The following is a 57,671-nucleotide window of genomic DNA, read 5'->3' as shown; positions in this document are numbered from 1 at the left end:
TTCAATATATTTGCGGTATTCATCCAGCGTCGTTGCCCCGATACAGTGCAGCTCGCCGCGCGCCAGCATCGGCTTTAGCATGTTGCCGGCGTCCATCGCACCTTCAGTCTTACCCGCACCGACAATCGTATGCAGCTCATCGATAAACAGAATGATCCGTCCGTCACTCTCGCGGATCTCCTTCAGCACCGCTTGCAGCCGCTCCTCGAACTCTCCCCGGTACTTAGCCCCGGCGATCAGCGCGCTCATATCAAGCGAGAAGATCGTCTTGTCCTTCAATCCCTCCGGTACATCCTTGCGGACAATCCGGTGGGCCAGCCCTTCCACAATCGCCGTCTTTCCGACGCCCGGCTCACCAATCAGCACCGGATTGTTCTTGGTTTTGCGGGAGAGAATGCGGATGACCCGGCGAATCTCCCCGTCACGCCCGATCACAGGGTCCACCTTGCCTGCCCGCACCTCAGCCACCAGATCGCGCCCGTATTTCTCCAGCACCTCATAAGTAGCTTCCGGCTCCCGGCTCGTCACCCGCTGATGCCCGCGGATCTCCGCCAGCACCTCCAGCAGCTTGTCGCGCGTCAGTCCGCGGCTCGTGAACAGCCCGCGCAGCTCCCGGTTCCCGCTGCTGGAGTCGGACACCATCGCAAGTACGGCGTGCTCCACCGCCACGAACTCATCCTGCATCTGAGCAGCCTCCTTCTCAGCCTGCTCCAGCACGGCGATCAGCGACGGCGATGCATACCGCCGCATCGTTCCTGCCCCGGAGCCGCTGACGCTGGGCTTACGCTGCAGCAGCTCCTCCGTACCCTGCATCAGCCCGGGTACGGGAATATTCATCTTCTGCAGCAGGCGCGGCAGAAGACCCTCATGCTGCTGGAGCAGCGCCTTGAGCAGATGGAGATTATCAATCTCCTGATGCCCCGCGGACGCTGCCAGCGACTGCGCTGCGGCAACCGCCTCCTGCAGCTTCTGTGTTAACTTGTTGAAGTCCATTTTCCTTCATCACCTTTCTGTGAATTGTACGCTCGCCCGGCCATCGCCCGCGCCGCCCGGCGCTTAGCCCATCGCGGCTTTGCGCCGCGCTGCGCCCGGGCCCTGCCGCTTGGGCCCGGCCTGAAAGCTGCCAGCTTCAGCCAGCTGGCGGTACAGCTTCTTCTCCGCCTCCGACAGGTCGGCGGGAATCACGATCTCCACCGCGAACAGAATATCACCGTTCGCACCATCCGGCCGCTTCAGGCCCTTGCCGGAGAGGCGCAGCGTCTGGCCGCCGGCCATCCCGGCCGGGATCTTCAGCTTCACGCTGCTGCCGTCCGGCAGCGGAACCCTGGCTTCGCCGCCGAGCACAGCCTGCCATGGGGCAATTTTTACGGAGCCGTACAGGTCTCCGCCCTCCGGCTCATAGATTTCATGCGGCAGCAGATGCAGCGAGATCAGCAGATCACCGCCTTGTACCGCCGCATTCCCCCCGCCACCGGGAATCCGGATAACAGTGTCCTCAGCGGCACGTGCCGGAATGGTGACATTCACATCTTTGCCGCCGACTTGAACTCTGATGTTCCCGCCTTTGTAAGCCTGCTCCAGTGTGATCTCAAGCTGCGCCTGCATCGTGCTGCGTCTCTCGCTGAAGGGACTGCCGGCGCCGCCGCTGCTGGAGAAAAAATCAAATCCCGCCCGGTCCGCAGCCCCCCGGCTCCCAAAAAACATACCAAACAAATCCTCTTCAGGAATACCGCCCCCGGAGGAGGAGTAGCCCCCGCTCCATCCCGTTCCAAAAGGCGAGTCACCATACCCTGGCGATGAAGCACCACCCCGCCGCGTCCCGCCTCCGGCTGCACCGCCAAAACCATAGCGGAGCTCCTCATCATAGGTTTTTCTTTTCTCCTCATTGCCCAGCACCTCATATGCTTCTGCCGCTTCCTTGAACTTGGCTTCCGCCTCCGGTGCTTTGTTGACATCGGGATGCCACTTTTTGGCCAGCTTCTGGTATGCCTTTTTGATCTCCTGCTTCGAGGCCTTTTCTCCAACGCCCAATGCTTCGTAATAGTTTGCCGCCAAGGGTACCTCCTCCTTTCTTGCGATTGAGCCGCGCTCCTTGTCTACCTTTTATTACCCTATTTCCTATGGTGGTGCTGTAGAATCTACAGCTAATCTATTTCGTGAAAAGGCGCACCATAGCCGGAATCCCCACTACAATGCGCCTTATGATAGTGCTATATGAAAAGCCCGGTGAACCGGCTGTTCCTGCAGGGATCTTAGGGGAACGGCACTGGCCGCCGGCCCGGGACACCCTTTATACCAGCCTATCCGGCCGGACTTGAACGTCTGCTTCCTTCAACATTTGCGAACACTAGCACATTCGCAGCATGCTCCGCTTCCCTCAGATGCCTGCTGCATGCCCAATGCCAACTTGCTGATTATTGAAGCTGCTCTCCGGAAGAGCCGCTGTCCTGGATCTCAATGCGTTTGCCCAGCGGCTTTTGCCGTTTCGGTACCGACAGGGTCAGCAGACCGTCCTTCAGCGAAGCGCGGATCTCATCCTCGGCAATATCCTGCACGTAGAAACGGCGGACGTACTCGCCATATCGGCGTTCTCTGCGCACCACCTGATGGTCTTTGTTTTCCTCACTGTTTTCTTCCTTGCGTACTGCCTTAATCGTCAAATAAGGGCTGGCATAATCAATGTCGATTTCATCTTTTTTGAAGCCGGGCAGTTCCGCCTCAATCAGATACGCCTGCTCACTCTCGCGGATATCTGTACGGAAGGACAGGGTGGAGCTTTTCATCGGTGCAAAAAAATCATCATTAAACACTTCATTCAGGGACTTGGCCAGCACACCAAAAGCATCATCTCTCCGTTTACCAAAAGGAACCAAATCAAACATCTCTCATTCTCCTCTCTTTGACTTTGACTTTATTTGACCTATGGCTTTATTATAGTCCCCTTTGCGGGGGAAGACAAAACTTGTATAAGCCGAAAAACCGGGGAAATCCGGCATTTCAGCTCATTTTCATAACCAAAATTTAGTGTTATTGCTTATTTGACCTTATTTGACCTTCGTGGCTGGATAACGCTCTTGGTACTCATTCTCCAGCATCTCATCATCACCGCATTATGGTACTCCTGGTTATAGAAAAACGTCTGGCACCGCGCGATTATTATATGCGTAAGCCTCGAGTTCAATCCGTCATTGTCTACCTCTAATCCGTTTAATCGCATCCTCAGTCACCGGCTCGAAGAGGTTAAGAAGGTTGCCATCGGGATCGCGGAACAGCATAGAATGGTTCCCCCACGGCATTGTGGTCGGTTCCTTTACCCAATTCTCGACAAATGGCTTCAAGCGCACGTATTCGGCTTCAACATCGTCGACGAGGAACTCAATAATGACAGTTCGATTATTGGCCCCCACTACGGAATCAGCGCCGAATAGCTGCGCCGTCTGGGAGTGGCCGATTGCAAGGGTGCATGATGGCACAACGAGTTCGGCAAATACAGGCGCAGGCCGCTCCGCCGAAACCCCCAGGACTTTCTCATAGAACTCAACGAGACGATCCACGTCGTCAGTAATGATGCGTACAGAAGCGAAATTCACAAGATATCATCCTTCCTAATTTTACTTATATATTTCCTTTACATTTACAGGTCCAATTATAAAAAAACGCTACTGACAACGTTATGTCAGTAGCGTTTTAGAATTCTTTGGGTTATCACACGAATCCGATTTCGGAATGATACGGGAATTCGAATCATTAGTCCAGTTCGACAAAATGGCGGATGTCTTGGTGTAGATCACACTGTAATTCTTTTCGGAATAATGAAATCTGATCGAGATTATCCTTTTCGTTTGACGAAGCTGCATTTATGATACGCTCCTACGTACCAAGTGCTGTACAACCGTCTTAAGTAAAAAAGATGCAACAAGACTTTTTAAGAACTTAATGAGCTATCGTGCGAATCACCCTCAACAGCGATAGGTTTATTCTATTAACTTTTGAGGCTAATGACATATTCTATCTTTGATAGATACTATTTAAAGACCATTTCTTGAATAATCCTCTTTAATACATAAATCATCATTAATTTTAATAACTATGATAATAAAAAGCTTCAAAATCAAATAATAATCAGTCTTATACTGGTTCTCATCGCTTCCATTAGTTCCATGCAAATATCTATTTCGAATATCAAACCCATTAGTAAATTTAGATTTATTCAGATAATAATCCAGATAATTTTGTTCATTTCGTGATAGCAGTGTACTTTCAAAGGTCACATAATTCTTCTTTTCAAAATCATCTATTACACTTCTAATCTCTTCAGGGCAATGCCAATAACTTAATACATCCTCATAATATAATTCTTTTAGGATGTAAACAGTCTTAAAATCCACAATTTTAATATAGCCATTATCATTTTCGAAAATCAGTTCATTATCAAATAACCATTGCATTCGCAAAAGCTGGTGTTCAAGAAAATCGCTTTTTTTAACAGAATCTTTGACTACTAAATTGATGAAATTCTTATATTTTTCTTTTTTATTTGGCAAATAAAAAATACCACTTTGATCAGAAAACAATAAGTATGCTGCAGTTTTATACCAACCATCCAACGGATACACATATTTGTTGGTATTGAATGATTTGATTTCATTATTTTTAAAGCTAGAAGAAGAGAGTTGAATTAACTCTTGGTCAATTTCCCCATCTTCTACTAATGCGTTGTACTGTTTAAACACTCTATCTATTTCCGGTAGAATCGACCTGCATTTTTCAAAGTATGGTGTAACATCAGCTGGCATCTTTACTACGAAATTTTCTTTCGAAAATTCATCTTTTATATACTCCATAAAAAACCATTCAATCATATCCTCAATTCTTATATTAAAGGTATTCATCACCAGTATATAGCTATTCACTTCAGCATTAGCTATCATCTCCAGAAAATTAAATCCAAATGATGTTCTATATAAATGACTTCCTGATGGACTGAACGCCGACTCCAAAGCACTCATACTATTTATTTTGGATACTAAAGTTAATCTAAATTTATCATCTACTATATTGAATAAGTGTATAAAATTATTCCAAAGTGTAGGGAAATCTTGATTCTCTTCAATCCACTTTCTACTCACCTTAATATCCACCGTTGTACCTGTTTTAGCAATAATTATTTCCTCATTAAGGTCTGTCGGATATAAAATTGAAACACTTGATTCAATTCCTGCTCCGTTACTGAATATTTTTTCGTTTTCAATAATTTCTTTTCTTTTTGCGTGTAATTTCACTTTGTCTGGAATAATAATTCCCCGATTTGTTGGAAACGTAATAATACTTCTGAGATAATTGATGTTTACCTCTTGAGAATTAATATATCTATCAATTAATTCTACTACTTCATCACTTGACAATGAAGGTGGCAAGGACAGTCTCGTCTCACCAAGATATTTTGAAATAACTGTCTCAGCATTTCTATGGTCACTAAGAATTTTCTCTTTGATAAGAGAATCATAACATTCAGTTAGTTGTTTAAATTCAAGCACCATATAAATGTGAACATATTCTTTATTCAGTAACTCTTTGAAATCCACTTCGTCAATTTTTTCATATAATTTATACTTCTCAATTATCTCTAAAAAATCCTCGGTTTCAATAAAGTCAATCTCATCATACAATTTAGCATAATTTGAACCAGATACTCCTAAAAATTGTCCAATTTTTTTGCGCAATTCTTTCTCTAATATTTTACAATCACTATGAGTTAATTCTTCAATGTAGTCAGAAAACCTCTTTATTTCAAGATACTTAAGGATATTATGAAATTCGATTATGTCAGAAATTTTGCAATCCTTATCAAAAGCACTTGCATTGATTTTATCAGCAATTTTGCTTAGTTCTATACCACAAACCATATCATGTTCAGAATAAAACTTAACCATATCCAAAAAATCCACCTCAATTCTTTAGCAAAGGTTTACAAATCATTCTAGTCCACTCTTTCCGACAGCGTTGTGTTTTCAATGGTTCAAAAAAACGGTTGTACCTACTTGAGGTAAGGTTCCTCGCATCACAGTCAAAAAAAGATAAAAACAAAGTAACATTACACCCTTTCCTGTGTGCCAGACAATCTTCCTTCTGAAATCTTCTTCATTGCTGCACTAATTATATTTCGCCAGCATACCGACAAGTAGCTCCTTCACCAATTTAGTTAGTTCTTGCGGCTGCTGTATCTCTGCTCCATTGCACAGACCGATCACGAACCGGGCAAAGAATTGCAGGTCTTTATGCGGGATCTCTCCTTCCAGCCAGCCGGTGCCGTTCTCACGGATATGCAGCAAGGGCGCCGACCAAAGCTCGGCTTCACAGGCTTGTACACCTTCATCTGTCAGCTCTATATGTATCCGTACCTGCTCTTTCTTCTGGTTAGACTCCTGGTCCCGGAGCACACTCATCTCCTGCAGTGAGTCTTGTTGCTGATCTATGTTCCCTGCCGGTTCCAGTTTGTTGTAAGCCTCTCTATTTCCCAGATGAACATGCCGCAAATCCAGGGGGGCAGGCCCGGACACCGCATATTTAGCTGTATGAATCCGGTCACATCGAAACACGCGGACGCCGCCGCGCAGGAAACAATAGGCGGGGCAATACCATAATCCGCTGCTGGCATAAATGCCAATGGGTTGGATTGGACGCTCCATACGCTTGCTCCTGGTTTCATATTCAATATTCAGTACTTTCTGCCCTGTTGCCGCTTCCAGCAGTATGGATAGATAAGGAAACTCTGCCTGGCGCCCTGGGGTTACAAAATCAATCCGGTTCTTCATCTCGTCAATACGGTCACGGACATCTCCGGACATATAATGATAGAACTTATGCAATGCGGATACAGACTCTTCCTTGAAGGGCAGGTACTTGTAGTGGCGCAGGGCATGGCTGGCAAAAAAGATCGCCACCGCTTCCTCCTCCGTGAACGCAATCGGCGGGAGGATTCTCTCGTTCAGCACCTGGTAACCGCCGTGCGGCCCCACTTCGGAATATAGCGGAACACCCAGCTCCCCAAGTTCCTGCAAATCCCGCAGTATCGTTCTTGAGGATACGCCATATTCATCCGCCAGTTCTTTAACAGTAAATTTCCGCTTGCGGTTAACGGTCATCATCAGGTCAAGCAGCCGTTTGGATTTTGACATGTCATAGCTCCATTAACTTTTTTATTTGTGACAATACTTGTCACTATTGTACCCTACAATGAACTTATAGCCCAGCTCAAGCGGGCAAATTCAACAGTAGGGAGCGATGGGAACATGTCAATACAGCTGAATCCTTTTATACTGCTTGACGGAAAGGCACGGGAGGCGATTGAATTTTATCAGAAGACGCTGGGGGCAAAGCTACTCTTCAAGCAAACTGCCGGAGAAGGTCCGCAGAATCCCGATAAACCGATGTCAGAGGAAGCTAAAGCACGTATTGCCCATTCAGTTCTGCAGGTGGGGGAGACGGAATTTTTCCTGGCTGATCTGGAGGAAGGACAGGCGCTGCTTCCGGGGAATGGCATTAACATCTGCCTTACCGTAGACAACACTTCAGAGGCTGAGCGGCTGTACCATTCTATCAAGGAAGGCGGTCAAGTTGAGGTGAAGCTGGGGCCCGCTTACTTCAGTCCTGCTTACGGCATGATTACTGATAAGTTCGGGGTAGTGTTCCAGGTATTTACGAAGCGGGGAACCGGAAAGTAACCACAAACGCAGAGCAGCAATTCTCCAGTAACGGGAGAATTGCTGCTCTGTTAGCCTTTTTGCGGTTATAAATGAGAAGGGTCTGTCTCCACTGTCATTTACTTAATGAACCGGTACAGGATCTCTGCGGATTGAGCCCGGGTTGCCTGACTGAGTGGTTCCAGAGTAGTGCTGCTGGTGCCTTTCATCAGACCGAGATTCAGTACGGCATTCAGCGGCGTCTGAGCCCAGTCATGGATTTGGGACTGGTCGGAGAAGACAGCAGTTTGTCCTAAGGATACCGGAGCATCACTGGATTTCAACCGGTAAGCATTATAGATCATGACAGCCATCTCTTCCCTCGTAATGGTCTTCTTCGGAGCGAATTCATCTTGGCTGATCCCTCGGATAATACCAACCTGATACGCCGCAGCTACCGAAGGATAAAACCAGCTGCCTGCGGGTACGTCCTTGAATGGGAGAACGGTATTATCAGCTTGCAACCGCAGGGAACGGACCAGCATTGCAGCAAATTCCGCGCGGGTCACTTGACGATCCGGTGCGAACGCCGTATCCGTTACACCGTTCACGATATGTCCAGCGGATAGAACCTCTACAGCTCTATGTGCCCAGTGTGACTGCACAAGATCCTGATAGGATTTGGTGTAAGTCCATACCCCGTACTTGCTGAAATGGTTAAGCTTCGCAGTCATAGTACCGGTCGCGGTATCGAAGGTCCCGCCTAGATACTCCAGTTTTTGATCTGCTGTTAAATGGTAGATCCCCATCAGCTCCCTGTCCGCCTGGGTGCTGGCTGTGAGACTCAGTCCCACCGGCTGAACAAACGGAGCAGAAAGAACTTGAGCCGTTCCATCTTTGAGGAGCGCCTTAATATTCATATCTACCACGGGCCCTGCTGGGGCAAGCTGTCCTGTCCATGACGAGGCAGCCGCATGAATCCATGTTGCTTGCTCCGATGCAGGGATTGGGGCAATGCTCCACTTAATCGCCTGAAGCTGATCGGCACCCACAGCATTCACCCATTGCTGCAGTGTCTCAAATGGCACTTCCAGCTTGCTGCCATCCTTGACGGAGAACTGTAGCGATATTTTGGCAGCAATAGCCTTCTTCACTTCATCCAATGTTACAGTTACGGCAGAACCGCTAGTATCTGAACCGGACAGGGCGGGAGTAACAGTAACGTTGCCATCATCCTTGCTACCGCTACCACTGTTGGAAGAAATCTTCAAGGGAACGCGGCTCAGCTCCAGACTATGGTCCAGCACAGCAGAAGTAAGCACGATCTCGTAATTTCCGTCCGCAAGCGATTCTGGCAGTACGATCTTCTGGGAGAAGTCGGCTGCACCTTTAACGGACACTGTATCTTGCCAGCGGTATACGCTCTCACTTACGGTTGTATTGAAGACTTCGACGGTCACCGGCAGAACCAGTGCCGGGTTTGTTTCTTTGACATAAGGCGAGACTGGGATGACGTCGGTATAAGCACTGATCCCTTCTTTGGCGGACATTGCATACGTGATCTGGTCTGTCCCATCCGCAGAGCGGGAGAACGACGTTGTGCCGCTCAGTACACTACTGTCCACGTTGGCCGGGGCAAAGTGACGGCTGTGCATCGCAAAGGAGAGGCCGATCGATTTAGTATAGAATGCACTGTCATGCGCTCCGTCCCGAATTTCGGCATAATGCGGTATACCAGCATTCATCAGATACTTGTGCAGTGTATTGACTGCAAGGTCGAACTTGTAGCCGTCCAAGTTACCGGAATCGATGTACAGAGAATAGCGTTTGAGTGCATCAATAGGATACTGGGTCACGATTTTAACCGGATTCTGTCCGGACATCGTAAAGGGGAGGGCCCCCATGTGACTGGCTACGCTGGAGAACAAATTTGGATATTGAAGACCGATAGCGAAGGCACCGAAGCCACCCATCGAGACACCGGATGTGGCTCTGTATCTTGCGTCATCAATCGTTCTATACTGATCATCGATCAGTGAAACCAGATCCTTGGTGACCATGTCCTGCCACTTGACACCATCGGCTCCTTCTCCGTTCACCCACCAGCTCATACCGCTGGAATCTGGAATGACGACGATCATGTCACGGAGTGAGCCGTCTGCAATGCCGTTATCCAGAATCTGGTCAACTTTGTCGATTTCATAAGATTCGCTGTCACTGTTGAACTGGTGCAGCAGGTATACCGACGGATAGCGCTTAGACTGGTCTGCCAGATAGCCAGGAGGCAGGTAGACGCGGTATTTAACCATGCGGTTTGCACTCTTAGAGAAGAACTCTGTAACGTAAAACCGTTTCTGGTCTCCGCTTTCCAGCAGCTTTCCTCCGGTATGTTGATAATACTGGGAGACTTGTCCTTCCTGGATGACAACATCCTGTCCGGCAGTGTCCTTACCGGTCATTCGGATATAGGCCGTATACAGATACTTGCCGTCCAATTCGAATACATATGGACTGGTAATAACGGTCTTAATGGAACTGTAGCTGTTCACCAGCTTGACAGCCTGATCCGCCTTTTGCAGCTTACCATATCCTTTTTCAAAATAACCCGGTGCGAGCGTGTCACGGTAGGCTGCGAAATTTTTGGAGGCAATCGCGCTTATCTGCTTTTCCGCTAATGCCTTTACTTCGGTTGATAGGGACTCTGCCGGTACTTTAGATGGCAGTTTCTTCTCTTTTTGCAGGGCAGCCTTAGTATAAATGCCTACAGGCCCGGCATACCATCCGCCTCCACCATTCTGATTGTAGATCCGGATAGAAATCCGGTTCACTTCGCCCCGTTTCAGGAGGCCCGAAGGGATGCTGTACTCCCGCGATTGTGCCCAGAATGAGGAGGTGTATCCGCCGTTTTTGAATCCTGTTTCTGCGATGAGCTGACCATTAATGTAAGTCTGGTCAGCGTCATCAATCTTGCCGGCCAGCAGCGTAAGATCTTCATCCGGAAAATCCTCCGGCACCCAAAACTCGCGGTAGTACCAGGCAGCTCCATAATAGCTACCCATGTCGCTATAGTTGCCAAAGCCGTTCGTCCACCAATCAAGCCCCGGCTGCACAATCCGCCAGTCACCCTGCTGAAGATCCGGTTTCAGGCCTTCTACTGTGCTGTCTGGAAAGGTGTCTTTGGTAAAGTACCAATCTCCCAGCAGGTCAATTTGGGTATCTTCTGGGGAGCTGCCGATCGGAGTTACCTGGATCAGCGGCTTGGTGCCGAAAGAATAGGAGCTGCCCAGCAGATGCCCTTCTAAGGACACCTTGAAGCTCTTATCCGTTCCCAGCGCCGACACGGGAATCGTGAAGGTGCCGGTAAAGGTGTTTTGGTTAGAGGAAGTTACCACATCGCCCAGATCTGACTGATCACTAAAGCGATCTTCACCTTCTGAAGTTGTGACCTTTAAGCGGGTCAACAAGTGGAAGTCGCTGCTCGCTACATTTCCATACACATACTCGGTTACGAGTGAGCGGTTCAGATTAATTGTATAGTCCACCTGTACTTCAGTCTGGTCCGAGATCGCCTGAGGAGCCGCTGTAAAGCTGCCGGTCACCAGGCTTGAGCCAAAACTATTACTGTGCATGGCGAAAGAACGGTCCAGATAAGTCAGGTAGTAATCTCTCGTATGTCCGCCAGGCCGCATCTGATATTCGTGCCGGATATTTTTACCCCGGAAATAGGCGTGGATATCATTTGTCGATCCATCCGCATAAGTCAAGGAATCTTCTGTGCCCCCGTCCAAGTAGTAATTATATACCCCCAGCTGTCCTACGCTCATAGATTGGAGGAGTGTTAACGGGTTTTGTCCTTGGATCGTTGTGCCGAGTGCACCCATATGGCTTGCGATCGAACGAAACAGATCGGGATGCTTGAGGCCGAGCATGAATGCACCATAGCCGCCCATTGAGATTCCGCTGATGCCCCGGTATTGCGGAGAAGCGATTGTCCGGTAATTGGCATCAATTGAGGGAATGAGATCGCTTACAATAACATCCTCCCAAGGAGCACCGGGCTGGTTGATGAACCAGCTGTCACTGCCTGTATCCGGCATGACGACGATCATCTTCTGCATTTCTCCGTCCGCGATCCATTGATCAAGCCGACCTGCCAGGCCGTCTTCCTCGAATTGCAGACTGGACCCTCCCTCGTCATGAAGCAGATACACTACCGGAAACCGTTGATCTGAATGCTCATAGCCTTCCGGCAAATAAATACGATAACCCAGCTCTTTATTCAAGGTTGCAGAGGAGTATGTTTCTGCATAGAAACGGTCCCCCGTAATTTGCGCCGCAGCCTTTACTGGAAGCGGTTGCAATACTGAAGTAATGACTAAGAGGGCAAGTATAATAGATAAAAACTGACGTGCAATCGGTCTTTTCCGAGTGACCAAATAACATTCCTCCCTAAAATTAGTTATTCTCTGTCTTGCAAAGTAAGTATAAGTATAGAGGCTAATGAAGTTAATGGATTAAGTGCGCTGAATTGGGATAATCTGCGCTTTTTCAGAAGTAGAATGAAGAATCCAGAATATAGCGGAACACCCAGCTCCAGCTCCCCAAGATCGGCATAATGCGCAACAAACCGGGCATCGTTCCGGTCCATACATACATTAACTTTGGATGCAAAGACTCACTTGACATTAGTTTGACGTCAAACTATAATGCAGATATGGAAACTAGAGATGTCATTTCATTGATCTCCAAGATTAGGGAGAAAGTAAACCGGTTCATTGTTGCAGAGATGGTAAAGCAAGGGATAGAAGGTATTGGCACTTCGCATGGCGATATTATCTATGCGCTGTTGAAGCAGCCCAGATTCACGATGGCGGATATTTCTAAGAAAATACATAAGGATAAATCAACAGTCACAGCACTCGTCGACAAGTTAGTCCGGCTTGGGTATGTGGCCAAGGAAAGGGATAGTAAGGACTCGAGGGTTGTGTATGTTGCTCTAACTCCAAAGGGGAGAGAATTGGAACCGGTCTTTGAAGCTATATCTGCGGAATTGCTAGACTTGTTTTACTTGAATATCTCGGATAAAGAAAAGGAAGATTTACTTAGCATTTTAGAAAAAATACATCACAACTTCTAAAAAAATTTTAACCATATAGTTTGATATCAAATAATATAATGAGGAGGAAACCATGTGAGAGATTTTACGAAAGAATTGCCGGAGCATACGGAGAAATACCTGGGGAACAACGATCTATTTCTAGAGATATTCGAGGGGGAACTTCTATCGAAAGCAGCTAACCATAGGCCGCCATTGCTTTTTGTCCACGGTGCCTATACGGGCAGCTGGATGTGGAGTAAATATATCCCTCACTTCATCCGTAATGGATGGACATGTTACGTGATGAATTTGAGGAGCCACTACAAAAGCAGACTCCTGGATATGACAAAGATAACCTTCGAGGATTATTTGGAGGATATTCAAGAGGTCATCGCTGAATGTGGCGTTCCGCCGATTGTTATCGGTTTTAGCATGGGGGGTATTCTGGTCCAGAAGTTGGCCGAATCGGCCGATATTGCCGGACTCGTGTTAATTGATTCAAGCATAAGCAGAGAAGTTCATGATGTCGTACCTTACCAAGATATAATCCCGATGACCCCTGGCATCCTATTGCCAGCCCCAGACCGTGAAGATTCAAGTATAGATGAAACACCGGAAGACAGTCAATTTCAGAGAAAATATCTGAGCATGGAGTCCGCTAAGGCTTTTAGCGCGTTCTCTTTTCATTTCGGAGCAGCAGGCATATCCATAGACAGCCGTTTGATTTCTTGTCCGTGCCTGGTTATCGCTGCAGTAAGCAGTGATGATAGCGACCGCCGGGGCAGAGCGGCAGCAGAGCACCTCCATGCTGAATATAAAGGACTGTGGAACACCACACACACTGGTGTGCTAGTAGGGCAGAGATACAAAGAATCGGTAGATACCATACTGGACTGGCTGCAGAGATTGGAAAAACAACTATAAAAGGCACCCGGCAGACCTGCCGGGTGCAATGAATAAGAGCGCTCAATACAGCGCACGCCACAAATAAAAGGTGGCATAGGCTTCCCATCCGCGCCAGGGCTCCGCCAGCTTCAAAAGCTCCGCCGGGGTCGGCTTCCGGTCCATGCCGATCAGGAATTTGACCGCATTCTGCAGACCCACATCCCCCACCGGGAACGCTGTGGTGTCATCCAGACAACGCATCCTTACATACTGCGAGGTCCATGGGCCGACACCGCGGATCTGGAGCAGCCGCTGCTCGGCAGCAGCAGGGGATGGCAATGCCAGCAGCTCTTCGCGGCTTAAACTGCCGCCGGCAATCAGAGCAGCCACGTCCAGCACGGTCCTCGCTTTGCTGCGGGTCAACTGCAAGGCGCACAGCTCCTCCAGTTGCACATCCGCGAATACCTCCGGGCCGGGAAATTGATAATACATATGCCCTTCCCATTCCAGAGATTCTCCATAGGCGGCAGTCAGCTGCTGCTTCAGCCTGTAGGCAAACGCCAGGTTCACCTGCTGACCCAGAATAGCCCAACACAGCGCTTCGAACAGATCGGGAATACCGACAATCCTCAGGCCTCTGTGCTGCTCCGTAAGCGGCCCAAGCAGCGGGTCCGACTCCGCCAGCCCGTAGAACGGCTGCAGGTCACGGTCCAGATCGAACCATTCCCGAATATATCGGGCCAGCCATGCTACCGCACCTGGGCTAGGCACCTCCCCGTGCAGCAGAGTTACCCGCAGCCCGCTTCCTTCCGGGACCATCAGCCGGATAAGCACCGGCTTGTTGTCCAGATTGAAATAACGGGTCACCCCTTCCTGATCTGTCCTGTACAGGCATTCCAGCGGCGAGCGGTTCAAATACTCCAGACAAACACCGAAATCAAAGAACTCCGGCAGCGGCAGTTCAAAAAGCAAACCGTTCATGCCCCGCCTCCCCCACATGCATAATACCTTCCAGCACCAGCAATTCCTGCTTCAGCTTGAGCCCGCCCCGGTAGCCGGTCAATGTTCCGTTCGTGCCAATGACCCGGTGGCAGGGCAGAATGACAGGCAACGGATTCTGCCCGTTGGCCGTGCCTACCGCGCGCATAGCCTGCGGCCTGCCAATCCTCCCGGCAAGCTCCCGGTAGGTAATGACCTCACCAAATGGGATGGTCGCAAGCCCCTTCCACACCTCCTGCTGAAACGGAGTCCCCCAGATATCCAGAGGAATATCCTTGAAGCTGACTGGTACTCCCGCAAAATAATTTTCCAGCTCACGGATCATTCCCAGCTGGACAAATACAGCCTGATCCTTTTGATAACGGTGCCTTGGAGCATAGGTTTGCAGCCATTTCCCCTCAGGCAGCTTCTCCTCTCTCCCAAAGGACAGACGGATTAAGCCTTTGTCACTGGCCCATAGAGTCCAATCCCTATTCCCCAGGTTCAGGGTATGATGGTAAATCGTGATCTCACTCATGATGAATTCCTCCTCCGTTTTGGCTGCGGTATTCGGTCGGCGGCAAGCCGGTCTTCCGCGTGAACCACGCGGCAAAGTGCGAAGGCCCGCGAAAGCTCACCGCTTGTCCCACCTCGGCAACCGCAAGCTCTGTATCGGCCAGCAGTGCACAGGCTTTCTCCACACGCAGTTGATCTAGCCTCTCCGCGGGCGATCGCCCGGTGACCCGCTTGTAGGTACGCTGCAGATGGAAGGGACTGACCTTCAGCGCTCCGGCAAGGGTCTGCAGAGTGACCTTCTGCCCCAGCTTTGCCTCCAGCAGCTTATCCGTCTCGGCCGCAAGCACCGCATCCGGACGCAGCACGCCGCCTTCTTCCGGGCGGCATCTTTTGCAGGGCCGGAACCCGGCGGCTACCGCCTGCTCCAATGAATTATAAAACACGACATTCCCCGCCTTAGGCGTTCTTGCCCGGCAGGAAGGGCGGCATACAATATGTGTTGTCAGCACCGCTGTATAATACACACCATCATAGGTGGGCTCGCGCCGCACAACGGATTCGTAGATCTGCTCGAATAACGCCTGTTCCATTGTCAATCACCTCATACCGCCAGTATATACGATTCAATTTACCTTATGCAGCCCTTTGGAATAGGAGAGCAAGATTACGACAGTTCAAGAAAAGCAGCATTCTGCGCCATCGTCAACTCATCTGAGCAAATACCATAGGGAATTGTCAGGACCAGTACCGTGCCAGGAAGAACATAATATGGTAATATTAATATAATTTTTTCCATTATTGAAAATGCAGGAGGATCGCTATGCAAAAGCACCAATGGTTATTAAGCACACTCTTTCTTTCCTTTGTGTTAGTTGCAGGTTGCAGCCAGTCCGCATCTAATAACGTACCCGAACCCAGTCCCCCGCCCTCTGAAACTGCGGCTCCAGCACCGGAGAACAATACTTCTCCGCAGGACAGCACAGCCGAAACGGCAGCCGTTCAAGCCGCCACTGAGTATAAAAATTCCGAGTACACGGTCAAGGATTACGCGGATATCCTGTCTGAAGAGAGCATCGAGCAGCGAAACGAAGCGATGAGATCCTATCTGACAGAAGACTTTTATCAAAAAGCAGTCAATACCCGTTACACTGCCCTGCCTTTAATGGTTGTCCAGAAGCAGCACATGTCTGTGCAGCCTGAAAATTTAAAGTTCACACTGACGGATGGAACAAAAAAAGATATCATCGAACTGAAATACAACGTAGACCTGGTCTTGCTGGATCAGGAGGGCAAGGAAAACCAGCGTGTGTCTATGGAGGGAATATTGACTATGTTCAATGTGAACGGACAATGGCTTGTGCAGGGCGACCGTTTTGACCAAGCCGCGTTCAACAAGCTGATCAACTAATCATCGGTTATCGCAAAAAAAAACGCCCCTCCGTGACCGCCATAAACGGCGCTTGGAGGGGCTATATGTGTATATTCCTTTTTCTATATACTGTATATTTTACGTTGTTACAGGAATATATTATATTGCAGCTTTAGGGGCCTGAAGATCCACTGAAGCATCTGTTGCCGGCGGATTCTTCTTTTTCATGTAACCAGAATAGTAAGCAGTAATGATTGGAACGAGTATGGAGGTCACGATAACCGATGCTGCTACGAGTGCGGTTGCTGTCTCAGCGGCTGGCAGAAACTCAGGTTTCATGTTGGCAACCAGCATAGGGTTGGCTACAGCGGCACCGGCAGTACTGGAAGCGGCAAGTCCGGCAGTCCCGTTACCACGGCCAATGTACTTGTCGGCCAGAATCAATGGAACACCTGTAATGATGATAACAACAATACCAAGGAGAATACCGAGCAGGCCTGTATCTACAATGACACCCAGGTCAATGGAGCTACCCAGTGCGAAACCAAAGAACGGAATAAGAGTCTGTGTAGCTTTGCCGAAGTAAGCGCGAAGATCATGGTCCAGGTTACCCAGCAGGAATCCAATCAGGAAAGGAAGCACAGCGCCTACAAATACATGCGGTTCGAATACGGCTACCCCGGTGCTTCCCAGGATCAGCATAGTAACAAGCGGACCGGATTCCAGCGACATCAATACAAAGGCGCCCGATTCTTCTTTGGTGCCATACTGCTGCATAATGGAAGCGTACAAGCCGCCATTGGTCATATCCATTGCGGAGATGATCGCCAGAACGGATAGTCCGGCAAAAAATCCGGTTTGAACGCCGCCCTCAGGCAGGAATTGAATAGCAATCAGGGCTACAACCCAAGCTACAGCGATTTTGGTCAATACGAGGGTACCGGATTTGCGGAGTACCGTTCCGGTTGCTCTAACATCAATAGCAGCACCCATACAGAAGAACCAGACTGCCAAAATAGGTACAGTACCTGTCATCAGGCCTTTGGTGAAGCCTCCGAAATATTCGCCTGCATTCGGAAAAGCGGTGTGAATAATGGCGCCAAGGAACAAAGGAATCAGCATCATGCCGCCAGGAACTTTGTCGATCGTCTGTTTGATTTTCATGTGATTGATCATACCCTTCTCTTAATATGCCTTAAAATTTTGCAAATCTTGATAATTTTGTCTTGCATAGGCGCAGCAAATCAGTCCCCCCAGCCTAACTGTCCGTTACAGTACGCAAACCTGTGATCAGCTGGCTCTGAGGGAAAATTTGCTTGACTACGCTTTCACGTTACTTACGGCTAAGTCCGAGCTCCGGGATCATTTTGGCGAACAAATCGTCGCTTTCTTTTAATTGCCGGGAGAATTCTTTGCCGTCCTTAACCAGCAGTCCAAGTCCATTTTCATTCATATACTCGCGGAATGCCTTGTCTTCGGTTCCCTTGATAAATGCCCCGGCGAGTATATCCGCAATCGCGTCCGGTGTGTCCTTTGGTACAGCAAGTCCTCTCCATGTACTGGTGAAATTCACATGTATTCCGGTCTGCTCCTCCAGAGTGGGAACGCCCGGCAGCGCTTCAGAGCGCTTGTCGGCGTTAACCGCCAGTGTCCGCAGCTTTCCTTCATCCACATACTTTTTCACTTCGGCGGGACTCACAGGCACCGCATCTACAAAACCGTCCATCAAAGCGGAGACGGCGGGCCCAGCACCTTCAAAGGGAATATGTGCAAACTTCACACCTGTTTCCCGTTCCAACGTTATGGCAGCTAAATGCCAAATGCTTCCCGTTCCTGCGTTCCCCATTTTCAATTCACCTGGATGCGCTTTCGCAAAGTCGAGAAATTCATTAACGGTTTGCCACGGCGCGCCTTGCCTTACGGTAATGGCGGAAGGATCAAAATTGGTTTGAGCGATGGGTTTGAACTTCTCATAGGTAATCGGCAACAGGCCCAGATGTGGAAGGATGGTTAACTCGGCCGGCAAAAAAGTCACCGTATATCCGTCACCCTTGGCACTCGCGCCCTCCATCAGTCCGACGGAACCTCCGCCGCCTGTACGGTTGACAACGATAACCGGCTGTCCCAGAAACTTCTCTGTCGCTTTGGCTAATGCCCTTGCTGTTGTATCCGTTCCTCCGCCTGCAGCGTACGGCACAATTAATGTGATCGGCTTCTTGGGGAAATCGTGATCTCCCTTGTTGCTGCGATCGTCCGTTACGCGGTTTCCAATAAGAAGGAGGATGACCACAGCGAGCAGCGATGCCGTCCAGATTCCTATTCGTATTCCCCGTTTCAAAAGCATCCCTCTTCTCTTATTAAAGGATATCGAGCGGCTGGCCGGAACCTACATTCCTGCCGGTTGCTCTCTCGCCTCACCCCCGAATTCTCAAGCATCAGCTAGTGTACTTCGTAGCTGTGAAAGTTTTCTCAAATAGAACTTTATCCTATTCGGGGGTGTCCTACAATCGTATTATCTTATTCGGAATCCTCAGAAACGCTGGAATGGCGCGGTTTTGGCCGATCTGCATACTCGCTGGCATATTTGTTACTCTCCCGGAACTTGCCGGGTGTCGTTGATTTGATTTTACGGAAGGCCCGGATGAAGCTATTCTCATTCTGGTATCCTACCTGGAGGGCAATATCGGCAATTTTCAGTCCGCTGTCCAGCAAAAGCTCACAGGCTTTATCAATTCTCAGGTTGGTGAGGTAGTCATACACGGTTGTTCCCGTCTCTTCTTTGAAGAGGGTACTGACCGAGGATACCCCCATATTGATATGGGCTGCGATATCCTGAAGTCCGATGTTCTCCTGCAAATGACTCTCCATATACGCGATTAGGCTCTGCACCTGCAGATATTCCTTCGATTGCCGGTGTGCGCCCAGCACATTAGCCATATGAACGACGATACGGCACAACATATCTTCAAGCTCGGTAAGATCCATAGTCGTTACCTGATGCCAAGTATAGTCGGCAAGCTCGGCAGGAAGAGGATGTCCACCGGCTGAGGCTATACTTATAATCTCCTCTAACAGATCATTAATGGACCGGAATACCTTTTGCGGTTGAATGCCCTTTTTGCGGGTATCGGCTGCTCCTCTGCGGACCCACTCCTGTCCCGTCTCAGCATCGGAAGAATTCAGCGCGTGCAGCACCTGCTGCCTCCAGGCATCATCGGATGGTCCGACGCCCTCTGTATATTGGTTCTCCATTTCCGTGTATGCATGTACAAGTCCGTAACCTTCATACAGCCGGCAGGATAAGGCCAACATGGATTCGTTGTACGAATGGGCTACCTGTGAAATACCGGATGCGGTACTGCCGATCCCGATGGATACGGATAATTTCAGAACTTCATCCAGAATGCCAACCAGTCTGACCGCTTCCGACTTAAGATCACGTTCTTCCTGCGTCAGGGGCTGAAGCAGCACGGCTATACTATCCTTCTGCGGAGCCGCAGTTACAGCTCTCCAGGAGGGCTCAAAATATTCCAGGATAATGTTATTCATCGCATATTTCAGCAGCATCTGGTCCTCTTCCATAAAAGCCGCCGCCCACTGTGAATGGCGGTCAACCGATATCATCACCAGCTCAAAGGGACCCTCCTGCCAATCGGCAAAATAATGCTCCCACTTCGTCTGTATTTCCTGCGTGCCCATGCTGCGGGCAATTAGATCATTCACATATTTGGAACGCAGCTCCGGCAGGCTCCAATCCGCTACCAGCGATTTGCTCTGGAAATCACCGACCAGCTTGCCGATTACCGGCTCCAGATCATACAGATTGCCATGTCCGGCCGACTCCATATCCGGTGCCAGCAGCTTGTTGATCCGCTTCAGAGGCCGGAAGGCTGCAAAGTTATAATAGTAGATCGCGCAGCAGCCCACAGCGATGGAGATCAGCGACAGCATAATCATCATGTTCCGTGCCGTTGTCACATTTTTGAGCAGCTGCTCCATGGGAACGAGTGAAACCAGCCGCCAGCCGGTCACATTGGAGAAGGTCTGGTTGGCCATATAGGCCTTGCCCTCAATCTTCACATGGGCGAACGGGCTTACATCAATGTCTTTCAGCATCTTGTTCATTTCCGCAAGGGGAAACGGCACGTTCAGCTTCGGATAGATCAGCTCGCCTTCAAGATCGTACACCAATTGATAGCTCGACAGATGACTGTACATTTTGGAGAACAGCATGTCGTAATCCAGATCAATCAGCACAGCTCCCGTCACCTCACCCTTCTGGACAATCGGGCGGGCTAAGGACAGCAGTTCCGTGTTGCTGAGCTGGGGGTCGGTGCCAGTATATACCCTTCTCTTGATGAGCAGAGGCTTATCCTTAATCTCCTCAATCCATGAGGTCCAGGCATGCTCCGGCGCCTCATCCCAGGAGGCTTTGTAGCCGTAGCCGCTGGAAATCACGGAATGATCCTTGAATTTGATCACGCTGATGGCGTGAATGTCCGGCTCTGTCGCGAGCGTTATCAGATAATCCTGCGGCCCGGCGGCGATGCCTGCCTGATCTGCTGAGGCGGAGTCAATATATTGTAGGATTACAGGGTGAAACGACAGATCCACCGCTTTATTGTCCGACTCCCGGAATGCCCGGTTCGTCACATCCAGATTGATCTGCAGCAGCTCTATATTCGGCGTGTTCAGCTCGGTATCCAGTGCGTTCCGGTATTCCCTGTAAGAGAACAGGCCGATCAGTATAATCAGCAGCGATACACTGACGGTCAACATCAGGATCAGCCGGTTTTGTTTGTTGTTCAGCAAATATTTTAACTTGAATCGCAGCATTGGCGTTGCTTCATCCTTCCGCGGGTCTTTTGACCCAGACCATAGAGTAGCATGTTTTTTCTATACTTCAATATGGAGCATATCATACTCTTTAAGATTTTAAACGTTTAGAGTGATGAACATGAACAATGATATAATAGTAGAAGCCAAGGGGAAACGGATTTGCCATTCCTGTAAAGGGACGGCGCCGTTTCTACTCGTGATAAACACGCGGGTTCACAAAGAATTTTGTACAGGAGATTACCTAATGCAGCCTAATTTGATGATCAACGACGCCGAATGGGACAAGCTCATTTCGGATGTGGCCTATTATTTTGAGGATCTGAATCTCAAGCGGGGATTTCAATATTATAAGCAAAACCGTGTCAAGGCTCTCCGGATGATCTCGCCCCGGAGAGTTATGGCCGTAGTCGAGGGCAGAGAGGATTATGCTGTCAGCCTTGAGCTGGACAACTTGACGGAAAGCCATTGTGATTGCCCGGTGCAGGAGCCCTGCAAGCATATGGCGGCGGTGCTGATGAGTGTTGCCGAATCACAGGAGCGGTCTGTGAATATGCTTGCCAATGCCAAGGCTATCATCGACCGCAAGAAGACAGAGGCCTTAGAGGCTTCTGCGGTTACCGGTGTCTCCGGCAGCCGCCGGGAACAGGCGAAGAAGCTCGCCGGGCTGATTCCGGCAGCAACGGTGGGGCAGTGGCGCGAATACATGGCACTGCTCACTGCGCCGCTGGCACAGGCCGTGCGCAATCCGCAGTATTCCGACAGAGCACTGTCCGCCATAATGGAAGCAAAGGCAGATCTGGCCCCTGCCGCTGAATTGCTGTTCCAGCTCAATGCCCGTCTATTCATCCTGGAGAGCCTCATCCAGCCGATCAGCACCACGTATAACGCAGGTCCCCTCTCCTCTTCGAGTTATTCGCTGGGATATTACACGGCTATTGCAGTCTCGGAGCTTAAGGGGTCTGTTGCGAACCTAATGAAGTCCGGCCTGCCGCTGGTTTCAGAGCAGGAAGAGTGGCCCCGGGTGAAGGAAACCCTGGATTACATCCGGCTGGAGATGCTGACGGAATCGCGCGACCGGCTGCGGGAGCAGCCTTATTTCTCTTTCTGCTACGACCGGCTCTGGACGAGCTGGATTGCCCCGAACACTAGTAGCTCCGAGCTGTATCTGGAGGAGCTTGATGCACTTCGGGAGCGTGCAAGCGGACTGGGTGCCGCAGTGAACCGCTCCGCCCTGCAACTGGCGGAGAGCCGGATGTACTTCTACCTAAGTGATGATAAAGCGGCCTGGGAACGGCTGGCTGCTGCATCGGAGCGGCCCGGCCTTCACCCGGACGAGCTGATGGGCTTTCTCGCACCGCTCGCTGAAGCCGGGCATTGGTCCCGCCTTGCGGCCTGGCTCGAAGCCATAGGCCCGCTGCTGAACAGCCGTCTCTATAATCTGCAAGGCTATGCCGGTTATTGGGAGGACGCTGTTCGTCACCTCCCGGAAACTGAGCCTCAAATGTGGAGAACCCTGTCGGGGATGCTTCCGCTCTCACAGGATATCTACGAAGAGAAGCTGCTGGCCGCCGGCAAGTGGCAGGAATGGATGGACTATCAATTAGCCTCTGGTAAAGAACCCTCCGACTTCCGGGTCAGCGACCTGCAGCCGGTAGAGAAGAACGCGCCGGAGCTTCTGCTACCCTTCTACCATCAGGCGGTAGAGCGGTTCGTGCTGGAGAAGAACCGGCACAGCTATAAGGCAGCCGTGAAGCTATTGAAGCGGCTCGCCAAGCTGTACAAGAAATTGAAGCGCGAGGCGCGGTGGGAGGAATTCCTGGATGCCTTCACCGCCCGGCACAGCCGGCTTCGCGCCTTGCAGGAGGAGCTGCGGAAAGGAAAGCTGATCCCATGAATACACAAATGCGAAATATTACCGTTCAGCTAGCCTTGAGCCAATATGGCGATGCCCTGATCTATGGCGTCAATGAGAGGAATGACTACGTCCCAGGCCTACTGCTCAAGCAGCAATTGTTCGCCTGGCATGAGGACTCCTTCTATGGCACGGAATTGACGACCCAGAGCGCCGACGGCGTCGAGCTGGTCATACTTTCCGCTGAGCAGGTGATTCCATTCTTCGCGGAACTTAAGGTGCTTCAGCATATCGGCTGGAGCTGGGCAGGCAACGCGGAGCTGCTAACCGCACTTGCCCCGGTTCTGGCCGTACTGCTGGACGACAAGCAGTACGTTCCCAGCTTCTCCGCCTTCCGCGAAGGCCAGCTGCGCTGGGACTGGGACGGCCAGGCGCTTGCGCGCTTGGCTGCAGGCAATCCAGCCGCAGCGGAGGCGCTGCGCGGGCTGCAGGAGCGCAGCCCACTCGCGGTAGGGCTGCAGGCTGCCTTCTCTGCGGCGGTCTTTCAGCGGTATTACCGCACGGAAGCCGAAGCCGGCGACCTGCGGAGCGAATTCCCGCTGCTGTTCAGCCGCAGCGGGCCCCAGGCCGCCGGGATGGACGCGGACAGCTGGCTGATGTCCATCGGCTGGAAGGCGGACAGCGCGCCGTTCCGCCCTGCCCTGCAGCTGCTGGAGCCGGACGAGGACTCGTCCTCCTGGCGGCTGCAGCTGCTGCTCCAGGACAAGCGCGACGAATCCGCGCTTGTGCCGCTGCGGCTCTCCGATGACGGAGAGCCGCATGGCCGCTGGCCCGCACCGTGGACGGAGCACGTCCACGAGCGGGCGGCCGGGTGGCTGTCGCGCCTGCGGGACAGCCTGCCCGGCGAGCACATCGGCCGCGGGCGCGATGTGCTGGGGGAGCCGCTTAGCGACGAGGTCGCGTGGCGGTTCCTCACGGTCAACAGCCGGCGCCTGCTGGAGGCCGGCTGGCAGGTGCTGCTGCCGGCGTGGTGGGAGGCCGCCAGCCGGAAGAAACCGCGCCTGCGCGCCAAGATCAGCTCCGGCGAGGGCAAGCGCGGCGACGGATCGCTCTTTGGGCTGGATGCGCTGGTCGACTTCGACTGGCGCATCTCCATCGGCGACGCCGACCTCTCCGAGGCGGAATTCGCGGAGCTGGTCGCGCGCGGCGAACGGCTCGTGAAGTTCAGGGGCCAGTGGATTCCCCTGGACCCGGCCCTGCTGGCCCAGATTCAGCGGGCCATGGCTGGAATGGACAAGTCGCAGGGCTTGTCCTTCCAGGATGTGCTTCAGCTGCATCTGCTCGGCAGCAGCGAAGACGATGCGGCTGAAGCCGCCGCGGAACAGGCCGAGGAGGAGGCCGCACGCTTCCGGCTGGAGGTCGAGCTGAACGCGCATCTGGTGAAGCTGATTGGCCAGCTTGGGCAGCGTGAGCAGTGGCCGCAGCCCGCAGTACCTGCCGGGCTGCACGCAGAGCTTCGCAGCTACCAGCACGAAGGGTATGCCTGGCTGGCCTTCCTGCGCCGATTCGGCCTCGGAGCCGTTCTGGCCGATGATATGGGCCTCGGCAAAACCGTGCAGCTCATTGCCTACCTGCTCCATTTGAAGGATCAGCAGGAAGCTGCTGAAGCGGACCCTTCAGCAGGACGATTGCGGCAGACGGACCCGCCCGGCTGGCCTTCCCTGATCATCTGCCCGACGTCAGTACTCGGCAACTGGCAGAAAGAGCTGCAGCGCTTCGCCCCTTCCCTGAATGTGATGCTGCATTATGGAGGCAAACGGCTGGATGCGGGCTACTTCTACGGCGCTGCTTCGCAGGCCGATGTGGTCCTGACCTCTTACGCCACGGCTGCTCTCGACCAGGAGCTGCTGAAGCAATTCACCTGGGCCGCAGTCTGCCTGGATGAAGCGCAGAACATCAAAAATGCCGGGACCAAGCAATCCGTAGCCGTACGCAGCTTTCCCGCACTGCACCGGATCGCGCTGACGGGAACACCTATCGAGAATAGGCTCTCCGAGTTGTGGTCAATCTACGACTTTATCACACCGGGTTACCTGGGCAGCGCCAAGTCCTTCCAGGACCGGTTCGCCAACGCTATAGAGAAGGAACGGGACCCGAAGCGTACGGCCGATCTGCAGCGGATGGTCAAGCCGTTCATGCTTCGCCGCAAGAAAAAAGACCCGGCCATCCAGCTGGATCTTCCTGACAAAAATGAGATGAAAACCTATGTTCACCTCACCGCTGAACAGGCGGCCTTGTATGACCAGAACGTCAACGGGCTCCTGGAACGGATGCAAAATCTGGAAGGCATGGAGCGCAAAGGGGCCATACTGGCCGCGCTGACCAGCCTCAAGCAGCTGTGCGATCATCCGATGCTGCTGAGCAAGGAGGCATTGCCTGAGGCCGATTCCGGGGGCCGCCTCGACACGGCTCCCTTGATTGAACGGTCAGCGAAGCTGGAGCGGCTGCTGGCCATGGTGCGGGAACTGCGTGAGGAGAATGAACGCTGTCTGATCTTCACCCAATATGTAGGCATGGGCAAGATGCTTCAGGCCGTACTGTCACAGGAGCTGCAAGAGCCGGTGCTGTATCTGAACGGAAGTACGCCCAAAAGCGCCCGCGACCATATGATTGAACGGTTTCAGGCCCCCCCGCTTCCGGAGGGAGAATCCTTGCCGGCAGACGGCCAGCTGCAGTCTGACCAGCCGAATGTCTTCATCCTCTCGCTAAAGGCAGGAGGCGTTGGCCTGAACCTGACCGCAGCCAATCATGTCTTTCATTTCGACCGCTGGTGGAATCCGGCTGTCGAGAACCAGGCCACGGACCGTGCCTACCGCATGGGCCAGACCAAAGATGTGCAAGTGCATAAGTTCATCTCGCTGGGGACGCTGGAGGAGAAAATCGATGAAATGCTGGAGAGCAAGCAGCAGCTCAGCGATGATGTAATCGCAAGCTCGGAAGGCTGGATTACCGAGCTGTCCACTGATGCGCTGAAGGACTTGTTCACGTTACGCCGGGAATGGGTTGGTTAACCGGACCTTCCGAAACACCGTTTGTCAGGCTGTCACTCTGGCACTCCCTGAATTGGAGTAAGTTGCCAGCTTTCAGCGGATGTGTTAGAATCAACGTAACTTTTGTAGAACGGAGGGTTGCGTGTGATAGACTATATCCGGATTCGTACTTTACGCGGCTAAGCTAATTATATAGCGCGAAAGCTCTGCCCCGTGCAGAGGACTCAGGATAGGTCTATCCATTTTTGAAGGCAACCCACAGCTTGAACTTTGGTCCGGCAGACAGGAACGGAAGCCGGCACACGCCTTTAGGAATAATTGCATCTTCATACACCATATCAATGAACCGCCGTGGCATACAGGTGGAGCAGCTTGCTGTTCCTTCTGTCCAGTGCTTTTTCAGTACATTCATTGTTGCTATGGGAGATGCTGACGGAGGGACCCGGGAGATCCCCCCTTCCCTCCATCCTATTCTGTTGTCCTCTATTGATACTGTTAGCACAGGCAGCCTGCCTGTGCTTTTTTATTTTACTAATGGAGGTTGAATAAATATATGGAAACTGAAACTGTACAGCAAAAGGCAGTAATCGTCGGTGTTCAGCTGCAGAATGACAAGGATTTCACCTATTCCATGGAAGAGCTGCGCAATCTGGCAGCCGCCTGTGAGCTTGAGGTGGTCGGCGAGCTGAGCCAGAAATCCAGCCGCGTTAACCCGTCGCATTATATCGGGACAGGTAAAATCCTTGAACTGAATGCCCTCTTGGAGGCGTACGATGCACCGGTGGTTATTTTTAATGATGAATTGTCCCCTTCCCAGATCCGTAATCTGGAATCGGCGCTGGATCGCCAGGTTATCGACCGGACCGTGCTGATCCTGAATATTTTTGCCGAACGCGCCAAGACGAAGGAAGCCCAGCTCCAGGTGGAGGTGGCACAGCTGCAGTATATGCTCCCCCGGCTGACCGGGATGCGTGAGTCCTTGGGTAGACAAGGCGGCGGCTCTGGACTGAAGAACCGCGGCGCCGGAGAAACCAAGCTGGAGCTGGACCGGCGCAGAATCGAGGAGCGGATCACGGCGCTGCAGCTTGAGCTGCAGACACAGGTAGCCCGGCGGCAGATCCAGCGCAAGCAGCGGCGCAAAAATGAGGTGCCCGTAGTCTGTCTTGTCGGTTATACCAATACCGGTAAATCCAGTCTTATGAATACACTGGTGGATACCTTTCACCCCGGCTCGGAAAAAGGGGTTTTGGCCAAGGATATGCTGTTCGCCACACTGGAGACCTCGGTACGCAGTATTGAGCTGCCGGACCATAAGACGTTCCTACTGACCGACACGGTCGGTTTTGTCAGCCAGCTGCCCCATCATCTGGTCAAAGCCTTCCGTTCTACGCTCGAAGAAGTGACCGAGGCTGACCTGCTGATTCATGTAGCCGACATTTCCGATCCGCAGGTCAGCCAGCATATGGCCGTAACGGAAGAGACCCTGAAGGCACTGGGTGCAGATGGAATCCCGACCGTAATCGCTTATAACAAAGCCGACCTGACGGAACTGCCATACCCAGTGGTTGCTGAGAATTCCGTTACCCTGTCCGCTAAGCAAAACAGCGGAATCGCCGAGCTGATCGGGCTGATCCGGGGTCAGGTATTTAATGATTATATCCAGTGTGAAATTCTCGTTCCGTTCGACCGTGGCAGCGTGGTGTCCTACTTCAATGACCATGCCGATGTGCAGTCGGTCAGCTATGAAGAAGAGGGCACACGCCTGAAGCTGGAATGCCGGACTGCCGATTATGAACGGTTCAAGGACGATTTTATTACCATTTCACAGTAGAAGCAGATACTGCTTAAATGACTCATTAAACAGACAAAGACTCCGCAGCTGCAGTACTTAGCTGATGCGGAGTCTTTGTGTTTGAGAATTCCTTATTTAAACGAAGCATATCCTTCATCAGCCATAACCACACTGCCGTTGATTGCACTTGCCTCATCCAAGGTAAGCAAATAGACGGAATCGGCTACCTGCTCGGGTGTTGTCAGTTTATTTCCGATGACTTTGGCTTTCATGGATTCGACCAGGCCCTGATCTTTATATCCCTGGATAATAGGTGTATCCACCGCACCCGGTGCAACCGCCACTACCCGTATTCCATAGGGGGACAATTCTAATGCGGCTGATTTTGTCATCATAATGACAGCGCCTTTGGAAGCGTGATAGGCAAAAGTACCCGGAGATGCCAGAAAGCCGAAAACAGATGCTGCATTGATAATCACACCTTTAATGCCGAGCTCTCTCATTTTTTTGCCAGCGGCAATGATACCATAGGCAACACCATGCTGATTGACATTGATTACACTATGATAGTCTTTCAGGTCTTGATCCAGGACGGGTGTATTCCGCCCGATGCCTGCATTATTAAACATCACATCGATTCTGCCAAAGGCTGCAACTGCCTGTCCGATGAGCGCCTCGACCTCTTCATATTTTGACACATCCGTTCTGACGAAAATAGCTTCGCCGCCCGCTGCCTCAATCATTTCAACCGTCTTCTTGCCGCCCTCTTCATTAAAGTCAGCGACAACCACTTGATCGCCTTTACTTGCAAATTTCAAGGCTGTAGCTCTCCCTATTCCGCTTGCCCCGCCTGTGATCACTGCTACTCTTGTGCTGCTCATCAAATTCTCCTCCTCTACGGTGATGTAATAGACTAAAATAGTAATGGGCAATAAATCATCTTCTATTGAAAGTACTTTCATATACAGTGTAACTCTCTCTAAATTTAAATAAAATTTAATTATATTTACTAATAGTTAATCCATACTTAATAAGGATAGCTGACGATGAATCTTGAACAGATTGAATACATTGTAAAGGTTGCGAACAAGGGGTCTTATACCAAAGCTGCTCAGGATTTACATGTCACTTTATCGGCAATCAGCCAATCCATCTCCTTACTGGAAACCGAATTAGGCGTCACCTTATTCACCCGTTCCCGTGGTCTGGGAGCCCTGCCTACCATAGAAGGAAAACAAATCATCAAAAAAGCAAGTGAAGTCCTGGTAAAAGTGAATGAACTAAAGGACGAGGCTAAAAGTTGCAGCAACACTTTGAGTGGGGAATTGAAGATAGCTACCATACCCGGTCCTATGCATTTACTCGTAGATGTTGTTTCAAAATTTAAGGAGGATTATCCTCAGGTCAAGATTGAAATTTTCGAAAAAGGGCCGAAGGAGATCCTACATGATCTGGAGCACAGCAACATTGATATCGGATTAATCGTGTTAGCGGAGGAGTTTATCGAAAAAAGTGAGCATTTGACCTTTGAAAAGCTTTTAGAGGGGAAAATGGTTGTAGGGGTAAGTAAAAATTCGCCGCTGGCCCTTGAAAAGAAAATCACGCCCGAACAATTAGTTGGACAAACGTTGGTGTTATATGATGATGAGGATCTCTGGGACCATACCCAAGCATTAATCTCCATGTTTGGCCAAGCCAATATTCTTTTCACAACAAATAATACGAAGGCCATTCAAAATGCAGTGAATCGCGGGCTCGCCATTACCATCGGACTAGAGTACTCCTTCACAGATATCCTGCCTGAGATGGTCCCTATAGCGTTTGAAATGCCCAGCTTAACTCCTGTTCAATATGGTTGGGTTCTTCATAAGGGTAGACATCCTTCGCAGGTATCTAAAAGATTCATTCAACGGCTGCAGTCGGAATTTCATTGATTTCGCTTTATCGCAGACACAACAAAGAAGGCAGGAAGGAATGTTCCTGTCTTCTTCTGTGTTTTTGAGCAGTTTAACAGGCAGCCCCCGCCTCTGCGGGACCTGGGTTAAGGCAGAGGGAAAAGGCTTCTGCTTCATCCCCGCCGCTGCTTACCCGCAGCTTCCCGTCTGCAACCGTAATCTGCGGGTTGAAGCCTTGTGGTGCCTGCTGAATATCCAGTGAAAAGACCATAGCCGCCTGCCGGAGGGCATTAAGATCTATGCGCTTGCGCGGGCCGGCGTATAGAACCAGCTCCACCAGAAGGTGTTCCGCACTCTTCTGAACCTCCCAAGACCAGTCACGTCTCGAACCTTCATGTCCGGTAAAGGCTGCAAACCAAGTCGTCAGCACACATTCTATTTCTCCAATCCGGATGACCGCCCCTTCTTCCGTAGACTCAGCCAGCACATCTTCCAGCCGCCCCCCGATCTCAAGCCGCAGCCGTAAATCTTCAGCCTCTATGGCACCCCCGGTAGGGTCCAGGTTGGGATGGGTATCCCCGCCATCGGTGATAAAATCAATACCGAACAGCACCTGCCCTTGTTCCTGCTTCGACTTGAAGCGGGCCGAACAAAAATCATAGCCGTCATGCAGACAGCGCAGCTGTATATAGGATGGATAGCCGTTATTATCCGCATAGACCAGCAGCGGCCGTCTCTGATTCCACAAATCACTATTGGTAAATGAACCCACACTCACTTGAGGGGTCATAAAAGTAACGGCCCATTTCCCGCTGCCAGCATCCGTCTTGCTCCCTTCATACAGCTGCCGGATTTCCCTTGTAGCCGGAACGGTGAAAAGTTCCAGATAAGCAGCCGGGCATTCGAACCCGCTTCGATACCATTCTTCTTCATAAGGAAGCTGATCCCAATCAAAAAACATCACTTCGCCCCGGGTCGCCAGCTGCAAAAAAGCCTTACCCTGACTATTCAGGAGCGTCTCGTAACAACGTGAATGCGGCCCGGACCATTGTGCAGTCGCCGGGTGGTAATAGCCGGCCACTGTCCTCCAGCTCAGGTCAATCAGTTCACCGCTGAGCGCCCGCACGCTGTCATCCATAGTCTCGGCACGCAGCTTGGACAGCTCCAGAATGGCAATGTACGTATAGACCGGACTGTTGTATTCCTGAAAAGCACCGCGTTCCATCGTATAATCATACAGCTTCTGCAGACGCTTCAGTCCATATTCTGCGTAATCCTCGTGGCCCAGCTGTTCTCCGGCGACTCGGGTGACGAAAGCTCCCAGGATTGCGATATTCGTATAGTCAGGCCCGACATTCCGCTTGATGATTGCCTCACAGGCGTACTCGATGGATTGGGCCACCGCCGCCCGCAACGGCTGGGGAAACCTGTATCCATGGCGCGAGAGCGCCTGGACCAGCCGGCTACCGCAGAAATCAGCCCAGTTCCAGTCCGGCGGGGCCATCTGTGCCAGCGGTTCTTCGTAGAACCAGGACCAGATACCGAAGGTATCATGGCTGCGGTCGGTGTCCTGAAGAGATACGACCTGAGTGATAATATCGAAGGCCCGTTGCTCATACTCTGGCAACTCCGTATCCAGCAGTCCCAGCGCATATGACAGCGAATCCCGCGTAGAATGGATGAACTCGGCTTCACGCAGCGTGGTATGGTAACCCGGACTGCTGAACGGGGAGCGCAGCAGGTGAAGCTCGGGGTTATACCGGGACTCCAGCGTCTGTATTTTACGGATCAGCAGGCGCTGCTGATCGATGGTCTTATGCTTATTAGCTGAAGCCTCCTTACCCGGTATCTTAGGAGCCATGCTTCCCTCTGCAGTTTTCTTCACAATGACCTTCCTTTCCAGTTCCTGATCTAGTCCCTGATCCAGTGCCTGAGCCAGCAGCTGCATTACAAGCCCTTGCCCGTAGAGTGAAGGATACACTTCAATTGCATTGTAGGCTTCTTCGGAAGGCATGACTGGCGTGCCACCGGATACTCCCTGCACTTCACCGTTCTCCGCAATCAGCGGAAGAATGCCGCTCACGGCCAGCCTGGCGGAGTCCAAATAAGAGGAATCCAGCATGCCATTCTTCACGCCTTTGAAGAAGCCGCAGGCAATACCCGCGCTGCCTGAAGTCTCCTGAACGTAATCGGCTCTGTTCAGGACCGTATGCCACAATCCGTTCACGGCCTGACAAGACCGGAGACCCTCTGCAAGCAAGCGGTACCGGTGGTTCAGCTCTTCCGGAATGCCAGTCACGCCTTGAAGCTCCGTCACAATCTGCGGAACTGCCAAAGTGATCCAGGCATTAGCCCGCGCCCAGCGGACCGCAGACATATGATGGCCCTCACGGCTGTTCCAGCCATGATACATGAGACCCGTAGCCGGGTCCTGCAGCAGCTGCATATGCAGTAGTGTCTGCTGCAATGCAGCATCGGCCAGCCGGGAATTTCCAGTCATCCCGCCCAGGCGAGCCAGGAACAAGACAGCCATATAGACCGTATCTGCCCATACCTGTTCCGGGAAATCCACATTCTCGGTTACGGTATGCTCCAGCGCCCCTTCCCGCGTGACCGGCGCAGTGTTCAGCATCCAGCCGGCGGTGGATATCGCTTTTTGCAGAAACCAGGGGTCTTCGGTCAGACGGTACAGCTCTGGAAAAATCGCGAACGGAGCGAGAGCATTGATGACTTTTACTCCATCAGCCTTGCGTTTATTCCGGTTCACCCACAGCAGTAAGTAATCTAGAACCTTCTCCTCCCCGGAGACTGCCGCATACTCCATCAAAGAAATCACGCCAACGCCCGGAACCCAATCCCAGTGTTCGATGTCCATCCCCCAGTGGCCCTGATGCTCCTCCGAAGTCATGTATTGAAACAGAAGGTCCAGTGTCTCCGCAAGCTTCCGCTCAGTGTTCAAGATGATGAAGCCCCCTTAAACCGATATAATCTCCCTGCCCGCCCGCCTTCACCGGAGACTGTCCCTGAAAGGAAACCTCCCCGAACAGCGCCTTGACCGTAAGCTCCACTGTTTCTTCATGCAGTGAATAGGCATTTACCAGCGCATCCAGAAACGGCATATCCTGCAGCAAATAGGGGGTGGCAAAAGATATTCCAATCGGACTGACCGTCTCCGCATGCTGCATCGCCCATATCGCTTTGGCCGCCTCGCCTACCGGACGGGCCGTGTTCATCATGCCGTGCAGAGGCAGAAAATAGGGTGCAAAAGCAGCATCCCAACGAATCCCCAACAACTCCCATTTCCGGATCGTGCTCAGCGGCTCGAATTCATCCAGAATATCGACCTGTAGCCCTCTGTTTCTTAAAAGATCTACAAAGATATTCATCCGCTCATACTTGCGCCCTTCCGTCACTTTGTTCAACATGATGACCAGCACCCGCCGGGTGGTCTGAGGATTGAGCGGCAGAATCCCGCCATGGTTGCGGACAAGCGTAATACTGCGTTCTGCCAGGGTGCGGCTCAGCCCTCTTGCTTCCAGATCGAGCTGCGGCGGCAACTTGTCGTTCAGCAGCGGAAGCGATTGGGGGTCCCGTCCTTCTTCGTCAGTATTCTGCAGACCCAGCCTGGCCTTGAGCTCCAGAATACGGCGGACACTCGCATCCAGCCGTTCCATGCGGACGGTCCCTTCCCTGACGGCTCGCTCCATCACCCCGAAATAATCTGTACCCGGCCATAACAGCACATCTGTTCCAGCGTTGAAGCAGTCAATTATCCGCTTCTCATAGCTACCCCAGGCCAGGAATCCGCCCATATCCAGCGCATCCGACAGCACTACACCTTCAAAGCCCATACGCTCCCGCAGCAGCTCCGTGGTGATCCGCTCCGATACCGTTGCCGGTACGGGCTTCTCCCCTGGATCACCCTCCATCCAGGGAAGTGCAATATGCCCGGTCATATATGACAGCACACCCTGATCAATCATAGATTGCGACACCTGCCCGTAAGTGGCGAACCACTCTTCCTCGGTCAAGCCGTTAATGGTAGTCACGATATGCTGATCGCGGTAATCCACCCCATCTCCCGGAAAATGCTTCGCACATGCGGCCAGGCCATGATCCTGCATCCCCCGCATGACTGCAACAGCCAGCCTTGCCGCCCGCTTGGGATCATCCCCCAGGCAACGCGTAGTTATGACCGGATTCATCCAGTTCATCAAAAGATCCGTTCCCGGTGCCAGCGCCCAGGTAAAGCCCGCCGCCCGCCCTTCCAGCGCCGTGAATTTCCCATATTCATAGGCCAAGTCCTCATCATCGGCAGCTGCCAGCGCGAGGAGCGGCGGGAATGCGGTTAAGCTTTTGACTGCCGATCCCGCACCAAATTCCAGATCACCGGAGAACAGCAGCGGATATGTGCTGATCCGCTGCAGCTGCTCCGTCCATTCCCGGTACTCCTCCGCCTTGCCCGCCGCCTTCTGAATAACCTCACCGCCGATAAAAAAGCTGCCCACCGGGTACATCTTCAGATAGGCTGCAAGCGACTCGGCATCATTCCCCTTGAAGGGCAGCCGCCCTGCATGGTCCTGCATCGTCTGCCCAATCTTCTCCCGCAGGCTCATGGATGCGAGCGTCCGCTCTACCCACTCCTGCTCTTCCTTTGTTAGCGGCCTTAACATGGTTATACTTCCTCCTGACTGAATTCGATCCCCCTAAATCCCCCTTAGCCAAGGGGGACCCCAAGGGCCCCGGCCCTCTGGACACCCGGATGGCTGGCGTGGGCGGAGGGGTTGCGCTCCCGGCTACTGTGTGCAGAGAGCGCTTCACCCCTACGGGGACGCTTTGGCTGCTGCTCACCTGCGCAAGTGCAAGGGTACGCTTCGCTGCCCCTAACCCGCTAACAGCATGGGTTCGCTCCGCTGCCCCTAAATCTCCAGATTCAAATCACGCAGGTGCCAGATCATTCTGACCCTGCGTGATTTCTTCACTGCTTTAAGTGTATTCCGAGAACGGCAGAGACTAAATAAGACCATCTATAATAAAAGTTCGAAATCCTACACAGTCTCTAGAGGGATAAATATCTAATACATGTAATGTAAAACCTTTAAATACAGTATCCAACCATTGCAGCGCTAGAGTAGCAACCCAACAATGTGGAAGAAGTATCACTAATTCTCGGTTTCCAGTCTATATTCGAGGATTGCACATTCTGCAGGATTTCCAGCCGTTTGGCGGCTCAGTGACACTTATTGTTGCATATTCTGCAGGATTTCCGGCTGACTGGCGTTTCATTGCGTTTTCGGCATAATAATTGATACAAATTCCACTCAGCACTCGCAACAGCATGGATTTCCACAAGTTAGTCAGGAAGATGAAGCTAGACTCTACAGCATCTTCATCTGATTTCACTTGACTTCAATTCAAGCCAATACTTAGCGACTCGCTCAGCTTGTTATTCTCCTTATTCATCTCCTCATATCTCCAGATATCATTCACGAAGAAGCTGACCGTGAAATCGCCGAGGGCCGGGACTGTCCACCTTGGCGTACCTTGGGCGCTGCTGTTGGCGGTCAGCGTGATCTCTTCCCCTGGCTGAATTACTGTATGGTTGGTATCCGACCAGGAGACGACACCGCCGTTGACGGAGAAGGCGCCGCCGGTAATCTGCCCGAGTCCCGTAGAGGGATTCAGCGGGGTCGGGCGTACGCCGATATTCTTCACCTTAGCCCAGAAGATTAAGGAATCGCCGAGCTGCGGTGTGGTGTGGGCGGATGGAGAGCCATCGCTGTTCACAATATTCCAGCCAATATCGGTAACAGTCAGATCCGCGAGTGGTGCTGGAAGTGTAGACTCGTAGCTCTCGAACTCAAACCCATGGACCATGACCAGCCCGTCGGTCCCCTTGATCTCAATCCGGTGCAGCCCGTACTCCAGACCGGCAATCTCATAGACAATCCGGTTCTCTCCCTCAATGCCCGCTTGGGGAAGAACTACCCTCTGCATAAATTGCCCATCGACGTACACGTCGGCGCTGCCCATGTCACTTTTGATATCCGATCTCCAGCGGACTCCAATCCCCTTGAAATTGAACAATGCTGTAGCGTCAGGCGCATAGGTCACGTGAGAGACACTGTTGGAAGCAGTCGCAAATCCGGCATAGTCGATATAAGGATGATCATGTTCTACGGTATACCAGGCCGAGACCGGCACATAGGCGCCTTCCACAAGCTTGAAATAATCAATATTGGCGCCATTCCCGGCAGAGGTGAAGCTGATCATGTTATATCCCGGCTGCAGGGTAATCCCATACTGTCTCGCGGTAAAGTTGCTGTTCCAGCTTCCGGTGGATGGGAGCGTTACGGTCGTTACCTTCTGTCCGTTGACAAGAATATTCTTCTTCGACTCCTGATTGGAAGCGTATGCAATAGTTAAAGTGTAGCTTCCGCCGCTCTCTGAATAGAATCCCTGAATCGTCAACCCCCCGGCATGGGTCTGCTCCACAACCCTTCCCCCGGAAGCGATGCTGTAGTAGCCGATTTTGAGCGGTGGAGCAAAAGACGTGGCTTCCGCTTCGAATTTGGTCGGATCTCCAGGTACATGCGGCGTAATCGGCATCGGCAGTGTGGTTGCTGATACGGCTTCGGTCAGCGGCGAGACATTGCCAAAGTCATCCACTGCCTGAATCCTGTAGCTGTATACGGTCTCAGGGGCTACAGTATAGTCATTGTAAAAGGTAATCCGGCCCGGAATAGTCATTACCGGTTCTGTTCCTCCATCCCGGTATACCTTGTAGCTAACGACTTTATCGTTGTCTGTTGAGGCATTCCAGGTCACCTTCACCTGCTCATGGCTTACCGCCACTGCCGCCGGGCTTACTGGAGCAGTTGGCGCGATAGTCTCCAGTTCATCCAGGATGTACTGAACCGTCTCGCCTGCACCCAGGGTAACCGAGAGCGTAAGGTTCGGCGTTGCCGCAAGCTGGACATTAGAGTGGGCGGCGGCATAGGTATCGCCCGGTCCAAACCGCTCTCCGGCATACTGCCCACTGCCGGGCATGGTTACCCGCACCTGCATCGTCACCGGCTGCGTCTCGAAATTCACAAAATTCAGCAGAATTTTATCTGCCGAAGCCCCTATAGCCGAAGTGCCCAGCGCTGAGGTATCTACTGCGCGGAAATACGCCTTTTTACCATTCAGCGCAGAGGGATTCAGGATCTTATAGCTGAGCGGGCGCCCGTGGGTAGCATACGCAGCGGCCAGCCTGCGGAATGTCTTCAGCCGCGTTTCACCTTGTTCATTCGGATTGGCGGCTACAGCCGCCGTATCCTCGAAGCGGTGTGTATTCCAGTTGATCGCAGAGTTGAATAATCCGAACTCGGTCCCGTCATTGAAGAAGGCTGCATGCTGCATAATGTGGTCAACATAGCCGATATCTCCGCGAAGCTCCCGGTCAAAAGCGGAAGCGAACCTATACGCATACGTGCCGTATTTCGTACTATCGGAATGATTGTCATTGCTGCCGGTTTCACTCATAGCCATCTCTTTGCCGAATCCCTCATCCGCTTCATGGTACACCTGCAGATTCTCATACAGGCTGCCGCCGGGGAGCGGCTGGACGCCGGTTCCGCCATAGCTGTGTCCATTCGTCACATCTGAAAGCGCTTCAATCTCTTCGCGCTGGGCAGCATCCCGCTCCCACCCGTCCGGAATGCCGTTATATGGCCAATAAGCCCAGCCGGGTGCCACAATTTTCAGATAGGGCTGGCTGTTGGTCTGTCGTTCCTCATCCATCAGCTTATGAATCGCCAAGATTGATGAGCGGGACCAGCCGAACAATCCGGGCTCGTTACCTGTCTCCGCGTATTGGTACAAATCCCCGAATTTACTGACAAAAGCCGTATAATAGCTCCTCAAAGCCGTGCTGATCGTCCCGGCCACCAGATCCGCATTGTTCTTCCAGTTGCCTCCGATAATGTTGACCATTGGCGTAAGATTCAGGTCACGCATCGTCTCCAGATAGTTCCGCCCCTGCGGGTCCCAGCCCGCACTAGTATCCGACCAGAAGGAAGCCCGCATCCAATTGCCGCTATAGGCGATGCCCATCCATTTGGTCATGGGCGCCAGATGGCGGATGGCGTTCTCATCATATCTAAAAGTATTCGCGGCAAGCGTGGTCCCCAGATGCACATACCGTCCATGGATCGGCTCTTCCGCCTGCTGAGACAGGGATTTCAGCTTGAAATAGTCCCATTCGAACCATAAATAGGAGTCTCCGGCATACCCGGGAGCCTGAGGGTCCGCATACAACCCGCGGTCAACCACCAGCTTAAGCACATTTAAGCCAACATGCAGCTGCTCTTTGGGAATATACAGCTTGTAAGTTTGTTTCCAGGTATACTCCAGAGGAGTTTCCCCATTATTCAGACCTGTGATCTGAATCAAACCGCTCATGAGGCCATTGGTGAATACGGCAAGCTGGGGTATCGCGGTGCTTGCATCAATCACCTTGAAGCTGAACTCCACTCCGTACCGGGGAACCGCCGCCAGCATAAACGAAAAATTCATCGTTCCATTGACATCGGCCTTCATTCCTTTGGATATCTTATTCCATCTGTACGAAGGCAGTGGCAGTAACACATTGCTGAACACATTATTGTACACTGTAAATTCGGCCGAACTGTCGTCGGGTTCGCCTACCTGCCACAGCAGGCCCGAAGGATTATAGGTGGCGGTTGTGGCATCCACCGGCAGCGAAACTTCAGAAGCCCCGCTGGCGTCAGTATCTAGTTCAGCTGCACTCGGAAAATCCGAATTTTCCTGTTCCTGCTCTATAACATCAAGCCCTGAAGGAGCAGCGGATACCTTACGATCATTTGGAAGCACAACCGCCATCAGCATACAGAACACCAGAAACCATAACGCTATCTTTTTATACATTCGCACATTAACACCCTCTTCTATTTAGAATAGAAACAGGGCCCCCAACTGCTAACTTTTGCGAATAGGAATACCCGACATCCTGGCAAGCGGCCGCTGCAAGCTGACAGTAAGAAATCAGAGGGGTGGCCGAACTTTACCGGATATCGGGTCTGCTAATCATTCAACAACTTATTTGGCGGCCATAAATGCATCCATTTGCGACTGAATTTCGCTTATCACGGCATCCAGTCCAGCGGCCTTCAGCTTGCTGTTCATTTCCTTCAGGATCGGCTCAGGATCTTTTTCCCCGGAATACAAGGTATTCTTATATTGCTTCGTAATATTGATCAGCGCTCCGATCTGCGACTGCACCTTGGTCGAGTCAAAGACAAATCCGATTACCGGGGATACCTTGGAGTTTTTATTCCAGTCGGTATAGAGCTGCACCCGCTTTGGATCTTCATCCTTGTTCAGGTAGTTCAGCAGCACGTTCCCGATCATCCATGAAGATACGGAGTTGTAGCCGCTGTCCGGAATGAATTCAACCGTGTTGTCGCCTACCTTGTTATAATGTTTGCCTTCAATGCCGAAGGTTAACAGGTTATACAGGACGGGATCGGTATGAATCAGGTTCATGAACATCATGGCCCGCTCAGGGTTTTTGGAGGTTCTGGAGATGGCGAGCATGGAGCCCTGCAGACTTTTGGTGCTAACCTGTACCGGCAGCAGAGTTTTGATAATCATGGGTTTCTCGGCGAGACGGGTCCAGTCGTTGGTGGATGTTGGATTCATATTGCCGTAGGTGAACCAGGCCTTGCCGCTTTTCACGGCGTCCTTCAGCTCTGTTTTATCAGTAGCGCCATTCTTGTTGATATATCCCGCTTTGTACCATTCCCGGATTAGCTTCAGACGTGCCAGAATCTCAGGAGTGTCATATTCATTAAAAACCTTCATCGTCTTGTAATCGAGCAGTGTCGGAATTTCATTGCTACCATCGAGGTCCTCGCTGTCCGGGTACACGGTGAACCAGTTCAGGCTGTCGGTATGGTTCATGAACAATGGGGTGATACCCGGTTCTTTTTCCTTAATCGTCTTCAGCATCGGTTCTATATCCTCAAGCTTCTGGATACTGTTCACATCGAACCCATACTTGTCGACAATCGCCTTGTCAAAAGCAAAACCTACCGACTGCCCAAGCTCCTTCTCGGTCGGAATCGCATACAAATGTCCGTTTACGGTAGCAGCTTGCAGGTACGCCGGATTAATCTGTGCCTTGGTTTCCTTGGCATAGGTGTCCAGCAGCTCTTCGAGCGGCAGATAAGCGCCCTTCGCAGCGTTGGTCATAAAGTTCCAAGTATAGACCATGTCGAACACTTCTCCGGACTGGATCATCAGATTCACCTTGTCTGCCGGTTTATCCCAGCTGAGCTGATTGATCTTAATTGTGGCGTTAATCTTATCCTTCAGATATTCATTGATCGCCTGTTCGACGGAAGCCACATCCTTATCCGGTCCGCCAGGCAGATAGAGTGACAGTTCCACCTGCTCCAGCTCATTCGCCTTTTCAGTGGCTGTGGCTGTAGCTGTATCCGAGGCGGCCGGTGCGGTGGTGCTATCCACCTTTGTCCCGGTTGGCTCAGCACCGTTGTTGCTGTTATTGCCGCCGCACCCGCTTAGTGAAAGTCCAATCAGCAGTACAAGTGAAAGCAGTAGACCCGTGCCTTTTTTTCCTGCCATTTCTTGTTTCCTCCCCCTTGATGGTCAATATATGCTAATCGGATGAATCCGAGGTTAGCCTTTAATGGAGCCCAGCGTCAACCCTTTGATAAAATACCGCTGGAAGAATGGATAGGCCAGCACAATCGGACCAATACCGATCAATGCCATAGCCATGCGGATGGTTTCACCCGGAAGTTTTGCAAGCTCCGTCGCCGAGCCTTGAATCAAAGCCCCGTTGCGGCTCAGGTAGTCCGCCTGGGAGATCATTTTGTACATCAGGTACTGCAGGGAATAGAGGTCTGTGTCCGTAATGAAGATCATGCTGTTGAACCAGTCGTTCCAGTAATGCAGGGTGTTGAATAGCCCGATCGTAGCGAACACCGGCAGCGACAGCGGGAACACAATCCGGAAGAACGTCCGCAGCTCACCGGCACCGTCAATCTTGGAGGCTTCAATCAGGGCGGGCGGCACACTCATCTGGAAATAAGTCTTCATAATCAGCACATTGAACGGGGACAGCAGCATGGGAACGATCAGGGACCAGATGGAGTTCTTCAGATCCAGCACCTGGGTGTAGACCATATACCAGGGCACCAGCCCGCCGCCGAACAGCATGGTGAAGAAGATCAGGAAGGCGAAGAAACCTCTGTACCTGAAGTCCGTCCGCGAGATCGGGTACGCATACAGGGAAGAGATAAATACGCTGAGCAGCGTGCCGACAATGGTTACAAAAAAGGACACGCCGTAGGCTTTTACAATGACGGTATAATCTTTGAAGATATAGGCATACGCCTCCAGACTGAACTTCTCCGGGAAAAACTGATACCCGTTCAGCACAATGGAATCGTAGTCCGTAATTGAGATCATGAACACCAGCACAATCGGCAGCAGACAGGTGATCGATAGGATGATGAAAATCATATGGAGTATCACATTCGCCGGCCGGGAGATTTCATTGTTGGTCACCGCTTCCATCCTCCTTTCTTAATTGCATTCCAAAGGTGCTGCTCGTAACTACAGTGAATGTTTGGACTTCCGGCCGCTGTTGTCTTCAGATTTATTCATGAATTATTACCGCGTTAGCGGATAAAATCCGAAGACAAAGGCGGTCGCTAGCGCTCCTCCAGCTCCAAACTTCACCTCCGTTACTCTCACCTTTGGTCATTTTTCAGAAAACGGCCTGGTCCTTGTCGACCTTGCGCACGATCCAGTTGGAGCCCAGGACGAGGAAGAAGCCCACGATGGATTGGTATAGACCCGCAGCGGCGGACATGCCCAGGTTGCCCATATTGATCAAGGCGTTATAGACGTAGGTGTCAATGACGAGCGTGGTCGGATACAGCGCCCCGGAGTTGAGTGTGGTCTGGTAGAACAGTCCGAAGTCAGAGCGGAAAATGCCTCCGATGGCGAGAATGGTAGTGATGATGATGACCGGACGGATGAGCGGGATCGTAATATGCAGAATCTGCTTCCACTTACTGGCTCCATCGATCAGCGCTGCCTCGTAATATTCGTTGTCAATGCCGATAATCGCCGCAAGATAAATGACGCAGCCATAACCCACCCCTTTCCAGAGGTTGATCAGCGGCAGAATAAACGGCCAGTACTTCGGCTCGGAATACCAATTCAGCTCATTCAGCCCAAACATCGCCAGAATACCTTTGTTCATGAAACCGTATTCAACATTCAGAAAAGCGAACACGAGGTAGCTCACCACCACCATCGACAGGAAATACGGAAAGAACATGATACTCTGATAAAATTTTGCGGCCAGCTTATTCCTCAGCTCATTCAGGGCAATTGCGATGGATACGGCGATCACCAGATTGAGAATAATGAACACGAAGTTGTACAGCACCGTATTGCGGGTGATAATCCAGGCATCCGATGTGGCGAACAGGAATTTAAAATTATCCATTCCCACCCATGGGCTTCCGAGAATCCCGTCTACGTAGTTAATATTTTTGAAGGCAATGATGATCCCGAACATCGGCAGGTAGTTGTTAATGAGCAGGAAAATCACACCCGGCAGCAGCATCAGCAGCAGCACCTTGTGCTTCAGCAAATGCCCCAGCATGGAGCTTCTTTTCGGATGGATCCGCACGGGCAACCGCTGCCCGGTGTCCAGCGCGTGTCTTTTCTCATGAGTGATCATCGCCTACGCCTCCTGATTCCTTCAGCACTCTCTCTTCCATGCCTTAAGTGTACCTGGAGAACGGCAGAGGCTAAATAAGGCCATCTATAATAAAAGTTCGATAATCTATAGAGTTTCGTGACCGCTGCTTCCAGACCATTAGAAACGGCTACGCTGCCCTTATAAGGACGGCATCCGTTTCAGCGAGAAAGAGAAGGATAATTTATAGCGAAAAAAAACATATAAATTCTTATCTTTCAAAAAAGAGGCCTTCACCCCATGGATGTCGGCCCCTTCTGGCTGTAATGTAAATTCAGTTCTTCTTACGATAGCATTAGATGAATCTGTGGACGGACCAGATCACGCCCGAGGAGGTGCCTCCCAGATCAAGTGGAACCGTTAAACCATCTGCCTCATAGAAGAGGCAGACCACATCGCCTGCTGTCAGATCAAACTCACCCGTCAAGGTGACTGTCCCGTTGCCCAAGATCGTTCTCAGGGTCAACAGCAGGGCAATGTTCACATTCAGCAGAGGGAACAGTCCGGTTACCAGATCTGTAGTGGCAGGAGAAGTTCTCCGTATAAAAAAAGCCGGGTTGATTCCCGCCCCTAACGCAACCGTAATGGCTGCGGTGGTAGAGTAGTTGATGGTGGCTTCAAAAGAGTACCGGCCCGTAACTGGAACCGTATAATTCCCTGTTGTTTCATTAAACGAGGCGCTGTCGCAATACGATGACGTCACCGTCCAGCCGGTAAGCTGGGTGCTGGCACTAGCCGAAAATGTTGGTAGAAGCGAAGAGAACCCTTCCGCTGCAACATTCTGGCCTGTGGCTCCTGTCACACCTGTAGTTCCAGTGGCTCCCGTTTCACCGGTTGCACCTGTTACGCCCGTAGATTGGCTGACGTACAGATTCCGTACAACACCACTCATATAGTGGCCTTGAATCGAGACCGTAGAAGCCTCTGAATCACTCCGGTTGTCAATTCGGAGTGTCACTGACTGCGTGGTTCTTGCACCACTGACCGCATTGTATTCAATGGGTCCCGTTGATAAAAAGGTCATCTCTTCATTCTCCTTCTCTTTGGATTTCACATCCCTGCTGGTACTGCGTAATGACTTCCAATAATCCTCCCAGGAACTCTAGCAGCACAAAAAGTGATTTATATAGTAATATTCGTACATGCGGTGTGGACGTAAGAACACTGCAAGCTTGCGTACAATCTGGCACCCAACAAACAGAAAACACTGCACTCCTTAACAAAGTATCAGTGCTAACAAGACTGTACCGGCTTTACCTTACACAAAAGGCAACCGAGTAGGCCCCTATCACTGACATGGGCCTCTCATAGATCCGTGCGTGTGGCTTATCACATACGGCATACGGCAACGAATCTTCCGACAGTTATTTCTTTTTTGGGGAACAGCTCGCCTTCCATTCCTCCGCATACTACCTCACGGCCACACTACCGGTTAACGTCAACTATGTACTTCAGCCACCTACAGTGTACTCGGGACCTCCTTCCGTCAGCGCAAAGAGCTGACAAATGCACAAAGGACCGCTCCAAAAAGCACAATGGCTTTTGGAACAGTCCCTTATATATTGCCTTCCCCTTTCAAATCCACTTCTGTTTAAAAGTCAAACAGTTTCGGTTTCATATCCATAGAAATTCAACGTAAATACCACCCGCAGAATTGGACGCTCACGGTTTTCGCAGCTCCGAAAGCCCAATTCTTCTAATCTTATTGGTCGCCTCTTTGGTACTGATAGCGTTCAACTTTTTGAGAATCTGGACAACTTGGTTTTTTACTGTATAAATAGATTTTACTAGTTTCTCTTGAATCTGGACTTGCGTGTACCCATGCATCAAAAGTTCGAATACTTCCCGTTCTGACTTGGATAGGCACAACAGCATTAGTTCTTGTTTCAGCTTGTAATATTGATCTATAAGTATCTCTTGAGGATTGAAGCCGCTGCAAGCAACTCGAATCGCCTCAGGAATTTGGCGAAGCTTTTTCTTGCCTATATAATTAACTGCTCCTGCTGAGAATGTTTGCAGTACCACTTCCTCATCTTCTAACGATGAAAGGAGAATGATCTTACTTTTCGTTCGATTCAGAATTTCGAAAGATAGACAAATAATTTTGTGCAATTGTCGAGTAGAATCTACACCAATTAATACAACATCGTGGCGATTATCTAAAGGCAAAACCTCCAAAGCATCCTTATAATCCTTTATTATGCTTATAATTGTAAATTCAGGTTCTGCATTCAAAAAACACGACAGTGATTGGATGAAAACTTCATCCTGCTCGAAGATGGAAATGTTTATACCCATTTCAGTACTCCTTTTACAAAAACATACAATCACTCACCATTTTAGCATAATCAAATGTCGAAAGATGTTGTTTTGTAGTATGTAAAAAAAATTTTTCGCTCAAAGAGATGCGAAAGTGCGTTTTGATAAATCCATAAAATTCAATTAGTACTATTATTTTTAGTACTTATATAATATTTCAAAAATTTGTATCTTAAAATAGAAATTATTTCACTTAAAAGGAGAGAAGGTATTGAAAAAGAAGATCATTTCCATTGCATTGTCCAGGCTTGTTATCGTTCGTCGTTACGACGTTGAGTACGTCCATTTCATCCGATCATTCAAACCAGCCATTAGCTGAGGCTTCCGGTACTAATCAGGCCGTAACTGCTGATGCATCCGAGGCAACTCCAACGGCGCTTTGGGCAAGCGTTGCCCGTGCTGCTGTTGTTTACGGTACTGCTGCTGCCAAAGAGGCTGTTAAGGGCGTAGCTTATTTGACTAACGCTGGTATGCTGGTAGGCACAGAAGTTCAAGATCAGAACCCTGAAGATACCGATGTGATTTTTGATAAATAGTTGAATCCGTTCTCAAAAGAGGCCGTAGCTTGTTGCGGTCTCTATCATTCATTTTTGGGAGGAGTGACTGTGTCTCGTATCAAAATGAGAATTCAAATACTAAACGCGGTTACAGTGCTGCTGCTTGTCTTCATGCTTTTTCATTTTTCCATTGTTGCTCTTCATGCAGGTCCTGTGAATCCAATATCCGTGAAATTAAAGCCCTATACCGATGCTTATGTCGGAATTCTTTTCCAGCAAAATTGGCATCTGTTCGCACCCGATCCCTTAACGAACAATTATAAACTCTATGTGAGAGTGAAATACACTGAACCCGAGTCCGAACGTGCCTCGGTCGTCACAACCGGGTGGTACGATGCAACTTCACCCATGATTGAAGTAAATAATCGCTCATTGTTCTCACCCTTCAACCGCATGTTACGTATCAGTATGGGACATATGAACGCCTTACATATTGGAGGAAGCGATGATCTTACCATTAAGGTTATTGAGAAGAAGCTCGAAAAGGAAAAGCCTGATCTTGATAAGTTATTTAAAGATCAGACTACTTTTGAGAAGGACAGCTTGTACCGTCTGGCCTTGGCTTATTCTAAAAAAAACTTCCCGAATAAGAACATTCAATCCATACAAATTATGATAAGTGTAACAGAGGCAATTCCTTATTCAAAAAGAAACGATAAGACCTTCCAAAATAAAGAGAAATTCACCACTTTCGACTGGAGGGATGATGTAAAAGATGTTGTCAAAATTCCGTGAATATATGGGACAGGAACGTTTCCTTATTTCAGCCAGCTTGCTTCGAATCGCTCTTGGAATCATTATCCTTTACAATTATTTGATGCATTATGCTCAGAGATTCTTTCTATGGAGTAACGATGGAATTAACACCTATTCCGAGACATTCCTGCATACCAATTTTTCATTATATAACATCTCTAACTCACTGCTTTATTTCGATGTCATCTACCATCTCGGCATTATCGTCTCCCTTATCTATCTTTTGGGCTATAAGGGACGTTTGTTTGCTGTTCTTAATTATTTGTTTTTTTACTCTTTGTATATTCGAACCATGTACATTAGTGATGGCGGTGATAATTTACTAAACCTCTGCTTGCTATTCCTTATCTTTGCGGAAAGCACCCGTTATTTTTCCATTGATGCTCAAAGGAAAAGCAGGATGAAAGACAAAATGCAAATCTCCTTCATGCATGAATTGAAAATGATTATCCATAATTTCGCTGTTTTATTCTGCATTATTCAACTGTGTATCGTTTATTTTTTTTCAGGTGCCTATCAGTTGATGGGAGAATTATGGCAGAATGGAACAGCGATCTACTATGTTTCTCAAGTGAATGAATTTAGCAGACCTATATTGCGTAGCTCTATTGAACATTTTCTATGGGTTAGCATCATTTTTTCTTATTTGAGTATATTTATTAAGCTGGCCTTCCCATTCAGCATTATGAACAAGAGGGTAAAGCCTTTTATTGTTGTATTCATGGTTCTATTCCATGCGGGAATCGGTGTTGGTATGGGCCTACTCACTTTTTCATTAACTATGGTAGTCATGGAGCTCCTTGTGTTTACTGATACTGAATATAAGTCCGGGGCTTCGAAAGTGGCTGCGGCTTACCGAATATTCACATCTGGATGGTCTCATTATTGCTCACGCTTAAGCAAACGCTACTTCTCCTCGCAGCGAATCATTGTTTTTTACGATGGATGGTGTCCAATGTGTCGAGGAGTCGTTCAAAAAATTGCCGCTATGGATTATTTCCGGCTTATCACTTGCACGAGCTTCAGGGACGAAAATGTCATCATCGAATACTCATTGGTACCGGAAGATGTTCAGTTACGTATGCATAGCACTGAATTAAGCCGAATCAATTTGAAGAGCGGGATTCATTCTGTTCTTCAAATTTCTTGTCGATTACTGCCATTATGGCCTCTTGTGCCATCTATTTATATATTTAGAGTAATCGGTCTAGGGCAATTTCTTTACGACGTAATCGCCAAGAGGCGGATGATTGTTCCAGTCAATCATTGCAATGATACATGCGACGTTACGATTGTTGATCATTAGATATCAATTAGGAGGAAAAATGTCTTGGATATCATTATCTATATCGGTTGCGGGCTCATCGTCCTACTAGGGTTGTTTGCCTTGCTGGTCTTCTTTGAAGTCAAGCGGCAGAATCGTAGAACCGAGCAACATATTCTAAAATTTATTGCCAGAAATCCATCCCGGGCATCACTCTATATCATTGAAAATGGAGAAATTATTGCTGACTTGCAGTCAGCGGTCAGGAGGCCTCTTGCGAGCGTAGCCAAGATTATTGTTCTAGCCGAATTTGCTGAGCAAGTTGCCAGACAACAGATCAATCCTGATAAGAAGGTTCCCTTGTCAAGTCTCAACCGATTTTATATCCCGGACTCTGACGGAAGTGCGCATTCAGAATGGTTGTTCAATCTGGAAGAGAAAGGACTCGATCTGGAGAAGGACATCACGATACTAGAAGTAGCCAGAGGCATGATCCGTTATAGCTCAAACGCCAATACGGATTTTTTAATGGAGACCTTGGGACTAGATAGAATCAATCAAAAAATAAAAGATTGGGAATTAAAAGACCATGATGCTCTGTACCCCTTTTCCTCAGCGATACTCATGCCCACCTATTTAAAAGACACACTTGCGGTCTCAATGAGAAAAGTTGCCTCCATAATGAAAGGCTTCACTTATGCCGAATATGCAGCTAAATCTATCGAAATATTTAACTTGCTTGGAAATGATACTGAAGGGAAATGGATTAAGCAGTTGAATCGGCGGGCACGTTCCCGGATAAAATTCCAAAAAATCTGGTCCGACAAGTTCCCCCGTTCGACCGTCAAGGAGTATGCCCATTTGTTAAAAGACGTTTATGAAGGTGATAGGTTAAATGAAGAGGCCAGGGAGGTATTTCAGAACCTAATCAAACTAGAGTTGCCCAATCCGCAATTCGCTATGGCTGCACAGAAGGGCGGCTCCAGCTACACTATTCTCACCTTGGCTATGTATTACGAGGACCTCACGGGAAACAAAACAGAAATGGCCCTCTTCATCTATGATCCGGCGGGCGGCGAACAAATGTGGTTGGAGAAGAAACTGGTTCTTTTTATCAATCAATATTTCACAAACGAAGAGTTTAAACGCCAAGTGCTCCAAGCTTGTCATCCAGGTAACAGTATATGATCTACCTTCTGCTTCTAAAGACTGTATTATTACCTCTCCTCCTATGTACCGTTACATTTAGGTATCAGTTTAAGAATATCTTCTCCTTGATCATCCATCAAATCTTTACGGGAAGCTGGATACTCACTTTGATAAGTGTTGAGGATTTTTCAGGAATAAACGCCTATTGGAGGCTCATTCTAGTAGTTTTACTCCTTGTTCAACTGGTGTATGTATGCTTTCGATGTTTCAGGACGTTCTCAGGGATTCGCCGAGTGTGGCTTAAGTGGGGGGCATGGGGTTATGGTATGCTTGCCTTCTTTTATTTTGTCTACGCAACCTATTGCCTCAGCATGCTCATCATTCCAGCACATGAACGAGAACGCGCCATAGAGATTAGCTTTCCCTTGGCGGGCGGCTTGTACGATGTCGTACACGGAGGCATGCATACGACATTGAATTACCATTATGCATATGAAACGCAAAAGTATGCACTCGATATCACGAAGATCAACGCGTTTGGTCTACGCAAAACTCCATTTTCAGATTCCAAAGTATTAGCGAATTACAAGATATATGGGGACACCGTCCTTAGTCCAGTGAATGGAAAGGTTATTGATATCATCGATGGGATCGGAGAGCATATAGCACCTGGAAAGCGAACACGCCTTAGCAATATGATCGTCCTCGGCTTTCAAGATTATTATATTCTGCTTATTCACCTGAAGCCGGGCAGTTTCAAGGTGAAAAAGGGAGATGTCGTCGACCTACTCCAGCCCCTTGCAAACGTCGGAAATTCTGGCAACAGCACCGAGCCCCATTTACATCTTCATGTTATTCGAAAAACGCCCGGGGGGCCCATCGAATATATTAACGCTCCATCCATCCCGATTACATTTAACGGTCATTTCCTTAAGAGGAACGACATTCTACTGGACGGGAAACTAATTATGCGATGAAATGAGGAGCATCAGTGAAAAGGAAAATTATTGCAGTTGTCATCGTGACACTATCGCTTGTCGCCGCGTTGTTCTCTCTCCTCAATGATCATGCTGATGGAAGCCTGCCGGACGGCTGGAAAGAAGTTGCGCTGGAAGGGAAAGGAAAGGGGAAAATTGTGGAAATCACTGTGGAAGGCCCCATCATGCACGATGTGTCCCATATGATTCATCCCGTTCTATCCATGCTGGATTTCGCCCAGCGCGATCCCGATATAAAGGGTGTTATATTAAATGTAAACTCACCTGGCGGAGATGTCGTCACAGTTGATGATATCCATGTCAAAATTAAGAAGCTTCAGCAACAAGGAAAGCCTGTCGTTGTAAGTATGAACACAATCGCGGCATCAGGTGGATATTACATCTCCGCAGGTGCAGACAGAATATTCGCCCATCCTTCTACGATCACAGGCAGCCTTGGGGTTATTATTAACTTTTCCAACTATAAAGAGCTGGCTGAACGGGTGGGATACAGCGAAGTACATATTAAAAGCGGACCGATGAAAGATATCGGAGATCCTTTGCGGACAATGAGTAAAGAAGAGCAAAAGATATATCAGGATATTGTGAACGTGAGTTATGAACAGTTTGTGGATGTGATCGCAAAAGGAAGAAACATGAGTAAGGACACCGTACGCAAACTCGCAGATGGACGGGTGTATTCAGGTAAGAGGGCCAAGGAACTCGGACTCATCGACGAGTTCGGATCTTTACAGGATGCAATAAGCTATATCAAACAGAAGACGAATTTATCATCTTATCAGATCGTTCAATACGTACCAAAAACCTCCGTTCTCAACCTGCTAAGCCAAGGTGTTAACGTGACCTCTACGGTCGAGGAAGTACAAAACCTTCTTGGCGTAAAGCTCAATGATGGCCCGAAGTTAATGTATATGCTGGATTAAATCATCGGGAAGGTGATTCAATTGATTCCGAAACATAACAACTATGCCGGGTTTTGGCCGCGATTTATGGCATTCACCATAGATATAGCTGTCATCCTTGCGTTTATTTCCCTATTGTCTTCATGGGTATCGTCCATAAACATTCTAAGTACATGGCCGTTCAAGCTCATATTCGTTCAGATTTATTTCGTTTCGTTAACCACGATATATCAACAAACCTTAGGAAAGATGATCGTCGGCATAAAAGTCCGTACGATCACTGACAAGAAACCTTCTTGGGAAGATGTGTTGTTGCGTGAAGGCATCGGCAAAGGGATTTCAGCCTGCATTTTTTTATAGGCTATTTGATGGCCGCGTTTGATCCTACAAAGCGAGCTTTACACGACCATTTGACGAATATGGTCGTTGTGTGGGAAGCGAATGGACGCAAAGCAGTCCACTCCCCTTTCCCAAATGGTGAGACAAATCCGTTCTTGTAAACCAGGCTTTCTCTGTTGGAATGTCACAAGGATGGTCATTCGAACAACGATAACACGATACTACATTAAGTAATTACTATTCAAATGTCTTGCAATTATTCTGCACTTACATGACCCAAGGGATTCTTCGCATCAAACCCCGGGTAAATATACTCCTCCCGCTTAAAAGAATACCCGGTAGCCGCAATATCCAGCATCTGATTCAACCGCTCACTTTCCGCGCGCAGGCCTCCGCCCATGGGTATGCCACCTGAAAGAATCTGTAGGTAGAGCTGCATACGGGGGCGATCACCGGAGTCACGTGGTTCCACCGAAACCGTATTCGGATCGTACTGGTCCATAATCTGCGGGGACAACGGATAAATGGACTCCTCTGCGGTCGGGTAAAATTCCTTAAAATGTCCCAGTCCCGGAACCTGGCCCTCCTTATCCGTTATGCCGTCTACCACCGGCAGCGCCAATGCCTGCTGGAACAGCATGGTCAGGAAGTCTTCAGACTGCAGGAACTTCCACACCTTCACCGCCGCTTCCCGGTTCGGTGCGCTGCTATTTACCGCCAGCGGTGATTGCGGAATCATCATGAGCGCCCCGCTGCCCTTTCTATCCATTGAAGTTACCGGCGGTAAAACTGCCCCCCAGTCATCCTTAGGCATATATTCCTGCAATTTCACATAGTCTTTGCTGGTTGCGTACATCATGCCGATGTTACCGTCGGCGAATTCCCTGAGCGCACTGTTCCGCTTGAGCAGCGTCTCTCCGGGATACAGGCTTCCCTCTGCCTTCATATCCAGCAGCATTTGCAGCCAGGGGGCATATACACTAAGATCATAACGTCCGGTCCGGTAATTATAGAGGTATACCCCGCTATTGGTATTGGACATCTCAAGACCGGTCTGCAGACTGTCCTGGCTGTCTCCGGCAGCCAGCGCGAAGCCATATTTGTTCACGCCGACCCCGGCCCGGCTGATCTTGGCCGCAGCCTGCTTCACTTCATCGAAGGTGACCGGTGGACGTGCCGTATCCAGTCCGGCGCTCTGGAATAGCCTCTTATTATAGATCAGGCGCACCGTCTCAATACTGGAGGGCAGGAAGTAGATTCCCCCCTTAAACAGAGAGCTGCGGGCGTAATCTCTGGCCCACTTCGGAAATCTGTTGAGATCCAGAGGGTCCAGATCAGCGCTCAGATTGGCCAGATACCCCTTGTTCACATAGGTAGCCAGCCAGCTGTTATCCACGCTGAACACATCCGGTCCCTGGCCCGAAGTCATCAGCATGTTGAGGGTATCCTCGTAGGCATCGGTAGACAAATTCATCATTACAATTTCAATATGGTCAGGATTGCTCTGATTATATTGCCGGATCGCGTTCTTCACTTCCAGATTCTCCGTCCAGTCATATAGCGCAATTCGCACTTGAACCGGAGGAGCCCCCTCGGGAACCGGCTCTGAATTGAACTCCACCAGTAGTGGACGATCATAGGCAATGGCATAGACGATAAGTCCGCATAATGCCAGGCAGACGATATAGAGCAACAGCCGCTTCATCCTTCACCTCCTGCGTTGACAGCGTGACGCAGCCGTTTTACAATGAATACCATCTATCCCTGAAATAACAATGTCAAAGTCTAAGGACATCGTTATGGAAGCCTCGAATTTGGCGAAGCCAAATTGAGGGTCTTCTCTGAATGGTCACATCTGATGGTGCCGCGTAAGAGCGGCATAAGTGGCTATTGATTGATATTTTCCAATAATACCCGTTAAATGGCAAGCGAATATTATCCGCAGCGCTACAGGGGGGTCCAGATGAAGAAGTTATTCGATACTCTGTCCAAAACCCTCTTCTTATACAACTTCAGCATCCGCAGCAGACTTATCCTCTACTTCCTCTTTCTCGTCCTTCTACCTACCACCATTATCTCTGTAACCGTATATAACAAATCGGCGGATATCATCACCCGCAACGTCAATACATCCATTGAAAATAACCTGAATCTGGTTCAGGATAATCTGGCCCAGCGTTTTGCCGCTGCGGATCAAGCCATGATCTCGCTATATCTTAATACAGAGTTCGCTGACCTGATCTCCTCCAACCGTCCGACAGACAGCACAGGAATTATCAATGAGCTCGCCGCGCTGAACAGAATCCTGGAGAGCTTCCCCGGCAGCGGAACTTCCGGAAATAGCTTCGTCCCTATGCTATATATGCTGAACCGTCCGGAATATACGCAGTACAATTTCTCCAGACGTGTCTTTAACCTTGATCTCATTTCACTGAAGCCGTGGTATCTCAGCATTCCACCCAGGTCCGATTTCACGGTGGTTGGGCTAAGCTCGCTCGATTCGAAGTTCACCCTTAAATTTGCGAAGCGCCTGTTCGGCATCCGTCATGCTCAGTTGCCCTATGTAGGCCTGCTTACCATCGATATTCCTGTAACGGAATTCGATAATCTGCTGGAACACTATAAACCTACGGCAGGCAGCCGGATTTACATCGCTGACCAGACCGGAACGATTGCGGTCAGCCCGGATGCGTCACTCCTTGGACAGAACATCAGCACCCAGGACTATTACAGCCACATGCAGTTCACCGGAGACGGCAGCGGCACCCTCCATTCCTTCCGTCAGGTGATCGGCGGGGAGAAGATGCTGGTCTCCTATACCCGAATCCCGGAAACCGGATGGACGATTCTTTCGTTCTCACCCGTAAGCGAGCTTAATGGGGAGCTGGCCTCTTTTCAGCGGGTCATGTACATCGTAATCGGCATCTGTATGCTCATATCACTCATGATGGCTCTGCTGCTGTCAGAGAATATCTCGGCACCGATCCGCAAATTTATCCAGTCCATGTCCCATGCCGAGAGCGGCAACTTCAATATCATTATCCGCTATCGGCGCAAAGACGAATTTTCTTATCTGTTCAACCGGTACAATAAGCTGCTACAGCAGATCAAAGCGCTGATCGACAAGCTATATGTGACCGAATTGCGCAAAAAAGAAGCCGAACTCAAAACCCTTCAGGCTCAGATCAATCCGCATTTTCTCTATAACACGCTGGATTCCATCAACTGGATTGCGATCAATCACGATATTCCCGAGATCAGCAACATGGTAACCTCACTGTCCGATTTCTTCCGCTACAGCTTGAGTAAAGGCCGGAATATTATCCCGCTGCGCGATGAGCTACGGCAGGTGGACAGCTACCTGCAGATCCAGCAGTTCCGCTTCCGGGATAAGCTGGAGTATGAGCTGGAGGAGACGGACCCCCGGGTACTAGAGGAATGTCTGGTGGTCAAGCTCACTCTTCAGCCGCTGGTGGAGAACTCCATTATTCACGGAATACAGAAGCGGCGGGGGAAAGGCCGAATCCGCATCCGGGTGGAACGGTCAGGGGACCTTCTCTGTGTGTCCATCTTTGACGATGGGGCAGGTGCAGATCCAGAGCGGCTGAATCAGTTGCTGACAGATCCGCATCCGGGGAACCAATCCTATGGCATACGCAATGTGCATACCCGGATTCAGCAATTTTTCGGTGAATCTTACGGCATCCGGTATTATGCCAATCCCGAAGACCAGAGCGGCCTCTTGGCCGTCGTCCGGTTTCCGGTGATGACTACATGGAACGAGGTGATGGAAGATGTTGACGATGATCGTAGCGGATGATGAGCCGTTTATCCGTAAGAGTCTGATCCATGTGTTCAATTGGCAGGAGGAGTTCGGCATCGAGATCATCGGGGAGGCCTCGGACGGGCAGGAGGCATATGAGTTATGTATGGAGCTTCAGCCTGATATTTTGTTCACGGATATTATGATGCCCATGCTGGGGGGACTTGAGGTAGCTGAGAAGCTGAAGGCCGGGAATTGCCGGACCCGAATCATTATCATCAGCGGCGCACAGGATTTCTCCTACGCCCAGAGTGCACTTAAGGTCAATGCCGAGGGGTATATACTGAAGCCCGTCAAATTACCTGAACTGCGCGAAGTCTTTCAGGAAGTCGTCAACAGGCTGCGTCAGGAGAGAGACCACCAAATGAATGTTGAGCAGCTGAAGAAACAGGTAGAGACCCACATGCCGCTAATCCGCGAGAAGTTCCTCCAGAACTGGGTAGCGGGACTATACGGGGATGAACGGGAACTCTGGGAGAAGATCAGCTATTTCCGGCTTCCCTTTGAACAGGGGGATGTCCTAACGGCAGGCGTGCTCCAGCTCGATGATTACGATATCGCGGTCGACAAATTCTCGGAGGAACATAAGCAGCTGTTGTATTTTGCGATCCAGAACATCATCACCGAATGTCTGGAGCGTCCGCCCGGGGGAATCTCTTTTGTCACCAGCGAGAATGAATTCATCATCATCTTCTGTCCGGATCAGTCTGCTTCACCCGGCACCGGCGGCATCACAAGCCTCTGTGACAAGATCATCGGCAGCATTAAGCAATATCTGCGGCTGGACGCATCCATTGGGATTGGCCGGGCTTGCTCCAGCGTAAGTCAACTTGAAGACTCCTATAAAGATGCGCTGGCCGCACTGGTGCATACCTTTTACACCGGCCATGGTTCCATTCTGAATATCAAGGATATACAGTCCGCTGCGGAGACTCTGCAGAGCACTTTTTTTTATAAATTTCATGCCCGGCTGATGAATGAGCTGAAAGCGGGACATACCGAAGAAGTCATGGAACTGCTGGAGAAGCTCTTCGGCAAGCTGGCCGCCCCCAAGCTGCAAATTGACTATGTGCAGAGCATCTGTGCCGAGATGATTTTTACGTCTGCAAGAGCCCTCTATGAGCTGGATGAGGACATCGAACAGGTGCTGCAGGACCGGCTGACCATTATGGACACCCTCTACAAGCAGAAGAATATATCCGGGCTCAAAGCGTATATGCTCTCTCTTTTTTATGATCTCAGCACCTATGTGGCCGGGAAAAACAGCTCCAGAAACAGCAAAACCATCAACCGCATCAGAACAATTGTTCAAGAGGGCTACGCCCACGAGCTGTCCATTGCACGAATTGCCGAAGAAGTGTTCCTGACCCCCAACTACATCAGCCTTATCTTCAAAAAAGAAACCGGAGAAACCCTTACCGACTACATCACCAGAATCCGCATTGACAAGGCCAAGGAGCTGCTGCATTCCACAGATCTCAAGGTCATGGAAATCGCTGAACGTGTCGGCTATGAGAATCCCCATTATTTCAGTACAGTATTCAAAAAAATTGTCGGCAAACATCCGCTCAAATACCGTTCTGACAAGTAAACGCATCCACCCCGATGGAATGAACAGCTGGCCTTCCGGGCAGATTAAGGGCAAAGACAGCAGGGGAGTGAGTCAGGATGGCAAGAAGGAACAGAAGATATGCGGTACCCGGAGTAGAACAGGGAATGCAGACTTTAAAAGCAAATGTGATGAAGCAGGAAGGGTATACCGTGAATCCGGAACGGCCGGATGACGTGAAATATGAAGTAGCCAAAGAGCTGGGTGTCCCTCTGCAGCACGGCAACAACGGAGCATTGACTACGGAATCGGCGGGTCAGATCGGCGGCAAAATTGGCGGGTCCATGGTCCGGGAAATGATCCGTCTTGCTCAAGAACAGCTCGCGAACACAGATCAGCAGAACAAGTAAACCTTTCCGGGGCGGGGCAGATGCCCCGTCCTTTTCTATTTCGTAATGTAGGATTTGACTCCAATTCTGGAGAATATTCTATTCCGCGTATCGCCGCTGCCCTTCGAACTCCGCACCGACCGGCTGGACAAGGTCTGCAGATAGGCAAAATCCGGGTGAAGTGCTTCATCCGTAAGATAGGCCGAGATCCGGCTGCCTGGCACTCTTTCACGGTTAAGTGAGGCAATGATGCTGTCCGCACTCTTAATCCCCAGCCCATGCCCATAGTAGCTGTCATTGCCGAGCAGTATCGTATTTTCACCCTGCCATTCCGGCTTATCCGGGTCATGATCCGGATTCTTGAAATACGCAACATCCCCCGGCTGCATTTCTGACGGATCGAACGTAGTGATCATCCGCAGATTACTGTCATAATTCCAATCCCACAGGAACAGGTCGGTAAAATACTGGTTAAACGCATTTTCCCCGATCATATCAATAGTCGCCTTATAAAGAATCATCACCATCGCCATAGCACATTCGAAAGCGTACAAGTGTCCATTAATAAAAATATCTTTGATGGCCGCCGAAGGGGTGACATCACTTCGCAGCTGGAAGCCCCCATTCTCTGTACGGATCCAATATCTTGGGTTGCAGCGTGAATTCTTAAATGTGGAAAAGTCTGTGCCGCCCGCACTCATCGCTCTGGCTGTTTCAATAATGCGTCCCCTCATAGTCTGTTCGAATCCCGAACCGGGATTATCATATCCAAAGGCCACTATCCATTTCCCCTTTCCTGTCACAAGTTCATCTTGTATAGATAGGTTATTGTACGTGTCGGGCCTCCGGTTGGTGCACGGCAGTC

At 50.2% G+C, this 57,671-nt stretch carries 44 protein-coding genes (2 of these 44 cut by a window edge); 18 read left to right on the top strand and 26 right to left on the bottom strand.

Translation table 11 applies throughout. From position 1 onward, the window contains the following. The 6 genes from clpB to AC0MA3_RS17130 form a co-directional block, all read right to left on the bottom strand. On the bottom strand, nt 1–993 hold the 5' portion of the coding sequence (gene clpB, locus AC0MA3_RS17155; RefSeq protein ID WP_474657079.1) for an ATP-dependent chaperone ClpB. Its footprint begins 1,650 nt before the window's first position; 993 of the gene's 2,643 nt are visible here — the first part of the coding sequence; the start codon lies at nt 991–993; its stop codon lies off the left edge, out of view. Nucleotides 994–1,056: 63 nt separating this feature from the next. Next, on the bottom strand, nt 1,057–2,055 hold the full coding sequence (locus AC0MA3_RS17150; RefSeq protein ID WP_474657078.1) for a DnaJ C-terminal domain-containing protein: 999 nt from the start codon (nt 2,053–2,055) through the stop codon (nt 1,057–1,059). A 359-nt stretch (nt 2,056–2,414) separates the two neighbouring features. Further along, entirely contained in the window at nt 2,415–2,882 is a 468-nt protein-coding gene (locus AC0MA3_RS17145; RefSeq protein WP_474657077.1) for an Hsp20/alpha crystallin family protein, read from the bottom strand. Between the two features lie 303 nt (nt 2,883–3,185). After that, complete coding sequence (locus AC0MA3_RS17140) at nt 3,186–3,590, bottom strand: VOC family protein (protein WP_474657076.1); 405 nt, start codon at nt 3,588–3,590, stop codon at nt 3,186–3,188. 438 nt (nt 3,591–4,028) lie between these two features. Then, nucleotides 4,029–5,939: a hypothetical protein gene (locus tag AC0MA3_RS17135; RefSeq protein WP_474657075.1), complete on the bottom strand. Its 1,911-nt coding sequence runs from the start codon at nt 5,937–5,939 to the stop codon at nt 4,029–4,031. Nucleotides 5,940–6,152: 213 nt separating this feature from the next. Next, entirely contained in the window at nt 6,153–7,178 is a 1,026-nt protein-coding gene (locus tag AC0MA3_RS17130; RefSeq protein WP_474657074.1) for a helix-turn-helix transcriptional regulator, read from the bottom strand. A gap of 114 nt (nt 7,179–7,292) precedes the next feature. Here AC0MA3_RS17130 and AC0MA3_RS17125 point away from each other — a divergent pair, with 114 nt between their 5' ends. Beyond that, nucleotides 7,293–7,724 (top strand): VOC family protein, encoded by a 432-nt coding sequence (locus AC0MA3_RS17125; RefSeq protein WP_474657073.1) that lies wholly within the window; start codon nt 7,293–7,295, stop codon nt 7,722–7,724. A 98-nt stretch (nt 7,725–7,822) separates the two neighbouring features. Here AC0MA3_RS17125 and AC0MA3_RS17120 read toward each other — a convergent pair whose 3' ends face one another. Next, nucleotides 7,823–12,118 carry an alpha/beta hydrolase-fold protein gene (locus AC0MA3_RS17120; RefSeq protein ID WP_474657072.1) on the bottom strand — a complete coding sequence of 1,432 codons (4,296 nt, stop codon included), beginning with the start codon at nt 12,116–12,118 and terminating at the stop codon, nt 7,823–7,825. Nucleotides 12,119–12,297: 179 nt separating this feature from the next. On the opposite strand from AC0MA3_RS17120, the gene AC0MA3_RS17115 reads away from it, so the two are divergent. Further along, nucleotides 12,298–12,819: a MarR family winged helix-turn-helix transcriptional regulator gene (locus AC0MA3_RS17115; protein ID WP_474657071.1), complete on the top strand. Its 522-nt coding sequence runs from the start codon at nt 12,298–12,300 to the stop codon at nt 12,817–12,819. A gap of 54 nt (nt 12,820–12,873) precedes the next feature. Then, complete coding sequence (locus AC0MA3_RS17110) at nt 12,874–13,704, top strand: alpha/beta hydrolase (RefSeq protein ID WP_474657070.1); 831 nt, start codon at nt 12,874–12,876, stop codon at nt 13,702–13,704. A gap of 42 nt (nt 13,705–13,746) precedes the next feature. Here AC0MA3_RS17110 and AC0MA3_RS17105 read toward each other — a convergent pair whose 3' ends face one another. Genes AC0MA3_RS17105 through AC0MA3_RS17095 form a run of 3 tightly spaced genes read right to left on the bottom strand, consistent with a single transcriptional unit; the run spans nt 13,747 to nt 15,749 of the window. Then, entirely contained in the window at nt 13,747–14,646 is a 900-nt protein-coding gene (locus AC0MA3_RS17105) for a DNA-3-methyladenine glycosylase family protein (protein ID WP_474657069.1), read from the bottom strand. After that, complete coding sequence (locus AC0MA3_RS17100) at nt 14,627–15,181, bottom strand: methylated-DNA--[protein]-cysteine S-methyltransferase (RefSeq protein ID WP_474657068.1); 555 nt, start codon at nt 15,179–15,181, stop codon at nt 14,627–14,629. Before AC0MA3_RS17100 ends, AC0MA3_RS17105 begins: the two co-directional genes overlap by 20 nt. Next, nucleotides 15,174–15,749 carry a bifunctional transcriptional activator/DNA repair enzyme AdaA gene (locus AC0MA3_RS17095; protein WP_474657067.1) on the bottom strand — a complete coding sequence of 192 codons (576 nt, stop codon included), beginning with the start codon at nt 15,747–15,749 and terminating at the stop codon, nt 15,174–15,176. The genes AC0MA3_RS17100 and AC0MA3_RS17095 overlap by 8 nt, the downstream gene beginning before the upstream one ends. A gap of 230 nt (nt 15,750–15,979) precedes the next feature. Between AC0MA3_RS17095 and AC0MA3_RS17090 the strand changes: the two genes are divergently transcribed. Beyond that, nucleotides 15,980–16,567, top strand: coding sequence for a hypothetical protein (locus tag AC0MA3_RS17090; RefSeq protein ID WP_474657066.1), 588 nt, complete (start codon nt 15,980–15,982; stop codon nt 16,565–16,567). A gap of 120 nt (nt 16,568–16,687) precedes the next feature. Here AC0MA3_RS17090 and kdgT read toward each other — a convergent pair whose 3' ends face one another. From kdgT to AC0MA3_RS17075, 3 genes are all read right to left on the bottom strand, one after another. Then, on the bottom strand, nt 16,688–17,692 hold the full coding sequence (gene kdgT / locus AC0MA3_RS17085; protein WP_379158731.1) for a 2-keto-3-deoxygluconate transporter: 1,005 nt from the start codon (nt 17,690–17,692) through the stop codon (nt 16,688–16,690). A gap of 169 nt (nt 17,693–17,861) precedes the next feature. Continuing rightward, on the bottom strand, nt 17,862–18,872 hold the full coding sequence (locus AC0MA3_RS17080) for a tripartite tricarboxylate transporter substrate binding protein (protein ID WP_474657065.1): 1,011 nt from the start codon (nt 18,870–18,872) through the stop codon (nt 17,862–17,864). 173 nt (nt 18,873–19,045) lie between these two features. After that, the gene (locus AC0MA3_RS17075) at nt 19,046–21,364 is read right to left on the bottom strand and encodes a helix-turn-helix domain-containing protein (protein WP_474657064.1); all 2,319 of its coding nucleotides are present in this window, start codon (nt 21,362–21,364) and stop codon (nt 19,046–19,048) included. A gap of 247 nt (nt 21,365–21,611) precedes the next feature. Between AC0MA3_RS17075 and AC0MA3_RS17070 the strand changes: the two genes are divergently transcribed. Further along, on the top strand, nt 21,612–23,261 hold the full coding sequence (locus tag AC0MA3_RS17070; RefSeq protein ID WP_474657063.1) for an SWIM zinc finger family protein: 1,650 nt from the start codon (nt 21,612–21,614) through the stop codon (nt 23,259–23,261). Between the two features lie 98 nt (nt 23,262–23,359). Here the strand turns inward: AC0MA3_RS17070 and AC0MA3_RS17065 are convergent, their stop codons facing one another. After that, nucleotides 23,360–23,509, bottom strand: coding sequence for a hypothetical protein (locus AC0MA3_RS17065; RefSeq protein WP_474657062.1), 150 nt, complete (start codon nt 23,507–23,509; stop codon nt 23,360–23,362). 639 nt (nt 23,510–24,148) lie between these two features. Between AC0MA3_RS17065 and AC0MA3_RS17060 the strand changes: the two genes are divergently transcribed. Together AC0MA3_RS17060 and hflX are read left to right on the top strand one after the other, a co-directional pair. Then, the gene (locus AC0MA3_RS17060) at nt 24,149–26,290 is read left to right on the top strand and encodes a DEAD/DEAH box helicase (protein ID WP_474657061.1); all 2,142 of its coding nucleotides are present in this window, start codon (nt 24,149–24,151) and stop codon (nt 26,288–26,290) included. A gap of 532 nt (nt 26,291–26,822) precedes the next feature. Beyond that, entirely contained in the window at nt 26,823–28,100 is a 1,278-nt protein-coding gene (gene hflX, locus AC0MA3_RS17055; RefSeq protein WP_474657060.1) for a GTPase HflX, read from the top strand. A gap of 92 nt (nt 28,101–28,192) precedes the next feature. On the opposite strand, the gene AC0MA3_RS17050 is transcribed toward hflX, so the two are convergent. Beyond that, nucleotides 28,193–28,942, bottom strand: a complete 750-nt coding sequence (locus AC0MA3_RS17050; protein WP_474657059.1) for an SDR family NAD(P)-dependent oxidoreductase — start codon at nt 28,940–28,942, stop codon at nt 28,193–28,195. 165 nt (nt 28,943–29,107) lie between these two features. Here AC0MA3_RS17050 and AC0MA3_RS17045 point away from each other — a divergent pair, with 165 nt between their 5' ends. After that, nucleotides 29,108–29,995, top strand: a complete 888-nt coding sequence (locus AC0MA3_RS17045; protein WP_379157794.1) for a LysR family transcriptional regulator — start codon at nt 29,108–29,110, stop codon at nt 29,993–29,995. Between the two features lie 73 nt (nt 29,996–30,068). Here AC0MA3_RS17045 and AC0MA3_RS17040 read toward each other — a convergent pair whose 3' ends face one another. The 8 genes from AC0MA3_RS17040 to AC0MA3_RS17005 form a co-directional block, all read right to left on the bottom strand. Next, a complete protein-coding gene (locus AC0MA3_RS17040) occupies nt 30,069–32,915 on the bottom strand; it encodes a glycoside hydrolase family 88/105 protein (protein ID WP_474657058.1) in 2,847 nt (948 codons plus the stop codon). Continuing rightward, entirely contained in the window at nt 32,905–34,629 is a 1,725-nt protein-coding gene (locus AC0MA3_RS17035; RefSeq protein ID WP_474657057.1) for a glycoside hydrolase family 3 protein, read from the bottom strand. Before AC0MA3_RS17035 ends, AC0MA3_RS17040 begins: the two co-directional genes overlap by 11 nt. A gap of 736 nt (nt 34,630–35,365) precedes the next feature. Further along, nucleotides 35,366–38,887, bottom strand: a complete 3,522-nt coding sequence (locus AC0MA3_RS17030) for a fibronectin type III domain-containing protein (RefSeq protein ID WP_474657056.1) — start codon at nt 38,885–38,887, stop codon at nt 35,366–35,368. Between the two features lie 171 nt (nt 38,888–39,058). Further along, nucleotides 39,059–40,606: an ABC transporter substrate-binding protein gene (locus AC0MA3_RS17025; protein WP_474657055.1), complete on the bottom strand. Its 1,548-nt coding sequence runs from the start codon at nt 40,604–40,606 to the stop codon at nt 39,059–39,061. Nucleotides 40,607–40,660: 54 nt separating this feature from the next. Further along, nucleotides 40,661–41,563, bottom strand: coding sequence for a carbohydrate ABC transporter permease (locus AC0MA3_RS17020; protein WP_379157776.1), 903 nt, complete (start codon nt 41,561–41,563; stop codon nt 40,661–40,663). 193 nt (nt 41,564–41,756) lie between these two features. Then, nucleotides 41,757–42,743, bottom strand: coding sequence for an ABC transporter permease (locus AC0MA3_RS17015; RefSeq protein ID WP_474657054.1), 987 nt, complete (start codon nt 42,741–42,743; stop codon nt 41,757–41,759). 313 nt (nt 42,744–43,056) lie between these two features. Next, a complete protein-coding gene (locus AC0MA3_RS17010; protein ID WP_474657053.1) occupies nt 43,057–43,785 on the bottom strand; it encodes a hypothetical protein in 729 nt (242 codons plus the stop codon). 638 nt (nt 43,786–44,423) lie between these two features. Then, on the bottom strand, nt 44,424–45,059 hold the full coding sequence (locus AC0MA3_RS17005) for a LuxR C-terminal-related transcriptional regulator (protein ID WP_474657052.1): 636 nt from the start codon (nt 45,057–45,059) through the stop codon (nt 44,424–44,426). 293 nt (nt 45,060–45,352) lie between these two features. Here AC0MA3_RS17005 and AC0MA3_RS17000 point away from each other — a divergent pair, with 293 nt between their 5' ends. The 7 genes from AC0MA3_RS17000 (at nt 45,353) to AC0MA3_RS16970 (ending at nt 51,066) form a co-directional block, all read left to right on the top strand. Beyond that, nucleotides 45,353–45,616, top strand: coding sequence for a hypothetical protein (locus tag AC0MA3_RS17000; RefSeq protein ID WP_474657051.1), 264 nt, complete (start codon nt 45,353–45,355; stop codon nt 45,614–45,616). A gap of 69 nt (nt 45,617–45,685) precedes the next feature. After that, nucleotides 45,686–46,372 (top strand): DUF5819 family protein, encoded by a 687-nt coding sequence (locus AC0MA3_RS16995; protein WP_474657050.1) that lies wholly within the window; start codon nt 45,686–45,688, stop codon nt 46,370–46,372. After that, the gene (locus AC0MA3_RS16990) at nt 46,353–47,699 is read left to right on the top strand and encodes a DCC1-like thiol-disulfide oxidoreductase family protein (protein WP_474657049.1); all 1,347 of its coding nucleotides are present in this window, start codon (nt 46,353–46,355) and stop codon (nt 47,697–47,699) included. Before AC0MA3_RS16995 ends, AC0MA3_RS16990 begins: the two co-directional genes overlap by 20 nt. A gap of 24 nt (nt 47,700–47,723) precedes the next feature. Further along, the gene (locus AC0MA3_RS16985; RefSeq protein ID WP_474657048.1) at nt 47,724–48,845 is read left to right on the top strand and encodes a serine hydrolase; all 1,122 of its coding nucleotides are present in this window, start codon (nt 47,724–47,726) and stop codon (nt 48,843–48,845) included. A gap of 254 nt (nt 48,846–49,099) precedes the next feature. Next, nucleotides 49,100–49,783 carry a M23 family metallopeptidase gene (locus AC0MA3_RS16980; RefSeq protein ID WP_474657047.1) on the top strand — a complete coding sequence of 228 codons (684 nt, stop codon included), beginning with the start codon at nt 49,100–49,102 and terminating at the stop codon, nt 49,781–49,783. A gap of 14 nt (nt 49,784–49,797) precedes the next feature. After that, a complete protein-coding gene (gene sppA / locus AC0MA3_RS16975) occupies nt 49,798–50,727 on the top strand; it encodes a signal peptide peptidase SppA (RefSeq protein ID WP_474657046.1) in 930 nt (309 codons plus the stop codon). A gap of 12 nt (nt 50,728–50,739) precedes the next feature. Beyond that, complete coding sequence (locus tag AC0MA3_RS16970; protein WP_474657045.1) at nt 50,740–51,066, top strand: RDD family protein; 327 nt, start codon at nt 50,740–50,742, stop codon at nt 51,064–51,066. A gap of 235 nt (nt 51,067–51,301) precedes the next feature. Here the strand turns inward: AC0MA3_RS16970 and AC0MA3_RS16965 are convergent, their stop codons facing one another. Beyond that, on the bottom strand, nt 51,302–52,750 hold the full coding sequence (locus tag AC0MA3_RS16965) for an ABC transporter substrate-binding protein (RefSeq protein ID WP_474657044.1): 1,449 nt from the start codon (nt 52,748–52,750) through the stop codon (nt 51,302–51,304). Nucleotides 52,751–53,008: 258 nt separating this feature from the next. On the opposite strand from AC0MA3_RS16965, the gene AC0MA3_RS16960 reads away from it, so the two are divergent. The 3 genes from AC0MA3_RS16960 (at nt 53,009) to AC0MA3_RS16950 (ending at nt 56,827) form a co-directional block, all read left to right on the top strand. Next, on the top strand, nt 53,009–54,865 hold the full coding sequence (locus AC0MA3_RS16960) for a cache domain-containing sensor histidine kinase (RefSeq protein ID WP_474657043.1): 1,857 nt from the start codon (nt 53,009–53,011) through the stop codon (nt 54,863–54,865). Next, complete coding sequence (locus tag AC0MA3_RS16955) at nt 54,840–56,459, top strand: response regulator (RefSeq protein WP_474657042.1); 1,620 nt, start codon at nt 54,840–54,842, stop codon at nt 56,457–56,459. The genes AC0MA3_RS16960 and AC0MA3_RS16955 overlap by 26 nt, the downstream gene beginning before the upstream one ends. Before the next feature lie 77 nt (nt 56,460–56,536). After that, complete coding sequence (locus AC0MA3_RS16950) at nt 56,537–56,827, top strand: alpha/beta-type small acid-soluble spore protein (RefSeq protein ID WP_474657041.1); 291 nt, start codon at nt 56,537–56,539, stop codon at nt 56,825–56,827. Between the two features lie 35 nt (nt 56,828–56,862). Here the strand turns inward: AC0MA3_RS16950 and AC0MA3_RS16945 are convergent, their stop codons facing one another. Beyond that, the gene (locus tag AC0MA3_RS16945) at nt 56,863–57,669 is read right to left on the bottom strand and encodes a protein-glutamine gamma-glutamyltransferase (protein WP_379158728.1); all 807 of its coding nucleotides are present in this window, start codon (nt 57,667–57,669) and stop codon (nt 56,863–56,865) included. Nucleotide 57,670: 1 nt separating this feature from the next. Next, on the bottom strand, nt 57,671 holds a 1-nt sliver of the coding sequence (locus AC0MA3_RS16940) for a PucR family transcriptional regulator (RefSeq protein ID WP_474657040.1). Its footprint extends 1,253 nt past the window's final position; a 1-nt sliver of its 1,254-nt coding sequence is all that appears in the window; its start codon lies beyond the right edge, outside the window; the stop codon is cut by the window's right edge — 1 of its three bases falls inside, at nt 57,671.

Source organism: Paenibacillus sp. LS-5 (genome assembly GCF_056121505.1).
The sequence above is the reverse complement of the archived record's forward strand: the minus strand, read 5'-3'. Positions and strand labels throughout refer to the sequence as shown.

Bases quoted from the DNA above. Each gene is read 5' to 3' on its own strand.
- AC0MA3_RS17005 (WP_474657052.1), bottom strand. From the start codon at position 45,059: ATGGGTATAAACATTTCCATCTTCGAGCAGGATGAAGTTTTCATCCAA.
- AC0MA3_RS16955 (WP_474657042.1), top strand. From the start codon at position 54,840: ATGTTGACGATGATCGTAGCGGATGATGAGCCGTTTATCCGTAAGAGT.
- hflX (WP_474657060.1), top strand. From the start codon at position 26,823: ATGGAAACTGAAACTGTACAGCAAAAGGCAGTAATCGTCGGTGTTCAG.
- AC0MA3_RS17080 (WP_474657065.1), bottom strand. From the start codon at position 18,872: ATGCTTTTGAAACGGGGAATACGAATAGGAATCTGGACGGCATCGCTG.
- AC0MA3_RS17090 (WP_474657066.1), top strand. From the start codon at position 15,980: ATGCAAAAGCACCAATGGTTATTAAGCACACTCTTTCTTTCCTTTGTG.
- AC0MA3_RS17015 (WP_474657054.1), bottom strand. From the start codon at position 42,743: ATGATCACTCATGAGAAAAGACACGCGCTGGACACCGGGCAGCGGTTG.
- AC0MA3_RS17125 (WP_474657073.1), top strand. From the start codon at position 7,293: ATGTCAATACAGCTGAATCCTTTTATACTGCTTGACGGAAAGGCACGG.
- AC0MA3_RS17025 (WP_474657055.1), bottom strand. From the start codon at position 40,606: ATGGCAGGAAAAAAAGGCACGGGTCTACTGCTTTCACTTGTACTGCTG.
- AC0MA3_RS16965 (WP_474657044.1), bottom strand. From the start codon at position 52,750: ATGAAGCGGCTGTTGCTCTATATCGTCTGCCTGGCATTATGCGGACTT.
- AC0MA3_RS17030 (WP_474657056.1), bottom strand. From the start codon at position 38,887: ATGTATAAAAAGATAGCGTTATGGTTTCTGGTGTTCTGTATGCTGATG.
- AC0MA3_RS17035 (WP_474657057.1), bottom strand. From the start codon at position 34,629: ATGTTAAGGCCGCTAACAAAGGAAGAGCAGGAGTGGGTAGAGCGGACG.
- AC0MA3_RS16990 (WP_474657049.1), top strand. From the start codon at position 46,353: ATGTTGTCAAAATTCCGTGAATATATGGGACAGGAACGTTTCCTTATT.
- AC0MA3_RS17050 (WP_474657059.1), bottom strand. From the start codon at position 28,942: ATGAGCAGCACAAGAGTAGCAGTGATCACAGGCGGGGCAAGCGGAATA.
- AC0MA3_RS17095 (WP_474657067.1), bottom strand. From the start codon at position 15,749: ATGGAACAGGCGTTATTCGAGCAGATCTACGAATCCGTTGTGCGGCGC.
- AC0MA3_RS17075 (WP_474657064.1), bottom strand. From the start codon at position 21,364: ATGCTGCGATTCAAGTTAAAATATTTGCTGAACAACAAACAAAACCGG.
- AC0MA3_RS16950 (WP_474657041.1), top strand. From the start codon at position 56,537: ATGGCAAGAAGGAACAGAAGATATGCGGTACCCGGAGTAGAACAGGGA.
- kdgT (WP_379158731.1), bottom strand. From the start codon at position 17,692: ATGAAAATCAAACAGACGATCGACAAAGTTCCTGGCGGCATGATGCTG.
- AC0MA3_RS17105 (WP_474657069.1), bottom strand. From the start codon at position 14,646: ATGAACGGTTTGCTTTTTGAACTGCCGCTGCCGGAGTTCTTTGATTTC.
- AC0MA3_RS17130 (WP_474657074.1), bottom strand. From the start codon at position 7,178: ATGTCAAAATCCAAACGGCTGCTTGACCTGATGATGACCGTTAACCGC.
- AC0MA3_RS17145 (WP_474657077.1), bottom strand. From the start codon at position 2,882: ATGTTTGATTTGGTTCCTTTTGGTAAACGGAGAGATGATGCTTTTGGT.
- AC0MA3_RS17070 (WP_474657063.1), top strand. From the start codon at position 21,612: ATGCAGCCTAATTTGATGATCAACGACGCCGAATGGGACAAGCTCATT.
- AC0MA3_RS17045 (WP_379157794.1), top strand. From the start codon at position 29,108: ATGAATCTTGAACAGATTGAATACATTGTAAAGGTTGCGAACAAGGGG.
- AC0MA3_RS17100 (WP_474657068.1), bottom strand. From the start codon at position 15,181: ATGAGTGAGATCACGATTTACCATCATACCCTGAACCTGGGGAATAGG.
- AC0MA3_RS17010 (WP_474657053.1), bottom strand. From the start codon at position 43,785: ATGACCTTTTTATCAACGGGACCCATTGAATACAATGCGGTCAGTGGT.
- AC0MA3_RS17115 (WP_474657071.1), top strand. From the start codon at position 12,298: ATGCGCAACAAACCGGGCATCGTTCCGGTCCATACATACATTAACTTT.
- AC0MA3_RS16960 (WP_474657043.1), top strand. From the start codon at position 53,009: ATGAAGAAGTTATTCGATACTCTGTCCAAAACCCTCTTCTTATACAAC.
- AC0MA3_RS17065 (WP_474657062.1), bottom strand. From the start codon at position 23,509: ATGCTGAAGCACCTTAAGTTCCGCGAAGAATGGAATCACCTGCTCAGC.
- AC0MA3_RS17020 (WP_379157776.1), bottom strand. From the start codon at position 41,563: ATGGAAGCGGTGACCAACAATGAAATCTCCCGGCCGGCGAATGTGATA.